Below are 55,153 nucleotides of genomic sequence, written 5' to 3'. Positions count from 1 at the left end.
ACCGACGTCACCTTCGCCACCGTCTTCGGCCTCGATGGCTCAGGCGCGGACATCCCGGGCAGTTCGCCGCAGCGGGTGACCAACGGCACTCACACCATCCAGGTCGATCTCACGGCCACGAAATCGCCGGGCATCTTCCCGGCCGGCAACTACCAGGGCACGGTGACGGTGCGCTGCGAATGATGCTGTGGGCCGGTGCGGCGCACAACCGGCTTGATCTGGCAATAGACGGTCTTTGCGGCTAGCCTCCCGCGCAAGCAAATGCGTAAATGCAAAGACTTGCGGCATCGGCCTTCGATCGAAGGCTCGCCCGCTCGTGCAGGAGAGCTTTCTTGATCATCATCGTCGGCTCGATCAACCTCGACCTGATCGCCAATGTCGACCGTTTGCCTGAACCCGGCGAGACGGTCCGCGGCTCCGGCTTTGCCACCGCTCCCGGCGGCAAAGGCGCCAACCAGGCGCTGGCGGCCGCCCGCGCAGGCGCTGAGGTGCGCATGGTCGGCGCCGTCGGCAAGGACAGTTTTGCCGCCGAAGCGCTGGCGCTGCTGAAGGCCGGCGGTGTCGATCTTTCCGGCGTCGGCGAGAGCTTCGCCTCCACGGGCACAGCGCTCATCCTGGTCGGCGCCGACGGCGAGAATGTGATCGCCGTCGTGCCGGGCGCTAACGATTCTGTACTGCCCGGCGACATCGCCAAGGCGTATCTGAAGAAGGGCGATGTCGTGCTTTTGCAGCACGAGATCCCGCTGCCCACGGTCGAAGCGGCGCTCGATGCAACCCGCGCGGCGGGTGCCGTCAGCGTGCTCAACACCGCGCCTTTCCGCCCCGAGGCGGCCGGCTTTCTCGGCAAGGCCGACTACGCCGTCGCGAACGAGACCGAGTTCGACTTCTATGGCGAGGCGCTGGTGCTCACCGGCCGCGACCGGGAGGCGCGGATGCGCGACTATGCCGAAAAGACAGGCCGCGCCATCGTCGTGACGCTCGGCGGCGACGGCGTGCTGGCCGCCACTCCCGACCATTTCCTCACCGTCCCGGCACTGAAGATAACTCCGGTCGACACGGTCGGCGCAGGCGACACTTTTTGCGGCTATTTGGGCGCCGGCCTGTCGTCCGGCCTCCCGCTCGAACAGGCGCTCACGCGCGCCGCGGCGGCAGGCTCGCTCGCTTGCTTGAAGCCGGGTGCGCAGCCGGCGATTCCGTTGGCGAAGGATGTCGACGCGGCTTTGGCCGCGCGGTGACGGCGATGCGCCCGTCGACGAAACACGCCGTGCCGCCGGCCGGCGACATCTGTCGCTTGTCCGCCGTAGAGCTTACCGACGCGATCAGGCAGCGCCGTCTGTCGGCGCGAGAGGTCGTCAGCGCCTTTCTCGACCGCATCGATGCTGTGAACCCGCTGGTCAACGCCATCGTGTCGCTGCGCGAGCGCGCCGATATCCTGGCGGAAGCCGACAGGGCGGCCGCCCATTTGGCACGGGGCGGCGCGGCCGGATCGCTGTTCGGCCTGCCGATCGCCATCAAGGACCTCGCCCTGACCAAGGGCTTAAGAACAACCTTCGGCTCGCCGATCTTCGCCGATTTCGTCCCGCAAGAAGACGATTTCTTCGTCGAGCGCCTGCGCAAGGCCGGCGCCATCATCATCGGCAAGACCAATGTTCCGGAATTCGGGCTGGGCTCCAACACCTACAATCCGGTCTTCGGTCCGACGCTCAATGCTTTCGATCCGACGCTTACCGCCGGCGGCTCGAGCGGCGGCGGGGCGGTGGCGCTGGCGCTCGACATGGTGCCGGTCGCCGACGGCAGCGATTTCGGCGGCTCGCTGCGCAATCCGGCGGCCTACAACAACGTCTATGGCTTCCGCCCCTCGCAAGGGCTGGTGCCGGCCGGCCCCGACATCGATGTCTTCCACGCCCAGATGGGCGTTGAAGGGCCGATGGGCCGGAATGTGCGCGACATCGCGCTGCTGCTCGATGAGCAGGCCGGCTATCATCCGCGGGCGCCATTGTCGCATGACAAGCAGGGCTCGTTCCTCCAGGGTTTGCGAACGAAAGCCCCCGGCGGCCGCGTCGCCTGGCTCGGCGATCTCGGTGGGCACCTGCCGATGGAGCCGGGCGTGCTCGACCTGTGCGAGGCCGCCCTTGCCCGCTTCGCGGATGCCGCGTTCCACAGCGAAACGCTGGCGCCGGATGTCGATTTCGAGGCGCTGTGGCAGGCTTTTGTGACGTTGCGCCAGGCGAGCAGCGGCTGCGGACTGAAGGCGCATTATGACGCTCCTGAAAAGCGCAGGCTGCTGAAGCCGGAGGCCGTTTGGGAAGTTGAGCAGGCGATGCGCCTTACCGCGCCCCAGATCCATGCCGCCTCGGTCCGGCGCACCTCATGGCACCGCACGCTGCTGTCGCTGTTCGAGCGCTTCGACCTTATCGTGCTGCCGACCGCCCAGGTCTTCCCCTTCGAGGTCTCGACGCATTGGCCGCGCGAGATCGCCGGGCGGCCGATGGACAGCTATCACCGCTGGATGCAGGTCTCCGCCTTTGCCACGCTCGGCGGTTGTCCGGCGCTCAATGTGCCGGTCGGCTTCGACGGCAAGGGCCGGCCGATGGGTATGCAGCTGATCGGCCAGCCGCGCGGCGACCTGGCGGTCCTGCAGGCAGGCGCCGCCTATGAGGCGACGCTGCCCTGGCCGGCGGGGGCTGCCTGACGGGCTCAACCGGCTGGCGCGCTTGCGCCGGCGTCAACTCCGTGCATTGATCGCGCTCCGCGCGTGTCGGCGCGATCCTGTTCGAGGGAAAACATGTCGCTGGAACTCTACGCCGCCTATGTCGTCGCCTGCATCGTCATCGTCCTGGTACCCGGGCCGACCGTCACGCTGATCATCGCCAACAGTATCCGCCATGGCTCGCGCGCCGGGTTGGCCAATGTCGCGGGCACCCAGGCCGGGCTCGCCATCATGATCGCCATCGTCGGCATCGGCCTCAACACGCTGATCGCCGGCATGGGTCACTGGTTCGAATGGGTGCGGCTGATCGGTGCGGCTTACCTCATCTGGATGGGCGTGCAGATGCTCCGCGCCAAGGGAGCCCTGAACCCCGATGGATCGGCCAAGAAACCGCGCGGCGGCTTCTTCCTGCAAGGTTTCCTGGTGGCGATTTCCAATCCGAAGACGCTTGTCTTCTTCGGCGCCTTCTTCCCGCAGTTCATCGCGCCACAGGGCAATTACACGCTGCAGATCGTGGTCATGGGCCTGACCGCGATGGTCTTCGCCGCCATGTCGGATTCGACCTACGCGCTTGCCGCCGGCCGCGCCGGGCGCATGCTCTCGGCCAGCCGCGTTAAGCTGATGTCGCGGATCAGCGGCAGCTTCCTGGTCGGCGGCGGGCTCTGGCTGGCATTCTCCAAGGCGAAATGAGAGCGAATACTCTGGTCGCAATTATTTTTGACGCCTATTGAATAACTGTGCTTGGCAGCACACTTCTTCAGGATGAACAAGTCAAACGTTTCCTTCCGGAATCGCTTGCTTATTTGGCAATATGAGTACAGCGACGCCGTGATCGGCGTCGCTTTGTTCTGCGCATTTGCGGCTATGAAATCCATCGCCATCGTTGAGCTTCAGGCCAATCCGGTCATCGCCACTCAACGCGTGATGGGCGTGGTCGAATACGTCAGGGTGAAGCCCATCAATCCGTACGGCACGATCGGCCACAATCTATACTACACCTACGATCTGCGCCTTGATGACGACAACACACGGATATCTGTCGACGACGATGTGAGGCGACCCCATCTTGTCGGCTCCGTCCTTCCCATCGAGCGACAGCACCACAATCACGGCGCCGACACCTATCGGTTGCTCAACGGATGACGACGTGTGCTCAGTTGGCCGCTTTGACGGTCAGTTGAGCCGCCCCAGCCGCTCCACCAGCAGCGCGAAGAACGCATCGTGGTCGATGTCGCGCATCACCATGGCGTTCTTCTCGCGCTTGGTGACGCCCCACCAGTCGATGACCGTCATGCCCATGGTCAGCTCGGAGCTGGTCTCCACGCTGACATTGCAGCGGCGACCCTTGAACAGCTCCGGCTTGATGAGATAGGCGATCACGCACGGATCGTGCAGCGGCCCGCCGTCGGTGCCGTATTTCTCCTCGTCGAAGCGCTCGAAGAACTCCAGCATCTCGGCGGTTGCGGTGCCGACCTTGGTGCCGAGCTGGCGGAAGGCCTGGATGCGCTTGGCCGAGGTCAGTGCCTTGTGGGTGACGTCGAGCGGCATCATCACGATCGGAACGCCCGACTTGAACACCAAATCCGCCGCCTGCGGGTCGACGTAGATGTTGAATTCGGCGGCAGGCGTGACGTTGCCGCCCTCGAAAAAGCCGCCGCCCATCAGCACGATCTCCTTGATACGCGGCGCGATCCGCGGCTCGCGGATCAGCGCCAGCGCGACATTGGTGAGCGGCCCGAGTGGGCACAACGTGATCGTGCCCGCTTCCTCACGCATCAGCGTCTCGACAATGAAATCGACCGCGTATTGCCCCTGCAGCGGCATCGTCGGTTCGGGCAGCTGGGGTCCATTGAGGCCGGTCTTGCCATGCACGTCCTCCGCCGTGACGAGCTCGCGCGCCAGCGGGCGGATGGCGCCGGCATAGACCTTGACGTCGGGTCGGCCGCCGAGCTCGCAGATCTTGCGCGCATTCTTCTCGGTGAGCTTCAGCGGCACGTTGCCGGCAACGGCGGTGATGCCGACGACCTCCAGCTCGGCGCTGCCGAGCGCCAGCAATATGGCGACGGCGTCGTCCTGGCCGGGATCCGTGTCGATGATGATCTTTCGTGACTGGGGCATTTCTATTCCTTTGGGGAGTCTTTTTGGGCGGGGTTTTCACGGCTTGAACTTGATCGCGCGGCGGACCATATCAAGACCATCGGGAAAAATGCCATCCGGGTTTTTCCGGTTTGTGTCGCTCTTAAGAGGACAGTGTAACAATGAGTCGAATGACGCCCTTCTCCAGCCCGCTTCTTCTGGGCTTCGACGCCATGGAAAAGACGCTCGAACGTCTGGCGAAGTCGGGCGACAGCTACCCTCCGTATAACATCGAGCGTCTGGGCGCCTCGGACGGCAAGGCCGAAAGGCTGCGCATCACACTTGCCGTGGCGGGTTTCGCAGAGAACGACCTCGATGTCACCACCGAGGAAAACCAGTTGATCGTGCGCGGCCGTCAGACCGACGACACCGAGCGTGAGTTCCTCCACCGCGGCATCGCCGCTCGCCAGTTCCAGCGCTGCTTCGTGCTGGCCGACGGCATGCGGGTGGTCGGCGCGGAATTGAAGAACGGCCTTTTGTCGATCGATCTCGACCGTCCGGAGGCCGAGCGGCTGGTACGGAAAATAAACATATCGGTGAAAGACTGATCTTTGCCGATGGCTCTAATGCGGGACGGCCGGAAGTGGCGTCCTTGCGCCAAGGAGGCTTGTAATGACCAGAATTGACGAAACCCTGACCATGACCAGCGGCGAATTCGCCCATCTCGGCGAAGGTTCGGTCGCATATCTGAGGAAAATATCGAGCGACGATTTGCGCGGCCGCTTCCCCGGCCTCGGCGAAATCGCGCCCGGGCTGGAACTGTGGGCGCTGTTTGCCGCCAACGGTCAGCCGATCCTGCTTTCCGATGCCCGCGACCGGGCCCTGGCGGGTGCGCTGGAGAATGATCTGACCACCGTCGCCATCCACTGACCCCAACCACTATTTGAATTTGAGGTCGTTGCCTGAATTGGAAAGGGCCGCTCCCGGCGGCCCCTCAAGGTTATATCCCAAAAACCGGGTTTATCCAAAGGCCAGCTTCACCCAACCTCAGGCCGCGTGCGAGGCCTGGGTATCCGACAGCAGAGCGTGGATCGCCACTGCGTCGCGCGTCCCCCTGATCTTGGCCACCGTATCGCCATCGCGCAGCACGCGCGCGATACGCGACAGCGCCTTAAGATGGTCGGCGCCGGCGCCTTCGGGCGCAAGCAGCAGAAACACCAAGTCGACCGGCTGGTCGTCGAGCGCCTCGAAATCGACCGGCGCCTCCAGCCGGGCAAACACGCCGGCGATCCGCTTGACCCCTGCGAGCTTGCCATGCGGAATGGCGATGCCGTTGCCGACGCCGGTGGAGCCCAGCCGCTCACGCTGCAGGATAGTGTCGAACACTTCCCGCTCCGGAATGCCTGAAATCGCCGCCGCCCTCTCCGACAGCAATTGCAGAAGCTGTTTTTTGGAATTCGCCTTCAACGCCGGCATGATAGCCGGGACGCTGATGAGATCGCTGAGATCCATGCCTGAAAAATCCCTTGCTCGCCTACCGCGCCGGTCGTCCCCCTCGCGCGGCCGGCTTTCTTATCCCTGCGCGACTTTGGTGGTCGACGGATCGATCCAGCCGATGTTTCCATCCGGCCGGCGGTAGACGATATTGACGTGGTCGTTTCCGGCGTTGCGGAAGACGAAAACCGGGCTGTCCTTGGTATCGAGTTCGATGACGGCAGACGCCACCGACATGGTGCGAAGCGTCACGGTCGATTCGGCGACGATGGCCGGAGCGAAGTTCTCCGGGATTTCCTCTTCGTCGTCGGCGAGCGGCTCCATCACGGCGTAGGCGATGTCGGTGGATTCGCCGTTGCCGTTGCTGGAATTGTGCGACTTCAGCCGGCGCTTGTAGCGCCTGAGCCGCGTTTCGAGGCGATCGGCGGCCGCCTCGAAGGCAAGCGTGGGATCCTGGGCGTCCCCGGTCGCCTGCAGCGAGGCGCCCGAATCGAGACGGATCATGCAATCGGCCGAGAAGCGCGATCCCGCTTTGATGACCGTTACATGTCCTGAAAAACCCCGATCGAAATATTTTTCAATCGCTTCGTTGACACGATCATTGATGCGCGTACGGAACGCATCGCCGATGTCCATGTGTTTTCCCGAAATGCGCAGATTCATCTGAAAACTGACCTTCCCTGCTCAGGCTTCAAACTGTCCCAAGTTTATACCCGTGGTGCGCGCGCACAAGCTTTGCGGCGGCACGCGCGCCGATTTTAGACCCGAACTTTCCGGTTGATCACAAGTCGCCTTCTGGCCGTCCGAGGCCTTCGCTTTGACGGAGCCATTCGCGAGGCGGGCATCACGGCCCGGCTCATGCGGGCGGGCTTCTAGACACTTCATTGCAGCTTGTCAATGAAACACGAAAACTGTGAAAAATCGCCATTCCTCAGCTCGGACCAAACTAGGTCAGGCCCGATGAATATCAACTGCCCTATCGCCCGGCGTTGGCCAGCGCCCGCTTCTCCCGGCGCCGCTGCACCGATGAAGGAATGTTCATGCCCTCCCGGTATTTGGCGACCGTGCGGCGGGCGATGTCGACGCCGCTTTCCCGCAGCATGTCGACGATAGCGTCGTCGGAAAGCACGTCGGCGGGCTTTTCCTCGTCGATCAGTTGCTTGATGCGGTCACGCACGGCTTCCGACGAATGCGCTTCGCCGCCTTCCGCCGAGGCGATCGAAGCGGTGAAGAAATAGCGCAGCTCGAACACGCCGCGAGGCGTCAGCATGTATTTGTTGGCAGTGACGCGGCTCACCGTCGATTCATGCATGCCGATCGCGTCGGCCACCGTGCGCAGGTTGAGCGGCTTGAGATGCCGCACGCCATGGACGAGGAACGCGTCCTGCTGGCGCACGATTTCCGAGGCCACTTTCAGGATCGTCTTCGCCCGCTGGTCGAGGCTGCGCGTCAGCCAGTTGGCGTTCTGCAGGCATTCGGCCAGAAACTCCTTTTCCGCCTGGTCCTTGGCATGGCCGGAAACCCGGGCGAAATAGACATGATCGACCAAAACGCGCGGCAGCGTGTCGGCGTTGAGCTCCACCGCCCAGCTGCCGTCGGCAGCGGCCCGCACCTCGACGTCGGCAACGATGGCGTCGCTCGCGCCGCCCGAAAACGCGGTGCCGGGACGCGGATCGAGCGCCCGGATCTCGGCCAGCATGTCGAGAAGGTCTTCCTCGTCGACGCCGCAGATGCGTTTCAGCGTCTGGAAATCCCGCCGCGCCAGGAGTTCGAGATTAGCCACCAGGGCCTTCATCGCCGGATCGAGCCGGTCGCGTGCGGCAAGCTGCAGCGACAGGCATTCGGCGAGGTCGCGGGCAAATAGGCCGGCCGGCTCGAAGGTCTGGCAGACCGCGAGCGCTCGCGCCACCGCTCCCATGTCCGCCCCCAGCCGCGCGGCAATCTCTTCCAGATCGGCGCGCAGATAGCCCGCTTCGTCGAGGCTGTCGGCAAGCTCGCCGGCAATCAGGCGCTCGGCGGGTTTGGCGAAGGCAAGCGCGATCTGTTCGCCGACATGCTCGCGCAGCGTCACGATGGTCGCGGCCATCTCGCCGACGTCGAAGCCTTCCGACGAAGCGCTGCCGGCGCTGCCCGCGGATGCCGACTTCCACTGCGCGGTGAGATCCGGTCCGAGCTTTTCGCTGGTGCCGGGATCGTCGGGAAACAGGTTCTCCAGCGAAGAGTCGAGCTTTTCCGAGATCGCCTCGGCACTCCATTCCGTCTCGCTTTCGAACCAGTCGTCCCCGGCGGCGGGTTCTGGAGCGGTCTCGCTCTTCTGCGGCTGGTCGCCGCCCGCATCGTCCTGCGGCTCGGCTCGCTCCAAGAGCGGATTGCGCTCGATTTCCTCGTCGATGAAGCGGTCGAGCTCGACATGGGTGAGCTGCAGCAGCCGGATCGACTGCATCAGCTGGGGCGTCATCACCAGCGACTGGGATTGTCTGAGCTGCAGTTTGGCCGCCAGCGCCATGGTTGGATTCAAACGCCTCGTCTACGCATCGAGCTACCGTTTTTCGGTCGGGCATAGAAACTGGCCCGGCTTTTGCTTGTCAAGGCAAACGCTAGCAGAGACGGCTTACCGGAGCGTTATTCGCGGGCAGAGCAGGCATAAAGCCGGAAAATTCAGCGAGAAATTGCCGCGGAACCGGAATTTTCGCGTTTAGAGCGTAAAACCCTCGCCGAGATAGAGCCGCCGCACATCGGCGTTGGCGACGATCTCGTCGGCGCGGCCATGCGTCAGCACCTGGCCGGCATGGATGATATAGGCGCGGTCGATCAGGCCGAGCGTCTCGCGCACATTGTGGTCGGTGATCAGCACGCCGATGCCGCGCGCGGTCAGATGGCGGACGAGCTGCTGGATGTCGGCGACCGCGATCGGATCGATACCGGCGAAGGGCTCGTCGAGCAGCATATAGGCCGGCCGTGTGGCCAGCGCCCGCGCGATCTCGAGGCGGCGTCTTTCGCCGCCGGACAGCGACATCGACGGCGCCTTGCGCAGATGGCTGATGTGGAATTCCTCGAGCAGTTCGTCGAGCGTGCGCTCACGTTCCTTGCGGCTCTTTTCCACCACTTCCAGAACGGCGCGAATGTTCTGCTCGACGTTGAGGCCCCGGAAGATCGACGCTTCCTGCGGCAGATAGCCGATGCCGAGGCGGGCGCGCCGGTACATCGGCATCGAGGTGACGTCGAAGCCGTCGATCTCGATCGTGCCTTCGTCCACCGGCACGAGACCGGTGACCATGTAGAAACAGGTGGTCTTGCCGGCGCCATTGGGCCCAAGCAGTCCGACGGCCTCGCCGGCCCGCACGCCGAGCGTCACGCCGCTCACCACCTTGCGGCCCTTATAGCTCTTGGTCAGGCCCTTGGCGATCAGGGTGCCCTTGAACTTCGCCTTGTCGGCGCCGATCGTCGCCGGCGCAGACGCTTTTGCGGCCGTCCGCCCCGGGAGGCGGGCCAGCAGCGACGATACGCCGGCCATTAGTTGCTCGACGCTCCCTGCTGGGCCGTGCCCTTTTGGGGCGCGCCCTGCTTCTGCGGCGTGATCGACATGATGACCCGACCGCCGGTGCCGCAACCGTCGACATTGGCAAGGCCGCTTTTCATCTGAACGGTGAGCTTGCAGCCCTTGAGCACGTTGTCGCCCTGCGAGAGCACGACTTCGCTGCCGGAAAGAACGAGCACCTGGGTCTTCATGTCGAACGTGCCCTTGTCGCCGGTGGCGATCTGGTCGTTCGATTTGATATAGACTTTGTTCTCAACCACGAGGTGGTCGATGTTGGCTGCCCCGGTCATCGCCGATGCGCCCGCCGCCGCTCCCTTGGGAGCGTTTGGGTCCTTGACGTAATAGACCGTCATCTTGCCGGCCTTGAGCAGCGTCGGCCCCTGATTGACGGTGACGTTGCCGCTGAAGATCGCCGCGCTGTCGGCTTGACGGACCTCGAGCTTGTCGCTTTCGATCTGGATCGGCTGGTCGCCTGACAATTTCAGGCCGGACATCTGGCTGGTGCCGCCGGATTGGGCAAGCGCCGGCGCCGCCTCGAGCAACATGAAGAGAGAGGCCGCCGCTGCAAGCCTTGCCGAACTACTGCGACGCATTCTGCTCTCCGCCCTTTGCCTCTGCCGCCTTCAGACTTGCCGCGTCAATGTTGACGCGCACCCGGTTCTCGAAGACCACGACCTTGCCGTTTTCTTCCACCGACATCGAGTCGGCGGTGATGCGCGATCCGCCGCGGCTGACATCGACCGGATTGTCGGTCTTCATAGAGCCTTTGCCCATGTCTAGGAAGACCGATTTGAACTTGGCTTCCATGCCGTCGCTCGTCGTCACCAGGACATCGCTTGTGAGGTCCATCGTGTTGGCGTCGCGGTCGTATATGCCATGCGCGGCGTTGACCGCCACCACATTGTCGCTGGCGACGGGCAGCTTGGCGTTGATGCCTTCGAGGTCGATGATACCCTGCTTGCCGACATCCTGTGTCGCCCTGGTCGCCGTCAGCGAATAAGGCAGTTTCTGCTTGGTGAAGCCGTTGAGCTTGGGATTGGCCATCACCAGCTTGCCGTCCGAAAAGGCCGTGCCGTCGGCCTGTACCGAGATCGACACCGGCGCGGCGAGATAAGAATAGACCGGAAAGGCGATCGCAATTGCCGCCGCCAGCAGCGGCACGGCGAATTTCAACACGCGCACGCGGCGCGAATGCCGCTGCGCACGATCGAACGCATCGCCGCGCGTGCCGCTTTCGCCAGCGGCAGCCGATACCGTTTCGGCATCGCTCGTTTCGTCAGATCGCGCCAACATGACTATTTTCTAATGAGCCCTTGCCCCGCCAAACACCGCCTATAGGTGGTATGCCGGTCCCCGCAAGCAAGCACAAGCGGAGGAAAACTGCAAAAATGTGACGGCTACTACCGTACGACTAGGACGAATCCGGCTGCACTGCCAGCTCTTCATAGCAGATAGGAACGGGCTGCGTTAATTTTTCGTGAGGTCGTCGTGACCGCCGCGTTGCGCCAAGACCTGTCAGGGCCAGGGCATCAGGAAACGGTAGCCCCGCGCGGATGGTTGCTTTAAAAGCGTCCTTTCCCACCGAATGTGAGGCTGACCATGGCAATGAGAGCCGACGACCTGATCGACCGCCGCCGCTTGCGCCGCAAGCTGACGTTCTGGCGCGTGACCGCGTTTGTGATTGTGGCGGCAGCTCTGATCGCGTTTTCGGCATGGATCTATGGTGACGATTTCACCGGTCAGGCGATCGACCACATCGCGAAGGTCAAGATTGAAGGCACCATCACCGAGGACGAGGAGCTGATCAAAAGACTGGAGACGATCCGCAAATCCGCAACGGTGAAGGGCGTCATCCTGTCGATCGATTCGCCCGGAGGCACCACGGTTGGCGGCGAGTCGATCTATGAGGAAGTGCGCAAGCTCGCCGCCGACAAGCCGGTGGTGGCCGAGGTCGGCACGCTGGCCGCGTCCGCCGGCTATATGATCGCAAGCGCGGCCGACCACATCGTCGCCCGCAAGACCTCGATCGTCGGATCGATCGGCGTGCTGATCCAGTATCCCGACGTGAGCGGCCTGATGGACAAGCTCGGCATCAAGCTCGAGGAAGTGAAGTCCTCGCCGCTCAAGGCTGCGCCCTCGCCGTTCAAGCCGACCAATGACGACGAGCGCGCCATGGTGCGCAAGCTCATCCTCGACAGCTATGACTGGTTCGTCGGCATTGTCGCCGAACGGCGCAAGATGACCCGCGAGCAGGCGCAGGCGCTGGCCGACGGTTCGATCTTCACCGGCCGCCAGGCGCTCGCCAATCACTTGGTTGATGCCGTTGGCGGCGAACCCGAGGCGATCAACTGGCTGGCGACCAAAGGGGTCGACAGCAAGCTCAAGGTCGTCGAATGGAAGGATACGGAGGGGCACGGCCTCCTGTTTTCGAGAAGCATGACCAAAGCCGTCGCCAATGCGCTCGGCCTGCCGGACGCCGGCGGCGACATCATTCACGAGCTTGGCGCCGACCGCTTGTTCCTTGACGGTCTCGTTTCGGTCTGGCACCCTTGACAACCATTGGGACGAGCCAAATAAAGCAATAAAATCATCCTGATATTTGACCGCAGTGGTTTACGGGGAACGTTCATGATCAAGTCCGAGCTTGTGCAGATCATTGCCGCGCGCAATCCCCATCTTTTCCTCCGCGACGTTGAAAACATCGTCGGCGCGATCTTTGACGAGATCACCGACGCGCTCGCCGAAGGCAACAGGGTCGAGTTGCGCGGTTTCGGTGCCTTTTCGGTGAAAAACCGTCCTGCCCGCACCGGCCGCAACCCCCGCACCGGCGAATCCGTCGAGGTCGAGGAGAAGTGGGTGCCGTTCTTCAAGACCGGCAAGGAGTTGCGCGAAAGGTTGAACGGCGGCAAATAGGCGCTGCGCCGGCAGGTCGGGAAACGACGTTTCGGCGCTTAAGCCACCTCCAGGAGATTTGATGTTCAATCGCGTCATGCTCGTCGTGGTCTTCGTGCCGCTGGCCGTCATCCTGATCGCGCTTGCCGTCGCCAATCGCGGCCTCGTCGCCTTCACGCTCGACCCGTTCCATCCTGGCAATCCGGCGCTGACGCTGAACTTGCCGCTCTTCATCTTCCTGTTCCTGGCTTTGGCCATCGGCATGATCGTCGGTAGCATGGCGACCTGGGTGAAGCAGGGCCGCTACCGCAAGCTCGCGCGCCAGCGCGGGCTGGAGGCCGAGAACTTGCGCCAGGCAGTGAGCCGCGCACCCGCTGCGCCGAAAGGACCGGCGCTGCCGAAGCCGACGAACTAAACAGCGCCTTACGGAGCTTTCCATGCTGACTATTTCGGCCGCCGAGGTCGACCGCGCGCTGACCTTTTCAGGTCTGGTCGAGACACTGCGCACCGCCTTCCGCGAAGGCGCCGTGCAGCCGGTGCGCCACCATCACGCGATCGAGCGGCCGGACGGCGCCGCCTCGACGCTTTTGTTGATGCCGGCCTGGACCGACTTCGACGCCGCCGGCACCTCGGCCGGCGGCCATATCGGCGTCAAGATCGTCACCGTCTCGCCGGACAACAACGCCATCGGCAAGCCGGCGGTGATGGGCCTCTATCTGCTGCTCGACGGCGTGACCGGCGAACCCCAGGCCATGATCGACGGCCAGCGGCTGACGCAATGGCGGACCGCCTGCGCCTCGGCGCTCGCCGCATCCTATCTCGCCCGCGAGGACGCCTCGCGGCTCTTAGTGATCGGCGCCGGCGCGCTGTCACCCTTCCTCGCCAAGGCGCATTCGGCGGTGAGGCCCGTTAAGTCGATCCGCATCTGGAACCGCACGCCGGCCAATGCCGAAAAGGTCGCGGCGGCGCTGCACGCCGAAGGCTTTCCAGCAAGCGTGGCAGGAGACCTCGAAACCGAGCTTGGCGAGGCCGACATCGTCTCGTCGGCGACGATCACGACCGCGCCGCTGATCAAGGGCGCGCTGTTGAAGCCGGGCGCCCATGTCGACCTGGTCGGCGGCTTCACGCCGCAGATGCGCGAGAGCGACGACGATGCCATTTCCCGCGCCCGCGTCTATGTCGATACCCGCGCCGGCGCCACCAAGGAGGCCGGCGACATCGTGCAGCCATTGGCTTCCGGTGTCCTGAAGCCGGAAGCGGTCATCGCCGACCTGCACGAACTGGCGCGTGGCGAGAAACAGGGCCGGCAAAGAGAGAGCGAGATCACGCTGTTCAAGTCCGTCGGCGCAGCGCTTGAAGATCTCGCCGCCGGCATCGCCGTCTACAAGGCGCTCAGCACAAGCCAGTAAGAGATAGGGAAGTCAGCAATCAGGAAGCTCACACCCCTACCGCCCTACTGCCCTGCTGCCTCGTTCGGCCAATAGACACGCAGCCGATGACCGTCGGGATCGAGCGCGACGAAGGTGCGTCCGAAATCCATGTCGGTAGGTGCCTGTAGCATTCTCAGCCCCCGTTCCGCCCAGTCCGCATGCGTGGCGTCGACCGCGGCCGCATTCTCCATCGCAAGCACGAGCTCGCCGCCCCCGCCCGCGGCGGCGGCCGCCGGTTCAACCGTGTGACGCGACCACAAGCCGAGCTTGAAGCCGTTGTCGAGGACGAACATGGCGAAGGTGGGCGAGGCCTCTACTGGCTGGCGCCCGAGCAGCGAGGCGTAGAACGCGCCGCTCTTCTCGGGGCTGTCGACATAGAGGATGACGAAATTGGGCGTGGTCATGTCGGTCTCCAAGGTGTTTGAACCTTGGCCAAGCTAGATCATCCCACTGTCAGATTCTGGCAGCAGCGATCAGCCAGTAGGCTCCTGCGCCGTTTTCAGGGCCGATTCATCGAGCGTCGCTCGCCATTCCTTGAGCATCGCCTGGCGGCGGCGCGGATAGCGGATCTCGGTGGCTGTGAGATCGGCCATGCGGTCGGCGCGGAAATGCCGGAAATCCTGGCGCAGCTCGCACCACGCCACCATCACCCGCACCTTGTCGAAGAAGCCGAGCGCGAACGGCCAGACCATGCGCTCAGAGGCCGCGCCGCCGGCGTCGCGGTAGAGGAAGCCGAGCTTGCGCTCGCTGCGGATCGCCTGCCTGACGATGCCGAGATCGATCGCCTCGCCGCTCGCTGAATTCGGCCCGACCAGCAGCGTCGTGGCGTCGAGATCGTCACGCAGATCGTCCGGCAAGACCGCCGCGATCTTGGAGAACGCATCCGCCGCCGCCGCGGCCAGCCGCTTGTCCGGCTGTTTCGCCACCCAGCGCGAGCCGAGCACGATCGCCTCGATCTCCTCGTCGGTGAACATCAGCGGCGGCAGCATGAAGCCGGGCTTCAGCACATAGCCCAGCCCCGCCTCGCCTTCGATCGGCGCGCCCTGCCCCTGCAGCGTCGCGATGTCGCGATAGAGCGTGCGGACGACACGCCCATTTCCTCCGCAAGCGTGCGGCCGCTGGCCGGCCGGCGGTGGCGGCGCAGAATCTGGATCAGGTCGAGCAGGCGTTCGGAACGGGACATGACCGGAGACTTGCCCGTTTCTTCGGGCGAGGTCCATCGCATCGCGACAGAACAGCGCCGGACCATGCGGTTGCGAAGGTCAAGGGCCTATGCCAAAAGCGGCGTGCCGTTCCGGAGATTGTTCTTGAAGTCCTTTCGCGACCGAAACCGCGACAACCGTCCGCGCCAGCCGGCGAATCCCCCCAGCCAGTCGCGGCTGCGGGAGGCGGCTTCGGCGGAGAGGTCGGAGCCGCATCATCGTCAGGAAGCAAAACCAGCGCAGCGCCCTCTTGCACGCCGCGAAGGCCCGTTGCCCGCCGAGCGCCTGCCGCTGATCCTCGAGGTCGCGCCGAATGCCGACTATGCTCTGCTGGACAGCGGCGCCGGCGAAAAACTGGAGCAGTACGGGCCCTACCGCATCGTGCGCCCCGAAGGCCAGGCTATCTGGCAGCGGGCGCTTCCCGCCAAGGAATGGCAGCGCGCCGACGCCATCTTCACCGGCGACACCGACGAGGAAGGCATCGGCCGCTGGCGTTTTCCAAAAACGCCGCTCGGCGAAACCTGGCCGATGAAGCATGACGGCATCGACTATCTCGGCCGCTTCACCTCATTCCGCCATGTCGGCGTCTTTCCCGAACAAGCCTCGCATTGGGACCACATGGCCGGCCTGATCGCCGCGGCAAAGCGACCGATCAAGGTGCTGAACCTCTTCGGTTACACAGGCCTTGCCTCGCTGGTGGCGGCGCGCGCCGGCGCATTGGTCACTCATGTCGACGCCTCGAAGAAGGCGATCGGATGGGCGCGCGAGAACCAGGAGAGAGCCGGCCTCTCCGACAAGCCGATCCGCTGGATCGTCGAGGACGCGGTTAAGTTCGCCGAGCGTGAGGAGCGCCGTGGCAGCCACTATGACATCGTGCTCTTCGACCCGCCCGCCTATGGCCGCGGTCCCAAGGGGGAAGTCTGGCAATTGTTCGAGGATCTGCCGGGGCTCACCGATCTCTGCCGCTCGATCCTGACGCCGAAGCCGATCGCCGTGGTGCTGACCGCCTATTCGATCCGCGCCTCCTTCTTCGCCATCCATGCCTTGATGCGGGACGCCTTCGCCGGCATAGGCGGCACGGTCGAATCCGGCGAGCTGATCATCCGCGAGAAATCCGCCGGCCGCGCGCTGTCGACGTCGCTGTTCTCGCGCTGGGTGGCTTGAATGGTCCCGCATGATGGCGCCCGGCCCGTCGGGCAGGTCAAGGAAGTCACCAGCCTCGCCAATCCGCTGGTCAAGGACATCAAGGCGCTGGCGCTGAAGAAGTTCCGCGACCAGCAGAACGCCTTCATGGCGGAAGGCCTGAAGCTGGTCATCGACGCACTCGACCTCGGCTGGTCGATCAGGACGCTCGTCTTCGCCAAGGCCGGGCGCGGCAACGCGGCGATAGAAAAGGTCGCGGCGCGCACTGTCGCCGCCGGCGGCACCGTGCTCGAAGTCTCGGAAAAGGTGCTGGCGGCAATCACCCGCCGGGAAAACCCGCAAATGGTCGTCGGCGTCTTCGTCCAGCAGACGCTGCCGCTGAAGGATATCCGCGCCACGGACGGCGACGTCTGGGTCGCGCTCGACCGCGTTCGCGATCCCGGCAATCTCGGCACGGTCATCCGCACCGTCGACGCCGTCGGCGCCAAGGGCGTCATCCTGGTTGGCGACACCACCGATCCGTTTTCGCTGGAAACCGTGCGCGCCACCATGGGCTCGATCTTTGCCGTGCCGGTCGCGAAGGCGACGGAGCAGGCTTTTCTGGCCTGGCGGCGCGACTTTCCGGGCCTCGTCGCCGGAACGCATCTGAAGGGCGCGGTCGACTACCGGTCGGTCGACTTTTCGAGAGGCCCGGTGCTGCTTTTGATGGGCAACGAGCAGCAGGGCCTGCCCGACAGCCTTGCGCACAGTTGCGACCGGCTGCTCAGGATCCCGCAGGCCGGACGCGCCGATTCTCTCAATCTGGCGGTTGCTACCGGCGTCATGCTGTTCGAAATCCGGCGTGGCGCGTTGAAGCTCGACCCCACTGCCGACTCGCGATGAGGGCTGCGAAAACGTGAAATCCTGGTCCCCTTACGCCCTGCTGGTCGTGCTCGCTATCGCACTCGACCAGTGGATAAAACAGCTGGTGGAAAACGGCCTCGCCTTCCAGGAAAAGGTGGATCTTCTGCCTTTCCTGGCGCTGTTTCGCACCTACAACACCGGCATCGCCTTCTCGATGTTCTCGTCCTTCGGCGACACCGGCCTGGTGGCCATCGCCGCGCTCGTCGTCGCCTTCGTGCTCTATCTGGCGGTGCGCACGCCCGCCGGTCACGTCCTTGCCCGGATCGGCTTCGCCCTGATCGTCGGCGGCGCGCTCGGCAATCTGATCGACCGCGCGGTCTACGGCCACGTGATCGACTATATTCTTTTCCACACGCCGGTCTGGTCCTTCGCGGTGTTCAACTTTGCCGACGCCTTCATTTCCGTCGGCGCCGCGCTGGTCGTCTTCGACGAGCTGATCGGCTGGCGGCGGGAAACCAGGTCCCAGGATCCAGGCAATTGACCTGGCGCGGCCACCGCCGCAAATTTGTTTCAAACAAAACGAGGAGACCAAAGTGTCCGATACCTTCAAAGCCATCCTCGTTTCGCGCGACGCCGAGAAGAAGCAGTCGGTCGGGATCGTCGACCTCACCGAAGCTGACCTGATGGAAGGCGATGTCACCGTCGCCGTCGAGGCGACGACGGTGAATTACAAGGATGGGCTGGCCATCACCGGCAAGGCCCCGGTCGTGCGCCGCTGGCCGCTGGTGCCCGGCATCGATTTCGCCGGCACTGTCATCGAATCTTCGCACCCCGACTGGCGCAAGGGCGACAAGGTCATCCTCAATGGCTGGGGCGTCGGCGAGACGCATTACGGCGCCTTTGCCGCCCGCGCCCGCGTCAAGGGCGACTGGCTGGTGCCGCTGCCCGACGGCATGAGCCCGCATGATGCGATGGCAGTCGGCACCGCCGGCTATACGGCAATGCTCGCCGTGATGGCGCTGGAGCGGCATGGCATCGTGCCGGATCGCGGACCGGTGGTGGTGACGGGGGCCGCCGGCGGCGTCGGCTCGGTCGCCATCTCGATCCTCTCCACTCTCGGCTACCATGTGATCGCCTCGACCGGGCGCAATGCCGAAAGCCCCTATCTGATCAACCTCGGCGCGGCTGAGGTGATCTCACGCGACGAGCTCAGCCAGCCGGCCAAGCCGCTGGCCAAGGAACGCTGGGCCGGCGGCGTCGACTCGGTCGGCACCCATACGCTGGCCAACGTGCTGTCGATGACGTCCTATGGTGGCGCGATCGCCGCGTGCGGCCTGGCCGGCGGCATGGACCTTCTGACGAGCGTCGCCCCCTTCATCCTGCGCGGCGTCTCGCTGCTCGGCATCGATTCCGTCATGGCGCCGAAAGCGGTCCGCCTCGAGGCGTGGCGCCGCATTGGCGCCGACCTCGACCTCAAGAAACTGTCGACCCTGTCGCGGTCGATCGGCTTCGACGGCATCATCGGCGCCGCGCGCGACATCGTCGAGGGCAGGATCAGAGGCCGCGTGGTAGTCGATCTGTAGGGCAATCCCAGGAATAGCGTTCGGCGATTTCCTGTCCGAACTGCCCAAAATCAGGCAAAAACTGCCGGTTATCGGCACGGACGATTAAAATTCGAACGATCCGCCGCAATCTTCCATAATCTCTGTCTGGCAGGGTTTTCCGCATGCTCGCGGACTCCGACTTCAGACAGGACAGCAAAGCCGCAGGCGACGACGGACTGGGTCCTGACGCGCCGAAGCGGCAGGTGCTTGTCGCGCCGCCGCTGGTCCCCGCATTGCAAGCGGACAGTCATGAAGGCCTGCCGTTCCTGACGATCGTCGCCATAGTCGTCCTGGCCGGGCTGGCGCATCTCACCGGAGCGCCGATCTTCATCACCATAGGCCTCCTGGCGACGGGTCTGGGCGGCCTGATGATGCATCTGCGCAACCAGCGCGCCGAGCGGCGCACCGCCGCACTTCTCGACGAGACGGCCGCCCGTAGCCGCGCCGAGATCGAGACCCTCGCCGATCGCATGTGGGAGATGCAGGAGAGCGAAGAGCGTTTTCGCGGTCTGATCGATGCGCTCGGCGACCTCGTTGTCCATCGCGACCGCGACGGCCACATCGTCTACGCCAACAAGGTGTTCGCCTCGCTCGTCGAGATCGATCAGCGCGACCTCGCAGGCAAGACGCTTTCCGAGCTCGGCATCGACGTCGGCGTCGTGCCCGAGGCCGCCTTTTCGGATCATGAATGCCTGAGCTCCACCGATGTCGCCATCCGCACGCCGAACGGGCCGCGCTGGTTCTCCTGGATCGAGCTCTCGGTGCGGGACAGGGACACCGGTGCTGTTTCGCACCGGGCGATCGCCCGTGACATCACCGCCCGCAAGCGCGCCGAATCGTCGCTGATCACCGCCCGCGAGCGGGCCGAATACGCCAGCCAGGCCAAGTCGCGCTTCCTTGCCACCGTCAGCCACGAGATCCGCACGCCGATGAATGGCATCATGGGCATGGCGAAGCTGCTTGCCGACACCGACCTGTCGCCCGAGCAGCGTACCTATGTCGGCGCCGTCTCGACTTCCGCAAGCTCGCTGCTGGCGATGATCGAGGATCTGCTCGACTACTCCAAGATCGAGGCCGGCCGCTTCGATCCCGAGCCGCAGCCGACATCACTGCGTGAGATCGCCGACAACATCATCGAGTTGCTGGCCGCGAAGGCCTTCTCCAAGACTATCGGCCTCGGCTGTCACGTCGAACCCGACGTGCCGCAGATGATCACCGCCGACCCCGGTCGCGTGCGCCAGGTGCTGCTCAACCTCATCGGCAATGCCGTCAAGTTCACCGACACAGGCGGCGTGCTGCTTACCGTCGCGCGCGCCAGCACCGAGAGCACCGACCGCATCCGCTTCACCATCGCCGACACCGGTCCGGGGCTGCGCGAAGAGGATATGGAGCGCATCTTCGAGGAATTCGAGCAATCCGACGGTACTTCGACCAGGGTGCACGGCGGCGCCGGTCTCGGCCTCGCCATCTCCAAGCGCCTGGTGATCGCCATGGGCGGCACGATCTCGGTTTCGAGCCGGCTAGGCGAGGGATCCGAATTCGTCTTCGACATTCCGGCGACCGCGGCAACCCAACCGCCACAGTATCGCCGGGACATCCTCTCGGGCCGATGCGCGGTGATCGTGTCCAAGAATGCCGTCGAGGCCGATGCCATCGCTCGCACCATCCGCGCGCATGGCGGTGCCGTTGAGATCGCGGCCACGCCGGACCAGGCCATTGCCTTCGCCGCCGGCTGCAACGTGCTTCTGGTCGACGCCGCGCTCGAGAACAGCGACGGCCGCCTGCTCAAGCGGCTGCGTCAGAGCGGTTTTGTCGACTGCCAGGCCATCACCCTGATCGCACCCGCCGATCGCGGCATGCTTGGCGAATTCCGCGCCAACGGCTACGCGACGTTCCTCGCCCGGCCGGTGCGCGGCGAAACGCTGCTGCGCGTGCTGTTGACCAGCCATGTGCCGGCACCCGCCGAGCCGCGGTCGGAACCGCGCGGCACCGCGTCCGTCCGTCGCCGCGACAAGGGCCTGTCCGTGCTGATCGCGGAGGACAATGACATCAACGCGATGCTTGCCCGCGCCACGCTGCTCAAGGCTGGACATCGCGTCAAGATCGTCAGCAATGGCAAGGCCGCGGTCGAAGCCGTCACCGACGCCGGCCTCAAGCATCGTTTCGATGTCGTGCTGATGGATCTCCACATGCCGGTGATGGACGGGCTGGACGCGATCGCCGCCATCCGCCGCCATGAGGAAGCGCTTGCCGTCCCGCCGATCCCGATCATGGTGCTTTCGGCCGACAGCCAGGAAAAGACGCGCCACACGGTTTTGGCCCACGGCGCCAGCGGCTTCGTCACCAAGCCTCTCCACCCCGATGCGCTCGTCCAGGCCGTCGAGAGCCAGGCAGCGGCGTAACGAATTTTTTAGACTTTCCCGAACGCCTTGGATTGCTTGGCTTTCGCAGCCATAAGATAGCCGGTTGAGGGTATTGCCCAGCCGGCGAAGTATTGCCGGGATCGCCGTATCACGGTACTGTCACAATCCTGTTGCACCTACACCGTATCCCCGTGCCAAGAGGGATGGCTCGAAGGAGAATCACTCGTGCATACAGTCATGCCTGAATGCGATACTCGGCCGAACGCCAGCGCCCTTCTCGGCGCGCGTGCCGCCGACGCTTTCGCAAGCGGCGCACCGCTGGGCCGCATCGGCAACCTGGAAGTGCGGCTCGCCCGCAACGGGGCCGAGATCGCCGCCGCCCAGGAAGTGCGTTATCGGGTATTCTATGACGAGCTCGGCGCGAGGAAGGATTTGTTCCAGGCGCAGGATCGGCGCGATGCCGACCGCTTCGACCCGCTCTGCGATCATCTCCTGGTTTTCGACACCTCGCTTCCCGGCCCAGAGCACCGCCGTATCGTCGGCACGTATCGCCTGCTGCGGCAGGAGATCGCCACCGCGGCGGGCGGCTTCTACTCCGAGGGCGAGTTCGAGCTGACCAAGCTGGTGGCGCGCCATCCGGGCCAACGCTTCCTGGAGCTCGGGCGCTCCTGCGTGCTGCCGGAATATCGCTCCAAGCGCACCATCGAGGCGCTCTGGCAAGGCATCTGGGCCTATATCAACCACTATGGCATCGGCGTGATGACCGGCTGCGCCTCCTTCCACGGCACCGTGCCGGCGGCGCATGCGGAGGCGCTTACCTACCTCGCCCATCACTGCCGCACCGACCAGGCCTGGGATGTCCGGGCGGTGGCCGGCCGCTACTGCTCGATGGACTTGATGCCGATCGAGGCGGTCAATGCCAAGGCCGCGATCGCCGCCATGCCGCCGCTCGTCAAAGGCTATCTGCGTGTCGGCGCCCGCATCGGCGACGGCTGCGTCATCGACCACGAATTCTCCACCGTCGACATTTTCGTTGTCATGCCGGTCAAGGAGATCGGCGCCCGCTACGTCAACTACTATGGCGGCGAAGGCCAACGTTTCGCGGCGTGAGTCTGGCGAATAGCGAATAGCGGAGGAAGTAGCGATAGTAGGCTGATTACAACAGCCCATTCGCTACTCTCTATTCGCTATTCGTTGTTTGCTATCACGGAATATCCTCCGGCCTTCGCCCCGGCCGGCTCTTATAGGCCGGGAACGACCAGCCGAACTTGAGCGCCCCGCCCCGCACCAGGAAGGCCGCCGCAAAGCCGAGCAGGCTGGATGGCAGGGCCGACATGCCAACGAGATCGCCAAACGTGAAGAGCGCTGCGCCCGCAAGCGCCGCCGTGACATAGATTTCGGGCCTGAGCAGCACGGAAGGCTCGCCTGCGATCAGGTCGCGCAATATGCCGCCGAAGGTCGCGGTGAGCACCCCGGTGATGACCGACACGACCGGCGAGCCGGTGATCGCCAGGCCCTTTGCAGCCCCCATCACCGCAAAGGCGGCAAGCCCGATCGCATCGAGCCAGAGCAGCAGCTTGTAGCGGGATTCCACACGATGGGCGCTGAAGAAGACAAGCACCGCCATCACGGCGCAGATCAGCACATAGCCGCTGTTGGCGACCCAGAACACCGGCAGGTTGAGAATGACGTCGCGTAGCGTTCCGCCACCGATGCCGGTGATGCTGGCCAGAAACAGGAAGCCGATGATATCGAGCTCTTTGCGTGACGCGGCAAGCGCGCCGGTCGCCGCGAAGACGGCGACGCCGGCATAGTCGAGCAGCTCGATGGGATTCATGGGCGAGCGAATAGTGATTGGCGAATAGTCAGTGCACAGTGAATATCACGAAGCGGTGCGGTTGGTACCGTCCTTCCCTATTCGCTATTCCCTATTCGCTATTGGCTCCCTTCACGCATCCTTCTCGGCCTGCTCGTTCACCGGACCCGGCTCGACCGGCGCTTCGGCGGCGGCCGCCTTTGGGCCGCCCTTGGAGACGCCGACCATCGCCGGCCTCAACACGCGCTCGCCGATCGAATAGCCGGGTTGCACGACCTGGACCACGGTCCCGGCCGGAACGTCGGGGTTGGGCACTTCGAACATCGCCTGATGGAAGTTCGGGTCGAACTTCTCGCCTTCGGGCGCAAGCTTCTTCACCCCATGCCGCTCCAGCGCCGCCAGCATGGCGCGCTCGGTGAGGTCGACGCCCTCGATCAGCGCCTTGAAGCCGGCATCGCCGGAGGCCTTGGCCTCGGTCGGAATGGCGTCCAGCGCGCGGCGCAAATTGTCCGACACCGACAGCATGTCGCGCGCGAAATTGGCCACAGCGTAGGTGCGCGCGTCATGTACATCACGCGCGGTACGGCGCCGCAGATTCTCCATTTCGGCAGCTATCCGAAGCGCCCGGTCCTTCAGTTCCTCGTTTTCCTTCAGCAACCGCACAAGCGCCTCATAGTCGCCGTCGACGCCGCCTTCCGCACGTTCGCCGGAAGCCCGGACCTCGGAAGCCTGGTTGACTTCGATTTCCTCGGGCGCGCGTTCGTCTTTTGCCTGGTCGCTCATCGCCGTTTCCCGTCATTCGGATTGGTTTGGATTTGCGCCCGATATCGAGGTTTAGGGGCCAAAAATCAAGGGGCAAGCGCCGATGACGGCCCTTCCACGATCGCTCCAAATTAATTCAAATTTTACCGTACCGGACGGCTTTGCTTGCCACTAAGGGCCTATGCGGGAACCATTGCCGGGCTGCGAGAGTTTCGAAGCCGACACAGGATTTTGGGACCATGAAGGGCAACATCGGCGAAAGGCGCGCCAAGCTCGCCGACGATATCAGGCGACAGGTTGGCACCGAAGCGACCAAGCGCCTTCTGCGCACGCTGCCGGCATTTCGCCTGGAAAAAGAAGTGCCAAAGCAGTTCACGGATCTGCTCGACCGCCTGGACGGCGCCGAAGCGGACAAGGTGGGCGGCCAGCGGCAGCACTAGCCGCAGACCGCCCTTTCCCAGTTCCACAGCGTAAGGCGCTGAGGAGCTATGCGGCTCTGCGCTCGTCGCGCATCAGCGCCTCGCCATGGCGGATCTCTGTGCCAAGCACCTTGAGGCACTCCCGCATGAACGCCGCAAGGCCGGGCCATCCCTTTGCCGAAACCAGATTGCCGTCGACATGCGCGCCGGTCGGCGACACGTCGATATAGGTGCCCCCGGCAAGCGTCACTTCGGGCTCGCAATACTGCAGCGCCGCCACCTCCCTGCCGCGCACCACGCCGTCGACCGCGATCAGGATTTGGACGCCGTGGCAGATGGTGAAGATCGGCTTGCCGGTGTCGTGGAAATGCCTGACCAGCGCCTGCACGCGCTTGTCGATGCGAATATATTCCGGCCCGCGTCCGCCCGCAGCGTAGACCGCGTCGTAATCGGCGGGATTCACCTCGGCGAATGTCTCGTTGAGGATATAGTCGTGGCCGAGCTTTTCCGTATAGGTCTGATGGCCCTCGAAGTCGTGCAGCGAGGTCTTGAGCACGTCGCCGGCCTTCTTGTCCGGGCAGACGACATGGACGGTGTGACCGACCGCATGCATCGCCTGTTCAAAAACGAAAATCTCGTACTCTTCGCTGAACTCGCCAACGAGCATCAGTATCTTCTTGCCTGCCATGCCGTTTTCCTCCCTTGCCGGCGGTTTATTTCGGGGCGCGAAATAATCACCGTATCCTAAGGGCAAGGCCGCAAAAGGGGAAGTGAAATTCGCAGAACTGGTCTGACCAGATTGTTTTCAACGAGGCGTATGCAACCAGACCAGCTCCGCGCGGACCTCGAAAACAAGATGCTTGGTCAGACCAAAGCTGCAGGCTCGCTTGGTTTTTTATCGGACCGGTGCCTTCGGCGGTCAGGGCGGGACGGCGTCAGCCCGGGCGTTTGCGCCGCCAGGAATATTTCGGGCCCTTGGCTTCCGGCTCTACCGCCGGCTGGTAATAGACCGGCAAGCCGCCTGTGCGGCCTTCCTCTAGCCGCTTCAACAGCACCGGATTGGAGACCTCGAACTCGTCGAAGCCGAGCCGCAGCATATGCGGCAATTGATCGACCAGCACCTGGCCCGTGGCGCGGACCGCGCCTTTGAAGTTATGCCGGGTGCGCAGCAATTCGCCCTTGGAGAAGGAGCGGCCGTCGTTGAAGGCCGGGAAGGCAAGCGCCACCAGCGACAGCTGGTCGAGCAGGCCGACGATCTTGTCGAGCTCGTCGCCGGGGAGCAGGAGCACGCCGAGGCGCTCCTTGGCCGACCTGCGGATATCGTCATCGAGCCCGAGAAAGGCCTGCAACGGGAGGATGAAGCGGCCATTGCCGGCAAGCGCTTCGGCGCTCTCGGCATGGGTCCATTCGTCCTCGCGGAAACCGTTCGGGGTCCAGAGGCGCGTTTCCGATTTGGTCGGCTCAGTCATCAAAATTCCTAATGCCCTAAGATCCTAATGCCCTAAGAATGAAAGGATATGTCGCTGTTCAGGTCGGCCCGGAGTCGAAAATGGTGGCTTTCGAGAACGGGAGCGGAGCGTACTTCAACTACGCGAGCTCCGAAAGCGCAGGAACCCGCCATTTGCAGGCCGGCCTCACCTGAGTAGCGGCTGTCCTTAAAGTGATGCGTCGGTCAGCGACTTCTCCAGCCCCGACAGATGGATGCCGCACTCGGTCTTGGCGTGCCCCGCCCAGCGGCCGCTGCGCGCATCCTCGCCTGGCTGTACCGGCTGCGTGCAGGGGAAGCAGCCGATCGACAGATAGCCATAGGCGACCAGCGGGTTTTCGCGCAGCGCATGCGCGCGCATGTAGTCGGCCTGGTCGGATGTCGTCCAATGCGCGAGCGGATTGATGCGGATGCGCGAGCCGACGGCCTCGAAGACCGGGAGTGCCGCGCGCGTCGAAGCCTGGAAGCGCTTGCGACCGGTGAACCAGGCGCGGAACGGCTCGACGCCACGCGCCAGCGGCTCAACCTTGCGCAGGTTGCAGCACGCGTCGGTAGCGGTCTCATGCAGCCGGCCGGTCGGATCGACGCGTTCGAGCGCCGCTTCGTTCGGCTTGATCACTCTGACATCGGTCAGGCCGAAATCGGCGACCAGCGCGTCGCGGTAGCCCAGCGTCTCCTCGAAATGCTTGCCGGTGTCGAGAAAGATCACCGGCAGCGAGCGGTCGATCTCGGCAATCATGTGCAGGAGGACTGCCGAATCGGCGCCGAAGGACGACACGGCGGCAACCTCGCCGCGGAAGAATTCACGCGCCGAGCGCTCGATGATCTCGATCGGCTTCAGATGGCCGAGCAGCGCGTCGAGCCCCGCCGCTTCCGCGGCGACGCCGGCCTCGACGCCGCCGATCCGGTCAAGCGGCCTTGGTTTCGCCAGCATAGAGCGCCTCCTTGAACGGCGCGGGACCGACACGGCGGTAGGCGTCGATAAAACGTTCACTGGGATTGAGCCGAAGGCCGAGATAGGTGTCGACGATCTGCTCGATGGCATCGGTGATTTCTTCCGAAGAGAAACCGCGGCCGATGATCTCGCCGACCGACGTGTTCTCGTCGGCCGAGCCGCCAAGCGTGACCTGATAGAGCTCGGAGCCCTTCTTCTCCACGCCGAGAATGCCGATATGGCCGACATGATGGTGGCCGCAGGCGTTGATGCAGCCGGAAATCTTCAGCTTCAGCTCACCGATCTCGCGTTGCCGCTCCAGCGAGGCGAAGCGGCGCGAGATTTCCTGCGCGACCGGAATCGAACGCGCCGTGGCAAGCGCGCAATAATCGAGGCCGGGGCAGGAGATGATATCGCTGATCAGGTTGGAATTGGCGGTCGCCAAGTCGATCTCGACCAGGGCGTCATAGACGGCCTTGAGGTCGGCGCGCGCCACATGCGGCAGGATCAGGTTCTGCTCGTGGCTGACGCGCAGCTCGTCGAAGGCGTATTTCTCGGCGATGTCGGCAACCGCCTCCATCTGGCTGTCGGAGGCGTCGCCGGGCACCTCGCCGATGCCCTTGAGCGAGATCGTCACCGCCGCATAGTCGGGATGGCGATGCGTTATCACATTCTGGTCGAGCCACTCCGAAAAACTCTTGGAATCGAGCCGCGCCTGCTTTACCTGCGCGTCGCCTTCCGGCCGGTCGGGCAATGCCGGCGGCGCGAAATAGGCATTGATCGCCTGGATGTCGGCGTCCGGCAGCTTCAGCTCCGCGTCCTTCAACTCCTGCCATTCGGCCTCGATCTGGCGGGTGATCTCCTCGACCCCGGTCTCGTGGACGAGGATCTTGATACGCGCCTTGTACTTGTTATCGCGGCGGCCATAGAGGTTGTAAACGCGCAGGATCGCCGTGCAGTAGGACAACAGCTCGGCTTCCGGCAGGAAGTCGCGGATCTTCTTGGCGACCATCGGCGTGCGGCCCTGGCCGCCACCGACATAGACGGCAAAGCCCAGCTCGCCGGCCGCGTTCTTCTTCAGATGCAGCCCGATGTCGTGCGTCTGAATGGCGGCGCGATCACGCTCGGCGCCGGTCACCGCGATCTTGAACTTGCGCGGCAGGTACGAGAACTCCGGATGCACCGACGACCACTGGCGCAGGATCTCCGCATAGGGACGCGGATCGGCAACCTCGTCGGCGGCCGCGCCGGCGAAATGGTCCGCGGTGACGTTGCGGATGCAGTTACCGCTGGTCTGGATGGCATGCATCTCGACGCTCGCCAGATCAGCAAGGATCGCCGGGATGTCGGACAGCGCCGGCCAGTTGAACTGGATGTTCTGGCGCGTGGTGAAGTGGCCGTAGCCCTTGTCGTATTTGCGGGCGATGTGGCCGAGCATGCGCAATTGCCTGCTGTTCAGCGTGCCGTAGGGCACGGCGATACGCAGCATATAGGCGTGCAGCTGCAAATAGACGCCATTCATCAGCCGGAGCGGCCGGAACTGGTCCTCGGTGATCTCGCCGGCAAGCCGGCGCTGCACCTGGTCGCTGAACTCGGCGACGCGGGCCTTTACGAAATCGTGGTCGAACTCGTCGTAACGGTACATGCTTCGTCTTTCAGGGCGCGTCCGCCCGCTTTCTTGTGTTCTATGCCGCCCGTGCCGGAGCCGGGCTCGCCTGCTTGCCGATGTCGGTGCGGATGCTGGGGCCCGCGGCGCGGATCTTCTCGCGCAGCCGCACCGGCTCGACCACGCCGTTGATCACGGTCACATCGATCAGGTTGACGTCGACGACTTCGTTGTTGGCAGCGGCCGCGGCGCCGATGGCCTCGAGCCGATCCTCCGCCGCCTTGTCATGGGCGATGTCGGCATGAGTGACGGTCTCCGCCCAGCCGCCATCGGCGTACCAGACGGCGATACCGTCCGAGAGCCTGTTCGCGGTCAGAACCTTCATTGCTCAACTCCTTCGGCTGCTACGCCGGCCGTATCTTCACGCGTGTGCGCCGCAAGCGGCTCGGATTGTTCGAAATTGGCGCCGGCGACCGCGTCGCCGATGATGGTCATGACCGGACCGGTAAGATCGGCGCGCGCTTCCAGCGACGGCAGGTCGGCGAGCGTGCCGTGGAAGCGGCGGCGATTGCCAAGGCTGGCATTCTCCACCACGGCGACGGCAGTATCGGGCGACAGCCCGGCTTCGATCAGCCGGCTGGCGACTTCGGCTGCGACCGAGCGGCCCATATAGACGGCGACGGTGGCGCCCGAAATGGCAAGCTTTGCCCAATCGGGCAGTGAGTTGCCCTTGAGGTCATGCCCGGTGGTGAACACCATCGAGGACGTCACGCCGCGCAGCGTCAGCGGCAATTCGAAATCGGCGGCCGCGGCGAAGGCGGCGGTCACGCCCGGAACCACCTCATAGGCGATGCCGGCCTCGCGAAGTGCTGCCATTTCCTCGCCCGCCCGCCCGAACACAAGCGGATCGCCTGATTTCAGCCGCACCACGCGCTTGCCGGCGCGGCCAAGCTCGACGAGCAGAGCGTTGATTTCTTCCTGGCTCTTGGAATGGCAGCCCTTGCGCTTGCCGACAGGCAAGCGCTCGGCATCCCGGCGCCCCATGGTGACGATCGCTTCCGGCACCAGCGCGTCGTAGACGATCGCGTCGGCCTCCATCAGCAGGCGGTGGGCGCGCAGCGTCAAAAGATCCTCCGCGCCCGGGCCGGCGCCGACCAGAGCGATGTGACCTGCGGTCGGCGCGTCCGAAGTCAGAAGTTCGAGCGCAGCACCGTGCGCCCTGGCGAACTCTCCGGCTTCAACCGCCTTGGCCGGGAGGCCGGCGAAGAAATCGCTCCAGAACCGGCGGCGGCGATTGCCTTTCGGCAGCCGCTCGGCAGCAGTGCGAAACGACGACGCCAAGGCCGCCAGCCGGCCAAGCGACGGCGACAGCATGCGATCGATGCGCACCCGCAGCAGCTGCGCCAGCACAGGGCCGGCGCCCTCGGTGCCGATGGCGATGGCGACCGGCGCGCGGTTGACCAGCGCCGGTGTGAAGAAATCGCAGAGCTCAGGCCGGTCGACGGCGTTGACCGGAATGCCCAGCCGGCGGGCGTCTTCCACCACGCGGCGGTCGAGCGCCTCGTCGCCGCTGGCGGCAAACACCATGGCCGCGTCCTCGAGGTGCGCGGCATCGTAGGCGACATCGACGTGGACAGCGCCGGTGGTTGCAATGAAATTCCGAAGCTCGGGATCGGCATTGTCCGCAGTGATGCGCAGCGTCGCGTTTGACTGAGCAAGCAGCCTGGCCTTGGCCAGTGCCTCCTCGCCGTTGCCGACGATGGCCACGGCTTCGCCGTCGACCCGCAGGAAAACGGGGAAGGCGTTGAGCTTGGCATTGGCTGGCGACATGGCGATAAACAGTACGAGAACAGTCTGGCAGTTTTATGCGGGCCTGGGAAAAACCAGAAGGCAAGCACTCGCGCATCCCTTGATGGCAGGCAATCGCTTTTTCGCAGCCGCGGAAGGCAGGAGAAAAAAATTCTACGCCGGAGCTTGAGGTGGTCAGGCACCTCTCCGAGAGCTATTGATCCGGCACAGTTTTTAGCGCCGTGCAGCCGACACGGCAAAACGGTTTTTTCTAAATTCTACTAACTTAGTAGATTAAGACGCGGTCTTGCTGGTGGGTGAGGTCGCTGCCGCCTGCAGCACATCCTCCAGTCGTTGGTTCATCCGGAACTATCATGCTCGGCGGCACGTTTCGCTAACGATCCATCCCGTCGGTCGAGCCGCGCTCGCGGGCTCCATTTGTGCTCAAGGCAAGGAGGAAAATCATGAACATCAAGCTTAAACGCGGTCTCTGGGTGGTCGTGGCCGACGGCGAAAAGGCGCTTTTCCTCCGCAATGAAGGCGACAGCAAGTTTCCGAACCTCGAGGTGGTTCAGGAGATGGAGCAGGAAAATCCCGCCACCAGGGAGCAAGGCACCGATAAACCGGGCCGATATGCCGAAGGACCACGCAGCGCGATCGAAGAGACCGACTGGCATCGCCTCGGCAAGGAACGTTTCGCAAGCGATATTGCCGACCGGCTCTACAAGCTTGCGCATCGGGGTGAGTTCGACCAGCTCGTGCTGATCGCGCCGCCGCAGGTGCTCGGCGAGATGCGGCAGAAGCTGCACAAGGAAGTCAGCGAAAAAGTGCAGGCCGAAATCCCCAAGACGCTGACCAATCATACCGTCTTCGACATCGAGAATCTGCTCAAAGCGGCCTGAGCGGCACGCAGGAACGCACAGTGCACGGGATTGATGCCGTGGCCCCCTGATGGCGGCTCGCTCTGATTTTCTCATCCGGCGTCCGATCGCGGCGCCGAATTCCGTCTAGCGGTGGTTGCGTCCCCGCCCCTCCCCCGACCATATTGCGAAGGGGCGGCGGCCCTCGGGCGGCGCTTATCGACATCGTGAATTCTCGAAAGGCGCTCCATAGACAATGCCGCATGACACGCCCCTGATCGCCACCATCGTCGCCGGTTTGGGGCTTGCCTCCGTTTTCGGAGCATTGGCCAACCGATTCCGCATCCCGCCGCTGGTCGGCTATCTGGTGGCCGGCGTGCTGGTCGGGCCGAACACGCCGGGCTTCGTCGCCGACGCCAGCCTTGCCAACGAGCTCGCCGAGATCGGCGTCATCCTGCTGATGTTCGGCGTCGGCCTGCATTTCTCGCTGAAGGATCTTTTGTCGGTCCGCGCAATCGCCGTGCCCGGCGCCGTCGTGCAGATCGGCTTTGCTACGCTGCTCGGCGTCGGCCTCGCCTGGCTGCTTGGCTGGTCGCTCGGCGCCGGCCTTGTCTTCGGCCTCGCGCTCTCCGTCGCCTCGACCGTCGTGCTGCTGCGCGCCATGCAGGAGCGGCGGCTGACCGAGACCGAGCGCGGCCGCATCGCGGTCGGCTGGCTGATCGTCGAGGATCTGGCCATGGTGCTGGCGCTGGTGCTTTTGCCGGCGCTCGCCGGCGTGCTTGGCGGCCAGCCGCAAGCCGACGACCATGCGAGCCTGCTTTCGCTGCCCGCCAGCCACGGCATATGGGGCGTGGTCGGCATAACGCTGGCCAAGGTCGTCGCCTTCGTCGTCGTCATGCTGGTCGTAGGCCGCAGGGTCATCCCCTGGATCCTCCACTATGTCGCCCATACCGGCTCACGCGAGCTGTTCCGGCTCGCGGTGCTTGCCATCGCGCTCGGCGTCGCCTTCGGCGCGGCGAAGCTGTTCGGCGTCTCGCTGGCGCTGGGCGCCTTCTTCGCCGGCATGGTCATGAGCGAGTCCGAGCTCAGCCACCGCGCGGCCGAGGAATCGCTGCCGCTGCGTGACGCCTTTTCCGTGCTGTTCTTCGTTTCCGTCGGCATGCTGTTCGATCCATTCAGCCTGGTCAGCAACGGCCTGCCGATCCTGGCCACTTTAGCCATCATCCTCATCGGCAAATCGCTCGCCGCTTTCGTCATCGTGATCGCCTTCCGCTATCCGGTCGCGACCGCGCTTATGATCTCGGCCAGCCTTGCCCAGATCGGCGAGTTCTCCTTCATCCTGGCCGAACTCGGCGTCGGGCTGAAGCTTCTGCCCGAACAGGGCCGCGACCTCATTCTGGCCGGCGCCATCCTGTCGATCCTGCTCAACCCGCTGATGTTCCTGATCGTCGACAGGATGAAGCCGTGGCTGGAAAAGCGCGCCGGCAAAACGGCAGAGCCCGAGGAATCAAGGCCGATCGGCCCGGCGACCGAGCCCGGCCAGGTGGCCTCGGCGGAGGCAGTGTCTGAAAGCGAAAATGGTCCGCCGCCGCGGACGGGACTCACCGGCCATTCCATCCTGATCGGCTATGGACGTGTCGGCAGCCTCGTGGGCGCCGCGCTGAAACAAGCCGCCCTGCCCTTCCTGGTCGTCGAGGATGCCGACAAGACGCTGGCGAAGCTGAGGGCCGAGGGCGTCGAAACGGTGGCCGGCAATGCCGCCAATGCGGACGTCTTCGCGGCCGCCAATCCGGAAGGCGCCAAACGGCTGATCCTCGCCATCCCCAACGCATTCGAGGCGGGACAGGTGGTGCTGCGGGCGCGCGCGGCCAATCCCGGCATCAGCGTCATTGCGCGCGCCCATTCCGATGCCGAGGTCGAGCATCTCAAGGCTCTCGGCGCCGACACCGTGATCATGGGCGAGCGCGAAATAGCACGCGGCATCGTCGAGGCGGTTACCGGCATGTCACCCGCTCGGCTGGACGACGCCGCTGTCGAGATCAGGCCGCAGCCTGCCTGACGCTCGTCTACACAAACCAAGCGGATCAGGGAACGAATAACGGAAGCGATGTCGCTGAGATGGAAGTCACACGTGCTGGCCGCCGTTGATGTGGATCTCCGAGCCGGTCACGTAGGACGCCTGGCCCGAACACAGGAAAAAGATGATGTCGGCCACTTCCGACGTGGCGCCCAGCCTTCTCAGCGGGATCGTCTCGACGATCTTGTCGGTGCCGGGCGACAGGATCGCCGTGTCGATCTCGCCCGGCGCGATCGCATTGACGCGGATGCCGTGCGGCCCGAAGTCATGCGCCATCTCGCGCGTCAGAGAACCCAGCGCCGCCTTCGACGTCGCATAGGCCGTGCCGGCAAATGGATGCACGCGCGTGCCGGCGATCGAGGTGACGTTGACGATTGAGCCCTTGGCGGCGGCGAGTTCCTTGAACAGTCCTCTCGCCAGCATGATCGGCGCGAAGAAATTGACCTGGAAGACGTCGCGCCAGACATGCATCGGCGTCTCGATCGAGTTCATCCGGCCGCCGTCCTTGAGCTTCGGCGAGATGCCGGCATTGTTGACCAGCGCGTGCAACTGCCCGCCATGCGCCTCCAGCCGGTGGCGGATTTCCGAGACGGCAATGCCGACATCCTCCTGATCGGCAAGGTCGACCTTGATGTGGTCCTCGGGACCGGCCGGCCATGGGCAGTCCTCGGCAAAGGCCTGTCGCGAGCAGGTAATGACGCGCCAGCCCTCGCGTGAAAAGCGTTTCACCGTCGCATGGCCGATGCCGCGGCTGGCGCCGGTGAGCACGATGGTTTTTCTGCTGTCGATTTCGGCCATGGCTGTTATCTCCGGCCGGACATGTAGCCGAAGGCGCCAGCCATTGCGAGAGGCGAGTTGCCGCTCAACCGCCGCTGAGGATGTCGAGGATCGACGTCTGGCGCCTTTTCTTCGGACCGCCGACATCGCCGGGCGGCACCGGATGCCCGACCGAGGCGGTGGTACCGCCGTCGCTCGGCATATCGAAGCCATCGGCATCGACCGTCTGGGCTGGACGCGCCTGCCGTGCGGGCGCCTGGGCGACAGGGCTCGACTGGCCGACGGGCGCGGGGGGCGCCGGCTGCGAGTTGTCCGCCGAGGGTATCTCGTCCGGCACGACCGTATCGGGCGGCGTCGATTTCCACGTGCCGGGCAACGGCCTGACCGGCAAGCCTTCATGCGCGGCGACCATGAATTCGTGCCAGGCCTGCGCCGGCAAGGCGCCGCCGGTCACCTTCTTCATCGGGCTGCCGTCGTCATTGCCGAACCACACACCCGTCGTGAGGTTGGCGGTATAGCCGACGAACCAGGCGTCGCGTGAATTCTGGCTGGTGCCGGTCTTGCCGGCCGAGGGCCAGTTGAAGGCCGCCTTCTTGGCGGTGCCGACTTCGACCGTGCCCGTCATCATAGAGTTCATCATGCCGACGATGTCGGCCTTGAGGACGCGCGGCGCGCTGCCGCCATTGTTCTCGTAGAGCACCTTGCCGCTAGCCGTGGTGACGCGCTGGATGAAATGGATATCCGGCTTGTAGCCGCCATTGGCGAAAGGCACATAGGCGGCGGTCAGTTCCAGCGGCGTCACTTCCGAGGTGCCGAGCGCGATCGAGGTGTTCGACTGCAGGTCGGATTGGATGCCCATGCGGTGCGCGGCCTCAACCACGGCGTCGGGGCCGACCTCCATGGTGAGTTGCGCCGCCACCGAGTTCAGCGACTTCGCCAGTGCGGTGGCCAGCGTCACCTTGCCATAATATTTGCCGCCATAATTCTCCGGCGTCCATTTGCCTATTCTGATCGGGGCGTCGTTGCGCACGCTGTCCGGTGTGCGGCCTGCTTCCAGCGCCGCCATGTAGACGAAAGGCTTGAAGGCCGATCCCGGCTGGCGCCGCGCTTCCGAGGCGCGGTCGAACTGGCTGGTCGAATAGTCGTAACCGCCGACCATGGCGCGAACGGCGCCGGAATCATCGATCGACACCAACGCGCCCTGGGTGACGTTGAGCTTCTTGCCGCTCTCGTCGATCAGCCGGCGGATCGACTGCTCGGCGAGCTTCTGCAGCGTCAGATCCACGGTGGTGTCGATGATGATGTCGCCGCGCACGTCGCCGATCAGGTCGGGAAGCTCCTCCATGACCGTGTCGGCGACGTAATTCTCCGAACCGGTCCAGTAGGAGGGCGAGCGCGTCGCCGGCGCGCTCAGCGCCATTTTGTATTCCTTGTCGCCGATCTTGCCTTCCTCGCGCATGGCGGCGAGCACGAGCTGTGCGCGTTCTTCCGCCGCCTTGGGATCGCGCGCCGGCGAAAGCCGCGACGGCGCCTTGAGCAGACCGGCCAGAAGCGCTGCCTCGGAAAGCGTGACATCGCGCGCGCTCTTGCCGAAATACCGCCGCGAGGCGGCCTCCACGCCATAGGCGCCGGACCCGAAATAGACCCGGTTGAGATACATTTCGAGGATCTGGTCCTTGCTGTGCTTGTGCTCCAGCCACAGCGCCAGCAGCACTTCCTGCACCTTGCGCTCCAGCGTGCGATCCGGCGTCAGGAACAGGTTCTTGGCCAGCTGCTGCGTCAGCGTCGAGCCGCCCTGCGAGAAATGACCGCCAAGGACGTTGGTGACCATGGCGCGCGCCAGCCCGATCGGGTCGATGCCGAAATGCGAATAGAACCGCCGGTCCTCGATGGCGACGACGGCCTCGGGAATATAGGGCGACATTTCATTGAGGCCGACGGCTTCGCCGCCGCTCATGCCGCGATTTGCGATGAGTTGCCCGTCGACCGAGACGATCTTGATGTTGGGCGCGCGGTCGGGGATCGACCATGTGGTCGCCGCCGGCATCTTGGCGCCGTAGTAGACGACGACGCCGGCCACCGCGATGCCGCCCCAGATGCAGAAAACGAAGCACCAGTAGAGCAGGCGGCCGAAGACGGAAAACAGCCCGCGCTGGCTGCGATCGCGCCCCCGGCCGCGCGATTTCGCCTTGGCGGATTTGCGTTTCGCTGCGGATTTGCGATTTGCCGGCACGACGCGATCCTCCTCGCTGACCGAAAAGCCGTCGGAGGATTTCGCCCGCGGCGAGCCCTCGAAGCTCGGTTCGATGCGACTGTCTCTGCGGTTCGCCATTGCGCTGTGCTTGCTGTCCCCGATGCCGATGGCGCTCGGGTTGCAGAGTAGATGCGGCGGTTTAAAGGCGCGTTAAGTGGGGAAGAATCGAAGTGATTGAAAATCAAATGTTTGGTAAGCGGCCACCTGACGGAGCGCGATCGGCGTGGGATTCCGGCCGCGCTCCAGCGTTTGCATAGGCGGTCGGCTCGGACTAGTCGAGCACGGCACGGACCGAGAGCGCAGCTCTCGATGCCCGCATGACATCGCCGACATGGCAGTAGCAGACGATCTCGTGCAGCTGATAGTCGGTCAGCTCGAAGAAGCGTTTTGCTTCGCCGTAGGTGTCGTTCTTCAAACCCTCGTCGTGCAGAACGGGGTCTTCCAGGGCGACGGATATGGGCGAGCCGGCGCCCCGCATGACATTGCGTTCCCGCGGGGCACGATACTCGGTGCCGATCAGCGCGGTCAGGAGCCGGTTTGGCTCACGTTCGAGAAGCTCCGCCCAACGTGCGAGGCGCTGGGTTCGGCTCATGACGGGTTTGGCGGTGCGGACCTCGGCAACGGCGTGCAACTGGTCCAGTGTCTGGTGCTTCATGGCAACCTCCTAGAGGCTAGGTTGGTCGGCCCCAAACTCCCTATACGCAGCATGATATCGCCGAACCGCGCGGACGTCATCCGTTTGCCGCCCACGCCGGCAAGATTTGATGGAGCTGCGCGCGGCCCCCGTCATTCTCATGCCGTCGCCAGAATATGGAGCCGAAATCACAGGCTTATCCTGGACGTCAAAGAACGCGGAACTCGGGCTCCGCCGCCTTTCGACCGACGATCGACGACAGGCCGTAGAAAGCCAGCGGCTGTTCCTGACAAGTCACCGCCACGACGCTGTTCGACTTGTCTATGTCCAGGCCCTTCGGCCCACCCTCCTCGACGCTGGCCCTGCCGCGCAGAAAGCTTTCGTCGTCGAGCACGGCGACCGAACGTGACGGCGTGCGGCGCCCCTTCCAGCCTTCGTCGCTTGCATAGACGTGAACCATCGGGCTGCCGGCGTCGGCGACAAGAATGTGGCTGCCGTCCTGCGTGAAGCGCAGGCCGTGCGGGTAGTTGGCATTTTCCAGGACACCGGCGGGCCGGGTCTCACCGCCAAGCGGTGCCGACATGTCGTAGATCTTCACGTCGTTGGTGCCGTGGCTGCTGACGGCGACCCACCGCCCGTCATGGCTGAGCGCGATGCCGTCCGGGATGTCGAGGCCCTGCTCCAGGAGAAGCTGATTCCACAGGGCGCGGTATCCCCATCGCCGGTGAATCACATGGCGGGTCACCCGATGCGTGTAGTTGTTACAGACCAGCAGGCTGAGCCGGCCATGCGACTCACGCCTGACGGCGACCGAGCCGGGCGTTCTCAATCTGCAAAATCGGCTGCCTTTGATCACGCGAAGTGGCGAGATTTCGTGCCCTTGTCCGGCCGGATCGCCTTGCGGCAGGGCGAAGACGGCAACCAGCCCATCGCGATTGGCGACCACAAAAGTCCTGTTGTCGATGAAATCGAGGCCATGCACCTCGCCCATGCTGTCCGATCTGAGCTCCACGAAGCCACGGATAACGATGCTCGGTGCACCGGCCGTCGGCTCTATGTCGATGCGCAGCATCAGGCATCGCCTGCGTCCATATCCGGCGACGGCAAGCAAGCGGTTGTCGGGCGAAAAGCGCAGGTCCTCGGTCCGTCCGATCGCGGCGAGCGCATCGTTCACGGCACCGGTGGCCTCGAAATCGATCCGGGGATTCATATCAAAAACCACCACCGCTCCAGCGAGCGGACCCGGATGCAATAGGCGCTATCCGGAGCCGACCGGTCAAGTCCGCGAGATGCGGACGTGGTGAGATCAATTCTGTTGGATCGAAATGCCCTTGTCGTCGATCTTGAGCTCCACGCCTTTCGGCCTGGTCTGCTCGCGGTAGATGTAGATGCCAAGCGCGATGATCACGACGACCAACGCGCCGATGATGAGGTAGAGCATATTCTGTCTCATCTCGCCCCCTTCTTGCAGCCGAGTCTCGCGCCTGCTTCGAGGCCCTGCGGCGGTCGCTCACTGGTCGCTGTCATCATTGGCCGATGCAGGCCGCCAACTGGTCGGCTCGACTTTTTTCTGGGTGTTGCTGTCGGTGTAGACCCACCAGCCGCCGTCGCGGTATTGCCCGACGGATTCGTTGACCACGCCGTGTTCGTCGTTCCACAGGATCGTGACCTGCGAGCCGTCCTTCGGCGCGCTCGCTATCGGTTTGCGCTCTGCCATTCAATCCCTCCCCATCTCACGCCGACAATGGACCGGCAGCAACGTCGCTCGACGCGCCGGGTTCCGTCAGCTATGCGCGAAGATATCCTCTTCGGCCCAGCCCATCAGATCGAGCTTGGCGCGCGTCGGCAGGAAGCGGAAGCAGGCTTCGGCCTCCTTGGTGCGACCCTCGCGCGCAAGCCGCGCGGCCAGCACCTCGCGCAGCCGGTGCAGGTAAAGCACGTCGGAGGCGGCATATTCGAGCTGCTCGGGCGACAGTGTTTCCGCCGCCCAGTCCGACGATTGCTGCGCCTTGGAGAGGCCGATACAGAGCAGTTCGTTGCATATATCCTTCAGCCCGTGGCGGTCGGTGTAGGTACGGGTCAGCCGCGAGGCGATCTTGGTGCAGAAAACCGGTTCGGCCATGACGCCGAAAGCGTGATAAAGGACGGCAATGTCGAAACGGCCGTAGTGAAACAGCTTCACCACGGCGTCGTTCCTGAGAAGGCTGACGAGGTTGGGCGCCTCCTTCTGGCCTGGCGCGATCTGGATGACGTCGGCGCTGCCGTCGCCGGGCGAGATCTGAACCACGCAGAGCCGGTCACGATGCGGGTTCAAGCCCAGCGTTTCCGTGTCGATGGCGACCGCACCGACATTGTAGCGGGAAAGGTCTGGCAGATCGTGCTTGTGGAAACGGATGTCGGTCATTCTCTTCTCCGGATCGCGGCCAGCGGCGCACCCGTTTTTGGACGCGAAGGCGCCGCGCATTGCGCTATCACGCCCGTCCTTGCCGCGATCCGGAAAAAAATCAACAGAAAGTTGATTTTCGCGGTCCGCGCGGGTTCACCTCAGCGTGTCAGAGCATCGAGAATGCGCGCCCAGGAACGCTGCCCCTTGTGGAAGGAGGTGAGTTCGTACTTCTCGTTGGGCGAATGGATGCGGTCGTCATCGAGGCCGAAGCCGACCAGCAGCGATTCCATGCCGAGATAGGTCTGGAAATCGCCGACCACGGGGATGGAGCCGCCGCCGCCGGTGGTGACAGCCTGCTTTTCCCATTCGTCGGAGAGCGCATCCTTGGCCTTGGCCAGGAACGGCGAGTCGTAGGAAAGCTGGATCGCCGGCGAGCCGCCATGCGGATGGAATTCGACGGAGCAGTCGCCGGGAATCCGATCGCGCACGAAAGCCTGGAAGGCGGCGCGGATTTTTCTCGGATCCTGCTTGTGGACGAGCCGGAACGACACTTTCGCCGATGCTTCCGCCGCGATCACCGTCTTGAAGCCCTTGCCGGTATAGCCGCCGATGATGCCGTTGAACTCGGCCGTCGGCCGTGCCCAGGTGAGTTCGAGCACGGAGCGGCCCTTTTCGCCGGCGGGAATGGAAAGCCCGACCGGTCCGAGGAAGGTCTCGGCGGTCTCGCCGAGCCCCTCCCAGGATTTCAGCACCTGCGAGGGCGTCTCCTCGACGCCGTCATAGAAGCCCGGGATGGTGACACGGCCGTCTTGATCATGGATGTCGGCGAGGATTTTGGTCAGGATCCGGATCGGATTGGCGGCCGGGCCGCCATAGAGGCCTGAATGCAGGTCGCGGCTGGCTGCCTTGACGGTGACTTCCTCGCCGACCATGCCGCGTAGCGACACGCAGATCGACGGCGTCTCGCGGTTCCACATGCTGGTGTCGCAGACCAGCGCGAAATCCGCTTTCAGCTCGGCGGCGTTGGCCTCGAGAAAGGGCTTGAGCGACGGCGAGCCGGACTCTTCCTCGCCCTCGAACAGGATCGTGACGCGGCACGGCAGATTGCCGTGCACCTGCTTCCAGGCGCGGCAGGCCTCGACGAAGGTCATCAGCTGACCCTTGTCGTCCGCCGAGCCGCGCCCGGCGATCACCTTGCGTCCGGGCCCGATCTCCTTGATCGCCGGCGCGAACGGGTCCGTTTCCCACAGCTCGATCGGATCGACCGGCTGCACGTCGTAATGGCCGTAGAACAGCACATGCGGCGCCCCGGCCGGTCCTGCGTGATGCGCCACCACCATCGGGTGGCCGGGCGTGTCGCGCACGCTGGCGTCGAAGCCGATCAGCTTGAGCTCGGCCGCCAGCCATTCGGCGCCCTTGCGGCAATCGGCGGCAAAGGCCGGGTCGGTGGAGATCGACTTGATACCAAGCAAGCCGAAAAGCCGCTCCAGGCTCTGGTCGAGGTTCTGGTCGAGACGGTCAAGGACGGGGGAGAGTCTGGACATTTCTTCAGCCTTTCGATTCTGGCCCGACCCTAAAGGGGCGAGCAGAAAACGCAAAGCCGCGATCGTTGGACCACGCGTTCCGGCAACACGCGGGCTGGGAGACAAAAAAGAACCGCCGTGGTGGAGGGGGAACCACGGCGGTCTTTACTCGAAACGTTGCGGCAGCCCGGAGAGGGGGGATAGGCTGCCGCAGTTGCCCGGGATAGGCGGGGGACGGGCCTTACTCCGGACTTCGGCGAAAATTGCCGATGACAGCTATTTGGGTCTGTGAAAATGGCGATTCAAGGGCACGAAGATTACACTTTTGTAACATGCCCGTGAGCGGCTGAATTTTGTCCGAGACCTGTCTGTCAGGGGTGTTGCCGGAACCGGCCGTTTGCGCAGCCTTTGGCATGGACCGCGAAGCTTGGCCGCGCTATCCCTGCCGGCATGAAAAAAGGCGATCATCTCTTTCTTGTCGACGGCTCCGGCTACATTTTCCGCGCCTACCACGCGCTGCCGCCGCTCAACCGCAAATCCGACGGCCTGCCCACCAGCGCCGTGCTCGGCTTCTGCAACATGGTATGGAAGCTGATGCAGGACGCCCGCAACACGAACGTGGGCATCGTGCCGACCCATTTTGCCGTCATCTTCGACTATTCGGCGAAGACCTTCCGCAGCGATCTTTATCCCGAATACAAGGCCAACCGCTCGGCGCCGCCGGAAGACCTGATCCCGCAATTCGGCCTGATCCGCCAGGCGACCGTGGCCTTCAACCTGCCCTGCATCGAGATGGAAGGCTTCGAGGCTGACGACATCATCGCGACCTATTGCCGGCTGGCCTGCGAGGTCGGCGCCGACACCACCATCATCTCCTCCGACAAGGACCTGATGCAATTGGTCGGCCCGACGGTCGGCATGTACGACCCGATGAAGGATCGCCAGATCGGCATTCCCGAGGTGATCGAGAAATGGGGCGTGCCGCCGGAAAAGATGATCGACCTGCAGGCGCTGACCGGCGACTCCGTCGACAACGTGCCCGGCGTGCCCGGCATCGGCCCGAAGACCGCGGCGCAACTTCTGGAGCAGTTCGGTGACCTTGACGGCCTGCTGGCGCGCGCCGGCGAGATCAAGCAGGAAAAGCGGCGCGAATCGATCATCGCCAATGCCGACAAGGCGCGCATCTCGCGCGAGCTGGTGACGTTGAAGAACGACGTGCCGCTCAAGGAGGGGCTGGACGACCTTGTGCTGCATGCCCCGGACGGGCCGAAGCTGATCGGCTTCCTGAAGACGATGGAGTTCACCACGCTGACACGCCGCGTCGCGGAAGCGACTGCAACCGAGATCGGCGACGTCCAGGCTTCCAGTGTCACCATCGAGCGCGCCGACACCGCACATGGTCCCGATGTCGGCGCCGGCACGCCGACTGCCTCAAGACCGGCGGCGACGCCGAACGGCGCCGCGAAGCCTGCAGCACCGGTCAGGCCCCAGGATGCCCCACCGCAGGGCGATACGCCTTCCCTGCTCTCCGCGCTGCGGCTGGAGCAGGCGACGGCGCGCAAGATCGATCCCGCGGCCTATGTCGCCATTCGCGATACGGCCGCGCTGAAGGCCTGGATCGCCGAAGCGAGGGAAGCCGGCATCCTTGCCTTCGACGCCGAGACCTCTTCGTCCGATCCGATGCAGGCCGACTTGATCGGCCTGTCCATGGCGATCGCGCCGGGCCGCGCCGCCTACGTGCCGCTCGCCCACACGAGCGGCAATGGCGACCTGCTTGGCGGTGGCATGCTGGCGGACCAGGTCCCGGTCCGCGACGCGCTGGCTCTGCTCAAGCCCCTGCTCGAGGACCGGTCGGTCCTCAAGATCGTCCAGGACATGAAATACGACATCGTCGTGATGAGCCGGCATGGTATCGAGGTCGGCCCGTTCGACGACACGATGCTGATCTCCTACGTGCTCGACGCCGGCACATCCGGCGGGCATGACCTCGCCTCGCTGTCGGAGAAGTGGCTCGGCCATGCGCAAGGCACGAAGAAGGAGCTTGCCGGCTCGGGCAAGGGCGCGGTCGGCTTCGACCAGGTCGACATCGTGCGGGCGACCGCCTATGCCGGCGAGCAGGCCGATCTGGCGCTGCGGCTGTGGCAATTGCTGAAGCCGCGGCTCGCCGCCAAGGGTCTCGTCTCCGTCTATGAAAGGCTGGAGCGGCCGCTTGTGCCCGTGCTTGCCCGCATGGAGCAGCGCGGCATTTCGGTCGATCGCCAGATTCTCTCCAGACTGTCCGGTGAGCTGGCGCAAGGCGCCGCCCGCGCCGAGGAAGAGATCTATGGGATCGTCGGCGAGCGCATCAACATCGGCTCGCCGAAGCAGCTCGGCGACATATTGTTCGGCAAGATGGGGCTGCCGGGCGGCTCCAAGACCAAGACCGGCCAGTGGTCGACCTCGGCGCAGCTGCTGGAAGACCTCGCCGCCGAAGGCCACGAGCTGCCGCGCAAGATCGTCGACTGGCGCCAGCTCACCAAGCTGAAATCGACCTATACCGACGCCTTGCCCGGCTTCATCAATGCCGACACCAACCGCGTCCACACTTCCTATGCGCTGGCCGCGACGACGACCGGTCGTCTGTCATCCTCCGATCCCAACCTGCAGAACATCCCGGTGCGCACCGCCGAAGGCCGCAAGATCAGGACCGCCTTCATCGCCGAAAAGGGCCACAAGCTGGTCTCGGCCGACTACAGCCAGATTGAATTGCGCGTGCTGGCCCATGTCGCCGAAATCCCGCAGCTCAAGCAGGCTTTTGCGGACGGCGCCGATATCCACGCCATCACCGCGTCCGAAATGTTCAACGTGCCGGTCGCAGGCATGCCTTCGGAAGTGCGGCGGCGTGCCAAGGCGATCAATTTCGGCATCATCTACGGCATCTCGGCCTTCGGTCTGGCGAACCAGCTGTCGATCCCGCGCGAGGAGGCGAGCGCCTACATCAAGCGCTATTTCGAGCGCTTCCCGGGCATCCGCGACTATATCGAGGAAACCAAGGCCTATGCGCGCGAATACGGCTTCGTCGAAACGATCTTCGGCCGCCGCATCCACTATCCGGACATAAGGTCCTCCAACCCGTCGGTTCGCGCCTTCAACGAGCGCGCTTCGATCAATGCGAGGCTCCAGGGCACTGCGGCCGACATCATCCGCCGCGCCATGGTGCACATGGAACAGGCGCTGGAGAAGGCGAAGCTGTCGGCCCGCATGCTCTTGCAGGTGCATGACGAGCTGATCTTCGAGACGGTGGAAGCGGAAGTCGAAGCGACAATTCCCGTGGTGCGCCGCGTGATGGAGAACGCGCCGATGCCGGCGGTCTCGATGTCGGTGCCGCTGCATGTCGATGCGCGGGCCGCCGACAACTGGGACGAGGCGCACTGATACCTTCGTCATCCTCGGGCTTGACCCGAGGATGACGACTCGAGGGGCTAAGCCGCCTCAGCTCTACACTTCGCGCAAACCCCGCGAAACTCGATCACCGCCTTCTTGGCGGCGAAGCCGGTCGAGCGCACCCATTCGTCCAGCCGGTGGTCGACATCATGGTCGGACATTTCGGTTACCTGGCCGCAGCTGTCGCAGATGGCGAATGCGGTCATCGAATGACTGTGGTCGTGCGGCTCGGCGCAGGCGACGAAGGAGTTCAAGCTTTCGAGCCGGTGCACGAAGCCCGACTTCACCAGCGTGTCCAGCGCGCGGTAGACCTGCAGCGGCGCCCGGAACCCGCGCTCGCGCAGTTGGTCGAGCAGCATATAAGCGCTCAGCGGCCCGCTGGCGGCTTCGAGCTTCTCAAGCACGCACAGCTGGTTCTTGGTCAGCGCATCCCTTGCCGTCATCTTGTCTCCGGTCGTCGCGTCGTTTCGCGTGCCGACTGCGCACGCGAACGGCCTTTGGTCCATGAGATAGCGACGAACGCGCATCTTTGCCACTGTTTCCGCAGCTGGCGGCCCGGCGCGGGCCACTACTTGCGTGGCGGCCCCTTGCGCTCGGCGGAGGCCGCCCAAAGATTGATGTCGGCCTCGCGCGCATAGGTGTCGATCTCGGCAAGCTCGGCGTCGCTGAAGTCGAGCGCCTTGAGAGCGCCGACGCAATCCTCGACCTGTTCCGGCCGGCTGGCGCCGATCAGCGCCGTCGTCACGCGTCCTTTGCGCAGCACCCAGGCCAGCGCCATCTGCGCCAGCGTCTGGCCGCGCCGGCTAGCGATGGCGATCAATGCCTTGATGTTGGTGACCGACTTATCGTTGATGAAGGCCGGACGCAGCGACTTGCCCTGGGATGCGCGGCTGCCTTCCGGGATGCCGCCGAGATATTTATCGGTCAACATGCCCTGCGCCAGCGGCGAGAACACGATCGAGCCGATGCCGAGCCCTTCCAGCGTATCGAGCAGCCCGTCTTCCTCGACCCAGCGGTTGAGCATGGAATAGCTCGGCTGGTGGATCAGGCAGGGCGTGCCGAGCCGCCGCAGGATGTCGGCCGCCTCGCGGGTGCGCTGCGAATTGTAGGAGGAGATGCCGGCATAGAGCGCCTTGCCCGAGCGCACCGCATGGTCGAGCGCGCTCATCGTTTCTTCCAGCGGCGTCTCGGGATCGAAACGGTGGGAATAGAAAATATCGACATAATCGAGCCCCATCCGCTTGAGGCTCTGGTCGAGGCTCGCGAGCACATATTTGCGGCTGCCCCATTCGCCGTAGGGGCCGGCCCACATCTCGTAGCCGGCCTTGGTCGAGATGATCAGCTCGTCACGATAGGCGGCGAAATCGGTGCGCAGGATCTCGCCAAAGGCGGTCTCGGCCGAGCCGGGCGGCGGGCCGTAATTGTTGGCGAGATCGAAATGCGTGATGCCGAGGTCGAAGGCCTTGCGCACGATCGCCTGCTTGGTCCTGTGCGGCGTGTCATTGCCGAAATTGTGCCACAGCCCGAGCGAGATGGCCGGCAGCTTGAGGCCGGACCGTCCGCAGCGGTTGTAGACCATCTTCTCGTAGCGATTCTCGGCGGCGATATAGGGCATAGGGAATCCTTGGGAGAGGCGGCCGGGATCGCCGCTAGGTGACTTGAATCGATGCTCGCCCCGCACCTTTACCCTCTCCCCGCCGAAACGGGGAGAGGGGTTGCCACCTACTTTTTCTTCGCCAGCAGCGCCTTCCCTTCCTTGATGCCGAGCGCCGCCGGCCGCTCGCAGGTCGTTTGCATGGCGACGAACTTGCCGCTTTCGCCGGAGCGCAGGACGCCGGTCATGACATCGACGGCATGCAGCGCAAGCTCCATCGAGCAGCGGTGCGGCCGCCCTTCGCCGATCGCGATCGCCATGTCGGCAAGACCTGCCGTGCGGTAGTTGGCCATCATGCCTTGGCTGTGCATCTCATTGGGCACGCCGAACGGATGATCCCACTTGGGAAGCTTCTTCACCGGCTTGGTCGCATCGGTGAAGCGGACTTCGCCGCCGAAGAAATTCGGGTCCGGCACAAAGACGGTGCCCGCCTCGCCGTAGAGCTCCATCGGCGCATGGCCGTGGCTCCACACGTCCCACGAGGTGTTGAGTGTCACCACCGCGCCATTCGCGAATTCCAGCAGCGCATGTATGGTGGTCGGCGTGTTGACCGGGATTTTTTCGCCCGCGCGCGGTTTGGAGCTGATGGTGCGCTCCTTGGCCGGCGTCGCCGCGAAAGCCGCGACCTGCTTCACCGGCCCGATCAGCTGGATCAGGTTGGTGACATAGTACGGGCCGATGTCGAGCACCGGACCGGCGCCCGGCTGGAAGAAGAAGTCGGGATTGGGGTGCCAGTGTTCCATGCCATGGCCCATCACATGGCAGGTGCCGCTGGTGATCTTGCCAAGCTTGCCGCTGTCGATCAGATCGCGGGCCAGCTGATGCGCGCCTCCGAAAAACGTGTCGGGAGCCGAGCCGATGCGAAGCCCCTTCTTCTCCGCCCGCTTCTTGAGATCCAGTCCTTCCTTGACCGACAGCACGAAGGGCTTTTCCGAATAGACGTGCTTGCCAGCGTCGAGCACCGCCTTCGACACGTCATAGTGCACGGCCGGAATGGTGAGATTAACGACGATGTCGATGTCGTCATCTTTGAGAAGGTCGTTGACCGTCTCGGCGCGGAGCTTGAACTCCTTCGCCCGCATCTTCGCCGCGTCCATGTTGATGTCCGCGCAGGCGCGCATCTCGATGCCGCGGAAGAGCGGCGCCAGCGAGAAATACGCCTTCGAGATGTTACCGCAGCCGACGACGCCTACGCCAAGTTTGTTTGCCATGATGGTATGTCCTAGAAATTCTTGACGGATTGGATCGAGCGACGGGCGAAGCGCTCGATGTCGTTGGGGTTGTCCTGCTCCATGACGAAGTACTTCGTCGCGCTTTTCGCGCGCAACGTCTTGATCAGGCCGGCCCAGTCGATGGTGCCGTGGCCGACATCCGACCAGCCGTCCTCGTCCAGCCCCTCCCCCGGCTTCGCCATGTCCTTGACGTGGACGGCACTGATGCGCTTGCCGTGTTTTTCGATCCAGGGCAGCGGATCGGCGCCGCCGCGCACCACCCAGGCGACGTCCATCTCCCAGCCGATGTCAGGCGCGGCGGACAGGATGTGCTCCTGCGGCAGCGAGCCGTCGGCGAGCGGCTTGAACTCGAAATCATGGTTGTGCCAGGCAAAGCCGTAGCCGGCCTTCTTCGCGGTGTCGCCCACCTTGGCAAGCCGCTCGCCGAAGCCGCGCCAGCCGGCGGCGTCGCCCGGCCGCGCATCGGGCATGAGGTAGGGGCAGATGAGCAGCGAGATGCCGAGCACATCGGCAATCCTGCGCACGCCGTCGAAATCCTTCTCCAGCGCATCGATCGAGAAATGCCCGGTCGGCATGGCGAGCCCGTTCTTGTCGAGCTCGGCGCGGAAAGCCTTGGGATCGTCATAGACGCCGCCGAAACCTTCGACTTCTTTGTAGCCCAGTTCGCCGAGCATTTTCAGCACGCCGTCCCATGGCTGGAAGTTGCGGGCACTGTAAAGTTGGAATGACCAGTTCATCTGTCTGTCCGTTCTGTTTGATGGTTCCGGGAGGTTGTGGTCTGGGAGGTTAAAGGCGACTGTCGGTCTCGGCGTCGAACAGCGAGGCGCGCGCCGGATCGAAGCCGATGCGGATCGCGTCGCCGCTGCGCAGCGTCTTGTCGGCTTCGACGCGGAAGGAGAGGATCTGGCCGCCGAGCTTCGTCCACACCAGCGTGTCGGAGCCCATCGGATCGACAATCTCGACAGTTGACTCGGCGGTGAACGGCATGGCCCTCGCCGCTTCGCCAAAAGCGATATGCTCCGGTCGGATGCCGAACACGCAGGGCTTGGCGGCGCGCCCGCCTTCGTTGTCGAACTGATAACGGCCGAGCGGCACCGAAACACCGTCGGCCTTGAACACCGGCGCGTCGCTTGCTTCCAGGTGCCCCTTGATAAAATTCATCGCCGGCGAGCCGAGGAAGCCGGCGACGAAGCGGTTGACCGGGCGATTGTAGATCGTCTGGGGCGCATCGAGCTGCTGGATGACACCGCCTTTCATCACCGCGATACGGTCGGCCAGCGTCATCGCCTCGATCTGGTCGTGGGTGACGTAGATCATCGTGTTCTGCAGCCGGCGGTGCAAAAGCTTGATCTCGACGCGCAATTCCGACCGCAGCTTGGCGTCGAGGTTGGAGAGCGGCTCGTCGAACAGGAAGACGTCGACGTCGCGCACCAGTGCCCGCCCGATCGCCACGCGCTGCCGCTGGCCTCCGGAAAGCGCCGACGGCTTCCTCTGCAACAGCGGCTCGATCTGCAGGATCTCCGCCGCGCGCGCGATGCGTTTGGCGATCTCGTCCTTCGGCACGCCGGCGACGCGCAGGCCGAAGGAGAGGTTCTTCTCCACCGTCATCTGCGGGTAGAGGGCGTAGGACTGGAACACCATGCCGATGCCGCGATCCTTCGGCTCCTCCCAGGTGACATTCTTGCCCTTGATGAAGATGCGGCCCTCGGAGATGTCGAGCAGGCCGGCGATGCAGTTCAGCAAGGTCGACTTGCCGCAGCCGGATGGCCCGAGCAGCACGATGAACTCGCCCTCGGCTACGTCGAGATTGAGCGTCTTCAGCACCGACATGACGCCGAAATTCAGCGACAGGTCCTGGATCGAAACGCTGGGATTGGCGATCGCTGCTGCCATCATCATCCTTTCACCGCGCCGGAGGCGATGCCGCGCACGAAGAGCTTGCCGGAAACGAAGTAGACGATGAGCGGCACAAGGCCGGTCAGGATGGTTGCGGCCATGTTGACGTTGTACTCCTTCACGCCCTGTACCGAGTTGACGATGTTGTTGAGCTGCACCGTCATCGGATAGGTGTCGGGGCGGGTGTAGACGACGCCGAACAGGAAGTCGTTCCAGATGCCTGTCACCTGCAGGATGATGGCGACGACGAAGATCGGCAGCGACATCGGCAGCATGATGCGTAGATAGATGCCCCAGAAACCGGCGCCGTCGACGCGCGCGGCGCGGAACAGTTCCTCCGGCATGGACGTGAAATAGTTGCGGAACAGGAGCGTCAGGATTGGCATGCCGAAGATCGAATGCACGATCACCAAGCCGGTCAGCGTGCCGTAGATGCCGATCTCGCGCAGGATGATGACGATCGGGTAGATCATCACCTGATAGGGAATGAAGGCGCCGACGATCAGGATGATGAAGAAGGTGTCGGCGCCCTTGAAGCGCCAGTTGGCCAAGGCATAGCCGTTGACCGACGCGATCGCGATCGACAGCAGAACCGACGGCACGGTGATGCGCACCGAGTTCCAGAAGCCGCGCGACAGCCCGTCGCAATTGAGCCCGGTGCAGGCCTGCGACCACGCCTTGACCCACGGCTCGAAGGTGATCTCCAGCGGCGGCGAGAAGATGTTGCCGAGGCGGATTTCCGGCATGCCCTTCAGCGATGTGACGATCATCACGTAGAGCGGCAGCAGGTAATAGAGCGCCACGACGATCAGCGTGCCGTAGAGGAAGATGTTGCGGCGCGAGAGCGCGTGCCGCGGCTTCGTTCCGCTCGGCCCCGATGCATCGCGCGACGAGGCTTCGCGCCGAAGAGCGTCACTGGACATGGAGGCAGCAGCTTCAGCCATGCTTCTTGCCTCCGAATTCGAGGTAGGCCCATGGCACGATGACGATCACCACCGAGAGCAGCATCATGGTCGAGGCGGCAAAACCCTGGCCGAGATTCTGGGCGAAAAACATGTAGTCGTAGACGTATTTCGCCGGCACTTCGGAAGCGATGCCCGGACCGCCGCTGGTCTGCGCCACCACAAGGTCGTAGACCTTGACGATGCCGGCGGCGATGATCACCAAGGTGGTGATAAAGACCGGCCGCATCATCGGGATGATGATGAAGAGATAGGTCTTCCACATCGGTATGCCGTCAACCCGTGCGGCCTTCCAGATGTCCTCGTCGATGCCGCGCAGGCCGGCGAGCATCAGGCACATGATCAGTCCCGTGCCTTGCCAGAGCGCCGCGATCGAAATGCCGTAGATGACGATGCTGGAATTGTAGAGAGGATCGAAGCTGAAGCTCGTCCAGCCGAGGTCGCGCACGACACGCTGGATGCCGAAATCGGGATTGAGCAGCCACTGCCAGACCAGCCCGGTGACGATGAAAGAAAGTGCGAAAGGATAGAGGAAGATCGTGCGAAACGTGTCCTCGAAGCGGATCTTCTGATCGAGCAATGCCGCGAGGATGAAGCCGATCACCAGCGAGAACAACAGCGAGATCACGCCGTAGATCAAAAGGTTCTCGATCGACACCAGCCAGCGCGGCGTCGCCCATAGCCGGTAATATTGGTCGAGGCCGACGAAGTTCAGCCGCGGCAAGAGCTTCGAATTGGTGAAGGAATAGAGCACCGTCCAGGCCGTGCCGCCGACGAAGACGACCAGCGCGGTCAGGATCATCGGGATTGATGCGACCTTGGCGTTGAGGTTGCGTAAAAGCTGGTTGGGGCGTTCGCTGTTGCTCATCTCGGCAGCCGGGCTGGGACAATGAGGACATCACGCTCCCGACCCCGGATAGGCGGGGGCCGGGAGCTGGCGGGGGCGCCGTCGATCAGTCGGCCGACGCGATGATGTCGGCGAAGCGCTTCTGCGCCTCTTCGAGCGTCATGTCGGGCTTGGCGAAGAATTCGGAGAACAGATCCTCCTTCTGCTTCTGGCTGTCCTGCGACAAGAGCTGGTCCGTCCACGGGATCACCGCGCCCTTGGCGAGGATGGCGAGGCCCTTCTTCATGCAGTCGTTCGCCGTGTTGAGGTCGACGTCGCCGCGCACCGGAAGCGAGCCCTTCTTGAGATTGAAGGCGACCTGGGTCTTCGGGTCGAGCAGCGTCTCGGCCAGAACTTCCTGAGCCTTGGCCTTGTCGGCATCCTTGAGCAGCGGGAAGTAGAACGCGTCGCCGCCCGTGGCGATGACCTCGTTCAGGCCGAGACCGGGCAGGCAGGTGTAGTCTTTGCCGGCGGTCTTGCCGGCGACCTGGAACTCGCCCTGCGCCCAGTCGCCCATGATCTGGCCGCCGGCCTTGCCGGTGATAACCAGATTGGTTGCCTGGTTCCAGTCCTGCACATTGGTGTTCTTGGCCATCTTACGGGCGTCGTCGGCGGCCTTGAACACCTTGGCGATTTCGGGACCGCCTGCGAATTTGGCGTCCTTGTCCCTGTAGACCTTGAGGAAGGCGTCGGTGCCGCCGACGGCGGCAAGCAGCACGTCGAAGGCGCCGGACGCCTGCCAGGGCTGCCCGCCGACGGCGAGCGGGATGATGCCGGCCTTTTCCAGCGCCGGCGCAGCCGCCACGAATTCATTCCAGTCCTTCGGCATCGGCACGCCGGCCTTCTGGAAGGCTTCGTTCGACAGCCACAGCCACTGCCAGGAATGGATGTTGACCGGCACGCAATAGATCTTGCCGCCGATGGTGCACGAGTCGAGCAGGCTCTTCGGCCGCACGATTTCCGTCCACTTTTCCTTGGTGGCGAGATCGGTGAGGTCGCGCATCAGCCCGGCCTGGACGAGCTCCTCCGCCTGCCGGCCGTGGTTGAACTGGGTGGCGCCCATCGGGTCGCCGCCGGTGATGCGGCTGATCATAATCGGCCGCGCTGTGCCGCCGGAACCGGCGATGGCGCCGTCGACCCAGTGATTGCCGGTCGCGTCGAACGCCTTGGCAAGTTCGGCCACCGCCGCCGCCTCGCCGCCCGAAGTCCACCAATGGGTGACTTCGAGATCGGTCGCGGCCGCCGGTCCGGCGAAGTTCAGCGCGGCCGTCGCAGCGAACGCGGCGGTCAGGAATTTGTATCGCATTTCGGTTCCTCCCAGAATCTGAAACGTTACAGATTTTCGATACGGCAAATGGCCCTTATAGGCAACCCCTCGAATGTAAACGGCATGGGATTTCTTCGGGGCACGAACAAAATCCTCTCCAAAGCCTGTCGGGGAGTCGATGGTGCGGCCAATCGATGCGAAAAGCAGAGGTAAATCGAGATTTGTTTATGATTCCAGTGGCTTTCAGTCCACCCCTCCAGCGCTGACCGCAACGAGTGCGACCTGCCCATTGATCATGGGCGTTGGCAATCTGTAACGTTTCAGTGTATTGCACCGTGTCACGGGCTGAAGGCCGCGCAAATGCGATGGGCGCGATTGCCGGCCGGCCTCGCGGCTGCTATGCGCCTGACGGGCGGGACGAATGGACAGACGAGCAAACGAGAAGGACGACGACACGTCGGCTAAGGAACGGCCGACGCTGAAGACGCTTGCCTTCATGACCGGGCTCGGCGTCACCACCGTCTCGCGCGCGCTGAAGGACGCGCCTGAGATCGGCGCCGAGACCAGGCGGCGCGTGCAGCTCGTCGCCAAGCAGATCGGCTATCGCCCGAACCGCGCCGGCGTGAGGCTGAGGACCGGCAAGACCAACGTTATCAGCCTGGTGCTCAACACCGAGCACGAGCTGATGAGCTTCGTCTCGGACATCATCTACGGCGTCACCGAGGTGATCGCCGACACGCCCTATCACCTGATCGTCACGCCCTATTCGCGCTCGCAGGACCCGCTGGATCCGGTCCGCTATCTGGTGGAGACGGGCTCGGCCGACGGCGTCATCATTTCACGCACGCAGCCCAACGACCCGCGCGCCCGCTATATGCTGGAACGCGGCATCCCATTTGCCACGCATGGCCGCACCGACATGGGGCTGGTGCATCCCTATCACGACTTCGACAACTATGCTTTCGTCGGCGAGGCGGTCCGCCATCTCGCCGGCATGGGCCGGCGCCGGCTGGCTCTGGTGACGCCGCCGGTCGGCCTCACCTATTACGACCACACGGTGAACGGTTTTGCCGATGCGCTGAGCGAGGTCGGCGCCAGCGAGGTGCCGTTCAACACCGTCTCCATCGACCACACGATCGAGCAGATCAGGATGCGAACCGCGCAGCTCATGCGCCGCGAGAGCCGTCCGGACGGCATCGTCAGCAGCGCCGCCGCCGCTACGCTCGCCGTTGTTGCAGGCATCGAGGACGCCGGCTTGAAACTCGGCCGCGATGTCGACGTGGTGTCGAAACAGTCCTCGGAACTGCTGCATTTGTTCCGGCGCGAACTGCTGGTCGTGAACGAGAATTTCCGGCTCGCCGGCTCCGAGCTTGCCCGCGCCGTGCTCGGCTGGATCGGCGGCAAGGAACCTGGCTCGCTGCAATCGCTGAGCAAACCGAGCGAGGTCCTGCCCTATCGGGGTTGAACTGGCGCGACTTGAGAGTCAGGTCAGGCTGAGTTGGCGGCTTCAGAGAACCGGAAGCGTGCTTGAGTAGCACCGGGAGCGCAGGAAGCCGCCTTTGCACCCTGGCATAACCTGACTCTAGGCGGCGCCGCTTCCCCACGGCCCATGGAACGCCCCCTCCTCGCCGATGCGCTCGAAACCGTGCGCGCCGAAGAAATCGCGCTGCGCCTGGATCAGGTTCGACGTGCCGCGGCCCTGGCGATAGCTGTCGAAATAGGCGAGCGCCGAGGACAGCGCCGGCACCGGTGAGCCGGCCTCGGAGGCCCGCGCCACGATGCGCCTGAGCGACGGATGCGCCTCCTTTATCATGGCGATGAAGGCCGGCGCCATCAGGAGATTGGTCGAGGCGCCGCCTGAGCCGAAGGCCTCCGCCATCGTGTCCAGCATCTGCGAGCGGATGATGCACCCGGCACGCCATATCTTGGCAATGGTCGGCATCGGCAGGTTCCAGTTGAATTCCTTTGAGGCGCCGCTCATCACAGCAAAACCTTGCGCGTAAGCCGCGATCTTGCCGGCAAACAGCGCCAGCTCGAGATCCTTCAGCAGCGCCGCCTTGTCGCCGGAAATCTTCTCGACGCCGATATTGCCGTAGGCCTTTTCCGCCGCCTGCCGTTCGTCCTTGATCGACGACAGCACGCGCGCCGCTACGGCAGCCTCGATGGCCGTCGCCGGAATGCCGAGCTGCTGCGCTTCGATGACCGACCATTTGCCGGTGCCCTTCTGGCCGGCGCGGTCGAGGATGACGTCGACCACCGGCTTGCCGGTCTTGGGATCGTCGGCTGCGAGAACCTTGGCGGTGATCTCGATCAGGTAGGAGTTGAGCCGACCCTGGTTCCAGCCGTCGAAGACCTTGCCGATCTCCTTCGGCCCCATGCCTAAGCCGTCGCGAAGGATGCCGTAGATCTCGGCGATCATCTGCATATCGGCATATTCGATGCCGTTGTGAATGGTTTTGACGAAATGGCCGGCGCCGTCGGTGCCGAGCCAGGCGGCGCAAGGCTCGTCCTTGAACTGGGCGGAGATCGCCATCAGCACTTTCTCGACACGCTTCCAGGAGTCTTCCGTGCCCCCAACCATGATCGACGGCCCGTGGCGCGCGCCCTCCTCGCCGCCCGACACGCCCATGCCGATAAACGTCAGGCCGGAGCCCGACAGCTCGGAGAAGCGCCGCATCGTGTCGCGGAAATTGGCATTGCCGGCATCGATGACGATGTCGTTGTCGGAGAGCACGCCGCGCAGCGCCGCGATCTGCTCGTCGACCGGCTTGCCGGCCAGCACCATGATGATGATCGGCCGAGGCGGCCGGATCGCTGCGGCGAGTTCCTCCAGGCTGTAGCAGGGCACAACCATGTCCTTCAGCGGACCGGCGTTTTCGACGAAGGCGCCGGTGCGCGACGGCGTGCGGTTGAAGACGGCGATGCGGTGCCCGTGCTCGGCGATGTTGAGCGCCAGGTTGGAGCCCATCGTGCCAAGGCCGATCAGGCCGATTTCGGCTTTTTCCATCGTTTCTTCCCTGCTTTCGAACTTTTGTTGAAGCCGCGTTTTGGACGGATGATTGACGGGCCTTCGCGACGGCGTCAACCGCCTCGCCGAATTGTGTCGCGGTCTAGCAGGCTGTTGAAGAAGTGCATTTGCGGGCGATGAAATTAGCATCGTCGCCGTTGTGGAAGCAGATTTGGCCCATGATCGAGCCGTCAGGTTGGATTTCGGCC

Annotated in this window: 55 protein-coding genes and 1 pseudogene (1 of these 56 cut by a window edge); 22 read left to right on the top strand and 34 right to left on the bottom strand. The window is 64.1% G+C overall.

The window, feature by feature from the left end; genetic code table 11:
* The 5 genes from CK221_RS18445 to CK221_RS18425 form a co-directional block, all read left to right on the top strand.
* Nucleotides 1–183, top strand: the 3' end of a protein-coding gene (locus tag CK221_RS18445; RefSeq protein WP_095778740.1) for a hypothetical protein. It extends 303 nt beyond the left edge of the window; the window shows 183 of its 486 coding nt (coding positions 304–486); the start codon falls outside the window, past its left edge; its stop codon occupies nucleotides 181–183.
* 149 nt (nucleotides 184–332) lie between these two features.
* On the top strand, nucleotides 333–1,235 hold the full coding sequence (locus tag CK221_RS18440; protein ID WP_095778739.1) for a ribokinase: 903 nt from the start codon (nucleotides 333–335) through the stop codon (nucleotides 1,233–1,235).
* A gap of 5 nt (nucleotides 1,236–1,240) precedes the next feature.
* Entirely contained in the window at nucleotides 1,241–2,692 is a 1,452-nt protein-coding gene (locus CK221_RS18435; RefSeq protein WP_095778738.1) for an amidase, read from the top strand.
* Between the two features lie 93 nt (nucleotides 2,693–2,785).
* On the top strand, nucleotides 2,786–3,400 hold the full coding sequence (locus CK221_RS18430; RefSeq protein ID WP_095778737.1) for a LysE family translocator: 615 nt from the start codon (nucleotides 2,786–2,788) through the stop codon (nucleotides 3,398–3,400).
* A gap of 51 nt (nucleotides 3,401–3,451) precedes the next feature.
* Entirely contained in the window at nucleotides 3,452–3,853 is a 402-nt protein-coding gene (locus CK221_RS18425; protein WP_179294417.1) for a hypothetical protein, read from the top strand.
* 30 nt (nucleotides 3,854–3,883) lie between these two features.
* Here CK221_RS18425 and CK221_RS18420 read toward each other — a convergent pair whose 3' ends face one another.
* Nucleotides 3,884–4,828 carry a nucleoside hydrolase gene (locus CK221_RS18420; protein WP_095778735.1) on the bottom strand — a complete coding sequence of 315 codons (945 nt, stop codon included), beginning with the start codon at nucleotides 4,826–4,828 and terminating at the stop codon, nucleotides 3,884–3,886.
* A gap of 140 nt (nucleotides 4,829–4,968) precedes the next feature.
* Between CK221_RS18420 and CK221_RS18415 the strand changes: the two genes are divergently transcribed.
* Both CK221_RS18415 and CK221_RS18410 read left to right on the top strand, forming a co-directional pair.
* Nucleotides 4,969–5,394 carry an Hsp20 family protein gene (locus CK221_RS18415; protein ID WP_067004038.1) on the top strand — a complete coding sequence of 142 codons (426 nt, stop codon included), beginning with the start codon at nucleotides 4,969–4,971 and terminating at the stop codon, nucleotides 5,392–5,394.
* A 64-nt stretch (nucleotides 5,395–5,458) separates the two neighbouring features.
* Nucleotides 5,459–5,716, top strand: a complete 258-nt coding sequence (locus CK221_RS18410) for a DUF1150 family protein (RefSeq protein WP_067318876.1) — start codon at nucleotides 5,459–5,461, stop codon at nucleotides 5,714–5,716.
* A 117-nt stretch (nucleotides 5,717–5,833) separates the two neighbouring features.
* On the opposite strand, the gene ptsN is transcribed toward CK221_RS18410, so the two are convergent.
* The 6 genes from ptsN to lptC form a co-directional block, all read right to left on the bottom strand.
* Nucleotides 5,834–6,298, bottom strand: coding sequence for a PTS IIA-like nitrogen regulatory protein PtsN (gene ptsN / locus CK221_RS18405; RefSeq protein WP_067004043.1), 465 nt, complete (start codon nucleotides 6,296–6,298; stop codon nucleotides 5,834–5,836).
* 60 nt (nucleotides 6,299–6,358) lie between these two features.
* Entirely contained in the window at nucleotides 6,359–6,943 is a 585-nt protein-coding gene (raiA, locus tag CK221_RS18400) for a ribosome-associated translation inhibitor RaiA (protein WP_067004045.1), read from the bottom strand.
* 313 nt (nucleotides 6,944–7,256) lie between these two features.
* Nucleotides 7,257–8,786: an RNA polymerase factor sigma-54 gene (gene rpoN / locus CK221_RS18395; protein WP_095778734.1), complete on the bottom strand. Its 1,530-nt coding sequence runs from the start codon at nucleotides 8,784–8,786 to the stop codon at nucleotides 7,257–7,259.
* Between the two features lie 189 nt (nucleotides 8,787–8,975).
* Nucleotides 8,976–9,794, bottom strand: coding sequence for an LPS export ABC transporter ATP-binding protein (gene lptB, locus CK221_RS18390; RefSeq protein ID WP_095778733.1), 819 nt, complete (start codon nucleotides 9,792–9,794; stop codon nucleotides 8,976–8,978).
* Nucleotides 9,794–10,411, bottom strand: a complete 618-nt coding sequence (locus tag CK221_RS18385; RefSeq protein ID WP_095778732.1) for an LptA/OstA family protein — start codon at nucleotides 10,409–10,411, stop codon at nucleotides 9,794–9,796. Before CK221_RS18385 ends, lptB begins: the two co-directional genes overlap by 1 nt.
* Complete coding sequence (gene lptC, locus CK221_RS18380; protein ID WP_067004053.1) at nucleotides 10,398–11,111, bottom strand: LPS export ABC transporter periplasmic protein LptC; 714 nt, start codon at nucleotides 11,109–11,111, stop codon at nucleotides 10,398–10,400. The genes CK221_RS18385 and lptC overlap by 14 nt, the downstream gene beginning before the upstream one ends.
* A gap of 306 nt (nucleotides 11,112–11,417) precedes the next feature.
* Between lptC and sppA the strand changes: the two genes are divergently transcribed.
* The 4 genes from sppA to CK221_RS18360 all read left to right on the top strand — a co-directional run bounded on the left by sppA (nucleotide 11,418) and on the right by CK221_RS18360 (nucleotide 14,119).
* On the top strand, nucleotides 11,418–12,371 hold the full coding sequence (sppA, locus tag CK221_RS18375) for a signal peptide peptidase SppA (RefSeq protein WP_067318883.1): 954 nt from the start codon (nucleotides 11,418–11,420) through the stop codon (nucleotides 12,369–12,371).
* A gap of 75 nt (nucleotides 12,372–12,446) precedes the next feature.
* On the top strand, nucleotides 12,447–12,731 hold the full coding sequence (locus CK221_RS18370) for an integration host factor subunit beta (RefSeq protein WP_027165368.1): 285 nt from the start codon (nucleotides 12,447–12,449) through the stop codon (nucleotides 12,729–12,731).
* A gap of 61 nt (nucleotides 12,732–12,792) precedes the next feature.
* Nucleotides 12,793–13,125 carry a DUF1049 domain-containing protein gene (locus tag CK221_RS18365; protein WP_095778731.1) on the top strand — a complete coding sequence of 111 codons (333 nt, stop codon included), beginning with the start codon at nucleotides 12,793–12,795 and terminating at the stop codon, nucleotides 13,123–13,125.
* 22 nt (nucleotides 13,126–13,147) lie between these two features.
* Nucleotides 13,148–14,119 carry an ornithine cyclodeaminase family protein gene (locus CK221_RS18360; RefSeq protein ID WP_095778730.1) on the top strand — a complete coding sequence of 324 codons (972 nt, stop codon included), beginning with the start codon at nucleotides 13,148–13,150 and terminating at the stop codon, nucleotides 14,117–14,119.
* Between the two features lie 44 nt (nucleotides 14,120–14,163).
* On the opposite strand, the gene CK221_RS18355 is transcribed toward CK221_RS18360, so the two are convergent.
* Both CK221_RS18355 and CK221_RS18350 read right to left on the bottom strand, forming a co-directional pair.
* A complete protein-coding gene (locus CK221_RS18355) occupies nucleotides 14,164–14,544 on the bottom strand; it encodes a VOC family protein (RefSeq protein WP_067319618.1) in 381 nt (126 codons plus the stop codon).
* Between the two features lie 69 nt (nucleotides 14,545–14,613).
* Nucleotides 14,614–15,323, bottom strand: a pseudogene (locus CK221_RS18350) (YafY family protein).
* A gap of 124 nt (nucleotides 15,324–15,447) precedes the next feature.
* Here CK221_RS18350 and CK221_RS18345 point away from each other — a divergent pair.
* The 6 genes from CK221_RS18345 (at nucleotide 15,448) to CK221_RS18320 (ending at nucleotide 22,405) form a co-directional block, all read left to right on the top strand.
* Nucleotides 15,448–16,506, top strand: coding sequence for a class I SAM-dependent rRNA methyltransferase (locus CK221_RS18345; RefSeq protein ID WP_095778729.1), 1,059 nt, complete (start codon nucleotides 15,448–15,450; stop codon nucleotides 16,504–16,506).
* Nucleotides 16,507–17,367 (top strand): RNA methyltransferase, encoded by an 861-nt coding sequence (locus CK221_RS18340; protein ID WP_095778728.1) that lies wholly within the window; start codon nucleotides 16,507–16,509, stop codon nucleotides 17,365–17,367.
* 13 nt (nucleotides 17,368–17,380) lie between these two features.
* Entirely contained in the window at nucleotides 17,381–17,869 is a 489-nt protein-coding gene (lspA, locus tag CK221_RS18335) for a signal peptidase II (RefSeq protein ID WP_067318893.1), read from the top strand.
* Nucleotides 17,870–17,921: 52 nt separating this feature from the next.
* Entirely contained in the window at nucleotides 17,922–18,911 is a 990-nt protein-coding gene (locus tag CK221_RS18330; protein WP_095778727.1) for an MDR family oxidoreductase, read from the top strand.
* 143 nt (nucleotides 18,912–19,054) lie between these two features.
* On the top strand, nucleotides 19,055–21,334 hold the full coding sequence (locus tag CK221_RS18325; protein WP_095778726.1) for a PAS domain-containing sensor histidine kinase: 2,280 nt from the start codon (nucleotides 19,055–19,057) through the stop codon (nucleotides 21,332–21,334).
* A gap of 186 nt (nucleotides 21,335–21,520) precedes the next feature.
* On the top strand, nucleotides 21,521–22,405 hold the full coding sequence (locus CK221_RS18320) for a GNAT family N-acetyltransferase (RefSeq protein ID WP_082953625.1): 885 nt from the start codon (nucleotides 21,521–21,523) through the stop codon (nucleotides 22,403–22,405).
* Nucleotides 22,406–22,499: 94 nt separating this feature from the next.
* On the opposite strand, the gene CK221_RS18315 is transcribed toward CK221_RS18320, so the two are convergent.
* Both CK221_RS18315 and grpE read right to left on the bottom strand, forming a co-directional pair.
* Nucleotides 22,500–23,132, bottom strand: a complete 633-nt coding sequence (locus tag CK221_RS18315; protein WP_095778725.1) for a trimeric intracellular cation channel family protein — start codon at nucleotides 23,130–23,132, stop codon at nucleotides 22,500–22,502.
* A 111-nt stretch (nucleotides 23,133–23,243) separates the two neighbouring features.
* Nucleotides 23,244–23,894, bottom strand: coding sequence for a nucleotide exchange factor GrpE (grpE, locus tag CK221_RS18310; RefSeq protein WP_095778724.1), 651 nt, complete (start codon nucleotides 23,892–23,894; stop codon nucleotides 23,244–23,246).
* 218 nt (nucleotides 23,895–24,112) lie between these two features.
* On the opposite strand from grpE, the gene CK221_RS18305 reads away from it, so the two are divergent.
* A complete protein-coding gene (locus tag CK221_RS18305; protein ID WP_095778723.1) occupies nucleotides 24,113–24,313 on the top strand; it encodes a hypothetical protein in 201 nt (66 codons plus the stop codon).
* Nucleotides 24,314–24,359: 46 nt separating this feature from the next.
* Here CK221_RS18305 and CK221_RS18300 read toward each other — a convergent pair whose 3' ends face one another.
* The 6 genes from CK221_RS18300 to cysG all read right to left on the bottom strand — a co-directional run bounded on the left by CK221_RS18300 (nucleotide 24,360) and on the right by cysG (nucleotide 30,148).
* Nucleotides 24,360–24,980 (bottom strand): DJ-1/PfpI family protein, encoded by a 621-nt coding sequence (locus CK221_RS18300; RefSeq protein ID WP_095778722.1) that lies wholly within the window; start codon nucleotides 24,978–24,980, stop codon nucleotides 24,360–24,362.
* A 247-nt stretch (nucleotides 24,981–25,227) separates the two neighbouring features.
* Nucleotides 25,228–25,761, bottom strand: coding sequence for a DUF934 domain-containing protein (locus CK221_RS18295; RefSeq protein WP_067318908.1), 534 nt, complete (start codon nucleotides 25,759–25,761; stop codon nucleotides 25,228–25,230).
* Between the two features lie 186 nt (nucleotides 25,762–25,947).
* Nucleotides 25,948–26,712, bottom strand: coding sequence for a phosphoadenylyl-sulfate reductase (locus tag CK221_RS18290; RefSeq protein WP_067004081.1), 765 nt, complete (start codon nucleotides 26,710–26,712; stop codon nucleotides 25,948–25,950).
* Nucleotides 26,687–28,357, bottom strand: coding sequence for a nitrite/sulfite reductase (locus tag CK221_RS18285; protein WP_095778721.1), 1,671 nt, complete (start codon nucleotides 28,355–28,357; stop codon nucleotides 26,687–26,689). The genes CK221_RS18290 and CK221_RS18285 overlap by 26 nt, the downstream gene beginning before the upstream one ends.
* A 40-nt stretch (nucleotides 28,358–28,397) precedes the next feature.
* A complete protein-coding gene (locus tag CK221_RS18280) occupies nucleotides 28,398–28,703 on the bottom strand; it encodes a DUF2849 domain-containing protein (RefSeq protein WP_095778720.1) in 306 nt (101 codons plus the stop codon).
* The gene (gene cysG / locus CK221_RS18275; RefSeq protein WP_095778719.1) at nucleotides 28,700–30,148 is read right to left on the bottom strand and encodes a siroheme synthase CysG; all 1,449 of its coding nucleotides are present in this window, start codon (nucleotides 30,146–30,148) and stop codon (nucleotides 28,700–28,702) included. Before cysG ends, CK221_RS18280 begins: the two co-directional genes overlap by 4 nt.
* 419 nt (nucleotides 30,149–30,567) lie before the next feature.
* Between cysG and CK221_RS18270 the strand changes: the two genes are divergently transcribed.
* Nucleotides 30,568–31,008: a host attachment family protein gene (locus CK221_RS18270; RefSeq protein ID WP_164747059.1), complete on the top strand. Its 441-nt coding sequence runs from the start codon at nucleotides 30,568–30,570 to the stop codon at nucleotides 31,006–31,008.
* A 214-nt stretch (nucleotides 31,009–31,222) separates the two neighbouring features.
* Nucleotides 31,223–33,025 carry a YbaL family putative K(+) efflux transporter gene (gene ybaL / locus CK221_RS18265; protein WP_245430674.1) on the top strand — a complete coding sequence of 601 codons (1,803 nt, stop codon included), beginning with the start codon at nucleotides 31,223–31,225 and terminating at the stop codon, nucleotides 33,023–33,025.
* Nucleotides 33,026–33,091: 66 nt separating this feature from the next.
* Here the strand turns inward: ybaL and CK221_RS18260 are convergent, their stop codons facing one another.
* The 8 genes from CK221_RS18260 to CK221_RS18225 form a co-directional block, all read right to left on the bottom strand.
* Nucleotides 33,092–33,841 carry an SDR family oxidoreductase gene (locus CK221_RS18260; protein WP_067004093.1) on the bottom strand — a complete coding sequence of 250 codons (750 nt, stop codon included), beginning with the start codon at nucleotides 33,839–33,841 and terminating at the stop codon, nucleotides 33,092–33,094.
* A 64-nt stretch (nucleotides 33,842–33,905) separates the two neighbouring features.
* Nucleotides 33,906–36,152, bottom strand: a complete 2,247-nt coding sequence (locus CK221_RS18255) for a transglycosylase domain-containing protein (RefSeq protein ID WP_095778718.1) — start codon at nucleotides 36,150–36,152, stop codon at nucleotides 33,906–33,908.
* A 193-nt stretch (nucleotides 36,153–36,345) separates the two neighbouring features.
* Nucleotides 36,346–36,729, bottom strand: a complete 384-nt coding sequence (locus tag CK221_RS18250; protein ID WP_067004095.1) for a hypothetical protein — start codon at nucleotides 36,727–36,729, stop codon at nucleotides 36,346–36,348.
* Nucleotides 36,730–36,916: 187 nt separating this feature from the next.
* Nucleotides 36,917–37,960 (bottom strand): beta-propeller fold lactonase family protein, encoded by a 1,044-nt coding sequence (locus CK221_RS18245; RefSeq protein ID WP_245430673.1) that lies wholly within the window; start codon nucleotides 37,958–37,960, stop codon nucleotides 36,917–36,919.
* A 54-nt stretch (nucleotides 37,961–38,014) separates the two neighbouring features.
* Entirely contained in the window at nucleotides 38,015–38,161 is a 147-nt protein-coding gene (locus tag CK221_RS18240; RefSeq protein WP_095778716.1) for a hypothetical protein, read from the bottom strand.
* A 57-nt stretch (nucleotides 38,162–38,218) separates the two neighbouring features.
* The gene (locus CK221_RS18235; RefSeq protein ID WP_095778715.1) at nucleotides 38,219–38,425 is read right to left on the bottom strand and encodes a hypothetical protein; all 207 of its coding nucleotides are present in this window, start codon (nucleotides 38,423–38,425) and stop codon (nucleotides 38,219–38,221) included.
* A 66-nt stretch (nucleotides 38,426–38,491) separates the two neighbouring features.
* Nucleotides 38,492–39,112, bottom strand: coding sequence for a ribonuclease D (locus CK221_RS18230; RefSeq protein ID WP_095778832.1), 621 nt, complete (start codon nucleotides 39,110–39,112; stop codon nucleotides 38,492–38,494).
* Between the two features lie 140 nt (nucleotides 39,113–39,252).
* Entirely contained in the window at nucleotides 39,253–40,638 is a 1,386-nt protein-coding gene (locus CK221_RS18225; protein WP_095778714.1) for a M20/M25/M40 family metallo-hydrolase, read from the bottom strand.
* Between the two features lie 429 nt (nucleotides 40,639–41,067).
* On the opposite strand from CK221_RS18225, the gene polA reads away from it, so the two are divergent.
* Complete coding sequence (polA, locus tag CK221_RS18220) at nucleotides 41,068–44,031, top strand: DNA polymerase I (protein WP_179295167.1); 2,964 nt, start codon at nucleotides 41,068–41,070, stop codon at nucleotides 44,029–44,031.
* Nucleotides 44,032–44,078: 47 nt separating this feature from the next.
* Here the strand turns inward: polA and CK221_RS18215 are convergent, their stop codons facing one another.
* The 8 genes from CK221_RS18215 to CK221_RS18180 all read right to left on the bottom strand — a co-directional run bounded on the left by CK221_RS18215 (nucleotide 44,079) and on the right by CK221_RS18180 (nucleotide 51,976).
* Nucleotides 44,079–44,483, bottom strand: a complete 405-nt coding sequence (locus tag CK221_RS18215; RefSeq protein WP_059184736.1) for a Fur family transcriptional regulator — start codon at nucleotides 44,481–44,483, stop codon at nucleotides 44,079–44,081.
* Between the two features lie 125 nt (nucleotides 44,484–44,608).
* The gene (mgrA, locus tag CK221_RS18210; protein WP_095778712.1) at nucleotides 44,609–45,655 is read right to left on the bottom strand and encodes an L-glyceraldehyde 3-phosphate reductase; all 1,047 of its coding nucleotides are present in this window, start codon (nucleotides 45,653–45,655) and stop codon (nucleotides 44,609–44,611) included.
* 107 nt (nucleotides 45,656–45,762) lie between these two features.
* A complete protein-coding gene (locus CK221_RS18205) occupies nucleotides 45,763–46,905 on the bottom strand; it encodes a Gfo/Idh/MocA family oxidoreductase (RefSeq protein ID WP_095778711.1) in 1,143 nt (380 codons plus the stop codon).
* 11 nt (nucleotides 46,906–46,916) lie between these two features.
* Nucleotides 46,917–47,663, bottom strand: coding sequence for a sugar phosphate isomerase/epimerase (locus CK221_RS18200; RefSeq protein WP_095778710.1), 747 nt, complete (start codon nucleotides 47,661–47,663; stop codon nucleotides 46,917–46,919).
* A 49-nt stretch (nucleotides 47,664–47,712) separates the two neighbouring features.
* The gene (locus CK221_RS18195; protein WP_176478014.1) at nucleotides 47,713–48,822 is read right to left on the bottom strand and encodes an ABC transporter ATP-binding protein; all 1,110 of its coding nucleotides are present in this window, start codon (nucleotides 48,820–48,822) and stop codon (nucleotides 47,713–47,715) included.
* Nucleotides 48,822–49,745: a carbohydrate ABC transporter permease gene (locus CK221_RS18190; RefSeq protein WP_095778830.1), complete on the bottom strand. Its 924-nt coding sequence runs from the start codon at nucleotides 49,743–49,745 to the stop codon at nucleotides 48,822–48,824. Before CK221_RS18190 ends, CK221_RS18195 begins: the two co-directional genes overlap by 1 nt.
* 13 nt (nucleotides 49,746–49,758) lie before the next feature.
* Complete coding sequence (locus CK221_RS18185) at nucleotides 49,759–50,652, bottom strand: sugar ABC transporter permease (protein ID WP_067004111.1); 894 nt, start codon at nucleotides 50,650–50,652, stop codon at nucleotides 49,759–49,761.
* 85 nt (nucleotides 50,653–50,737) lie between these two features.
* Nucleotides 50,738–51,976 carry an ABC transporter substrate-binding protein gene (locus tag CK221_RS18180; RefSeq protein WP_067318935.1) on the bottom strand — a complete coding sequence of 413 codons (1,239 nt, stop codon included), beginning with the start codon at nucleotides 51,974–51,976 and terminating at the stop codon, nucleotides 50,738–50,740.
* 382 nt (nucleotides 51,977–52,358) lie between these two features.
* On the opposite strand from CK221_RS18180, the gene CK221_RS18175 reads away from it, so the two are divergent.
* On the top strand, nucleotides 52,359–53,402 hold the full coding sequence (locus CK221_RS18175) for a LacI family transcriptional regulator (protein WP_095778709.1): 1,044 nt from the start codon (nucleotides 52,359–52,361) through the stop codon (nucleotides 53,400–53,402).
* 117 nt (nucleotides 53,403–53,519) lie between these two features.
* Here CK221_RS18175 and gndA read toward each other — a convergent pair whose 3' ends face one another.
* Nucleotides 53,520–54,944 (bottom strand): NADP-dependent phosphogluconate dehydrogenase, encoded by a 1,425-nt coding sequence (gene gndA / locus CK221_RS18170; protein WP_095778708.1) that lies wholly within the window; start codon nucleotides 54,942–54,944, stop codon nucleotides 53,520–53,522.
* Nucleotides 54,945–55,153: the final 209 nt, after the last annotated feature.

It is taken from the genome of Mesorhizobium sp. WSM3868 (assembly GCF_002294785.1).
GTDB lineage: Bacteria > Pseudomonadota > Alphaproteobacteria > Rhizobiales > Rhizobiaceae > Mesorhizobium.
This window is presented reverse-complemented; position numbering and strand designations above follow the sequence as displayed.

What these genes read in the sequence shown, in the direction of transcription:
- CK221_RS18435 (WP_095778738.1), top strand. Translation starts at nt 1,241, where the DNA reads ATGCGCCCGTCGACGAAACACGCCGTGCCGCCGGCCGGCGACATCTGT.
- CK221_RS18430 (WP_095778737.1), top strand. Translation starts at nt 2,786, where the DNA reads ATGTCGCTGGAACTCTACGCCGCCTATGTCGTCGCCTGCATCGTCATC.
- CK221_RS18420 (WP_095778735.1), bottom strand. Translation starts at nt 4,828, where the DNA reads ATGCCCCAGTCACGAAAGATCATCATCGACACGGATCCCGGCCAGGAC.
- CK221_RS18415 (WP_067004038.1), top strand. Translation starts at nt 4,969, where the DNA reads ATGAGTCGAATGACGCCCTTCTCCAGCCCGCTTCTTCTGGGCTTCGAC.
- CK221_RS18410 (WP_067318876.1), top strand. Translation starts at nt 5,459, where the DNA reads ATGACCAGAATTGACGAAACCCTGACCATGACCAGCGGCGAATTCGCC.
- ptsN (WP_067004043.1), bottom strand. Translation starts at nt 6,298, where the DNA reads ATGGATCTCAGCGATCTCATCAGCGTCCCGGCTATCATGCCGGCGTTG.
- raiA (WP_067004045.1), bottom strand. Translation starts at nt 6,943, where the DNA reads ATGAATCTGCGCATTTCGGGAAAACACATGGACATCGGCGATGCGTTC.
- rpoN (WP_095778734.1), bottom strand. Translation starts at nt 8,786, where the DNA reads ATGGCGCTGGCGGCCAAACTGCAGCTCAGACAATCCCAGTCGCTGGTG.
- lptB (WP_095778733.1), bottom strand. Translation starts at nt 9,794, where the DNA reads ATGGCCGGCGTATCGTCGCTGCTGGCCCGCCTCCCGGGGCGGACGGCC.
- CK221_RS18385 (WP_095778732.1), bottom strand. Translation starts at nt 10,411, where the DNA reads ATGCGTCGCAGTAGTTCGGCAAGGCTTGCAGCGGCGGCCTCTCTCTTC.
- lptC (WP_067004053.1), bottom strand. Translation starts at nt 11,111, where the DNA reads ATGTTGGCGCGATCTGACGAAACGAGCGATGCCGAAACGGTATCGGCT.
- sppA (WP_067318883.1), top strand. Translation starts at nt 11,418, where the DNA reads ATGGCAATGAGAGCCGACGACCTGATCGACCGCCGCCGCTTGCGCCGC.
- CK221_RS18370 (WP_027165368.1), top strand. Translation starts at nt 12,447, where the DNA reads ATGATCAAGTCCGAGCTTGTGCAGATCATTGCCGCGCGCAATCCCCAT.
- CK221_RS18365 (WP_095778731.1), top strand. Translation starts at nt 12,793, where the DNA reads ATGTTCAATCGCGTCATGCTCGTCGTGGTCTTCGTGCCGCTGGCCGTC.
- CK221_RS18360 (WP_095778730.1), top strand. Translation starts at nt 13,148, where the DNA reads ATGCTGACTATTTCGGCCGCCGAGGTCGACCGCGCGCTGACCTTTTCA.
- CK221_RS18355 (WP_067319618.1), bottom strand. Translation starts at nt 14,544, where the DNA reads ATGACCACGCCCAATTTCGTCATCCTCTATGTCGACAGCCCCGAGAAG.
- CK221_RS18340 (WP_095778728.1), top strand. Translation starts at nt 16,507, where the DNA reads ATGGTCCCGCATGATGGCGCCCGGCCCGTCGGGCAGGTCAAGGAAGTC.
- CK221_RS18325 (WP_095778726.1), top strand. Translation starts at nt 19,055, where the DNA reads ATGCTCGCGGACTCCGACTTCAGACAGGACAGCAAAGCCGCAGGCGAC.
- CK221_RS18315 (WP_095778725.1), bottom strand. Translation starts at nt 23,132, where the DNA reads ATGAATCCCATCGAGCTGCTCGACTATGCCGGCGTCGCCGTCTTCGCG.
- grpE (WP_095778724.1), bottom strand. Translation starts at nt 23,894, where the DNA reads ATGAGCGACCAGGCAAAAGACGAACGCGCGCCCGAGGAAATCGAAGTC.
- CK221_RS18305 (WP_095778723.1), top strand. Translation starts at nt 24,113, where the DNA reads ATGAAGGGCAACATCGGCGAAAGGCGCGCCAAGCTCGCCGACGATATC.
- CK221_RS18300 (WP_095778722.1), bottom strand. Translation starts at nt 24,980, where the DNA reads ATGGCAGGCAAGAAGATACTGATGCTCGTTGGCGAGTTCAGCGAAGAG.
- CK221_RS18295 (WP_067318908.1), bottom strand. Translation starts at nt 25,761, where the DNA reads ATGACTGAGCCGACCAAATCGGAAACGCGCCTCTGGACCCCGAACGGT.
- CK221_RS18290 (WP_067004081.1), bottom strand. Translation starts at nt 26,712, where the DNA reads ATGCTGGCGAAACCAAGGCCGCTTGACCGGATCGGCGGCGTCGAGGCC.
- CK221_RS18285 (WP_095778721.1), bottom strand. Translation starts at nt 28,357, where the DNA reads ATGTACCGTTACGACGAGTTCGACCACGATTTCGTAAAGGCCCGCGTC.
- CK221_RS18280 (WP_095778720.1), bottom strand. Translation starts at nt 28,703, where the DNA reads ATGAAGGTTCTGACCGCGAACAGGCTCTCGGACGGTATCGCCGTCTGG.
- cysG (WP_095778719.1), bottom strand. Translation starts at nt 30,148, where the DNA reads ATGTCGCCAGCCAATGCCAAGCTCAACGCCTTCCCCGTTTTCCTGCGG.
- ybaL (WP_245430674.1), top strand. Translation starts at nt 31,223, where the DNA reads ATGCCGCATGACACGCCCCTGATCGCCACCATCGTCGCCGGTTTGGGG.
- CK221_RS18260 (WP_067004093.1), bottom strand. Translation starts at nt 33,841, where the DNA reads ATGGCCGAAATCGACAGCAGAAAAACCATCGTGCTCACCGGCGCCAGC.
- CK221_RS18255 (WP_095778718.1), bottom strand. Translation starts at nt 36,152, where the DNA reads ATGGCGAACCGCAGAGACAGTCGCATCGAACCGAGCTTCGAGGGCTCG.
- CK221_RS18250 (WP_067004095.1), bottom strand. Translation starts at nt 36,729, where the DNA reads ATGAAGCACCAGACACTGGACCAGTTGCACGCCGTTGCCGAGGTCCGC.
- CK221_RS18240 (WP_095778716.1), bottom strand. Translation starts at nt 38,161, where the DNA reads ATGAGACAGAATATGCTCTACCTCATCATCGGCGCGTTGGTCGTCGTG.
- CK221_RS18235 (WP_095778715.1), bottom strand. Translation starts at nt 38,425, where the DNA reads ATGGCAGAGCGCAAACCGATAGCGAGCGCGCCGAAGGACGGCTCGCAG.
- CK221_RS18230 (WP_095778832.1), bottom strand. Translation starts at nt 39,112, where the DNA reads ATGACCGACATCCGTTTCCACAAGCACGATCTGCCAGACCTTTCCCGC.
- CK221_RS18225 (WP_095778714.1), bottom strand. Translation starts at nt 40,638, where the DNA reads ATGTCCAGACTCTCCCCCGTCCTTGACCGTCTCGACCAGAACCTCGAC.
- polA (WP_179295167.1), top strand. Translation starts at nt 41,068, where the DNA reads ATGAAAAAAGGCGATCATCTCTTTCTTGTCGACGGCTCCGGCTACATT.
- CK221_RS18215 (WP_059184736.1), bottom strand. Translation starts at nt 44,483, where the DNA reads ATGACGGCAAGGGATGCGCTGACCAAGAACCAGCTGTGCGTGCTTGAG.
- mgrA (WP_095778712.1), bottom strand. Translation starts at nt 45,655, where the DNA reads ATGCCCTATATCGCCGCCGAGAATCGCTACGAGAAGATGGTCTACAAC.
- CK221_RS18205 (WP_095778711.1), bottom strand. Translation starts at nt 46,905, where the DNA reads ATGGCAAACAAACTTGGCGTAGGCGTCGTCGGCTGCGGTAACATCTCG.
- CK221_RS18200 (WP_095778710.1), bottom strand. Translation starts at nt 47,663, where the DNA reads ATGAACTGGTCATTCCAACTTTACAGTGCCCGCAACTTCCAGCCATGG.
- CK221_RS18195 (WP_176478014.1), bottom strand. Translation starts at nt 48,822, where the DNA reads ATGATGGCAGCAGCGATCGCCAATCCCAGCGTTTCGATCCAGGACCTG.
- CK221_RS18190 (WP_095778830.1), bottom strand. Translation starts at nt 49,745, where the DNA reads ATGTCCAGTGACGCTCTTCGGCGCGAAGCCTCGTCGCGCGATGCATCG.
- CK221_RS18185 (WP_067004111.1), bottom strand. Translation starts at nt 50,652, where the DNA reads ATGAGCAACAGCGAACGCCCCAACCAGCTTTTACGCAACCTCAACGCC.
- CK221_RS18180 (WP_067318935.1), bottom strand. Translation starts at nt 51,976, where the DNA reads ATGCGATACAAATTCCTGACCGCCGCGTTCGCTGCGACGGCCGCGCTG.
- CK221_RS18175 (WP_095778709.1), top strand. Translation starts at nt 52,359, where the DNA reads ATGGACAGACGAGCAAACGAGAAGGACGACGACACGTCGGCTAAGGAA.
- gndA (WP_095778708.1), bottom strand. Translation starts at nt 54,944, where the DNA reads ATGGAAAAAGCCGAAATCGGCCTGATCGGCCTTGGCACGATGGGCTCC.